This window comes from Allomuricauda sp. CP2A (genome assembly GCF_001683915.1).
In the GTDB taxonomy this organism is placed as follows: domain Bacteria; phylum Bacteroidota; class Bacteroidia; order Flavobacteriales; family Flavobacteriaceae; genus Flagellimonas.
Map to the genome: position 1 here is coordinate 1 of NZ_LXTT01000130.1, position 57671 is coordinate 57671.

At 43.3% G+C, this 57671-nt stretch carries 41 protein-coding genes (1 of these 41 running past the window's edge); 19 read left to right on the forward strand and 22 right to left on the reverse strand.

The annotated features are described in order from the left end of the window. Positions 1–28: 28 nt before the first annotated feature. Complete coding sequence (locus tag A7D14_RS14975) at positions 29–871, reverse strand: pseudouridine synthase (protein WP_067036365.1); 843 nt, start codon at positions 869–871, stop codon at positions 29–31. A gap of 298 nt (positions 872–1169) precedes the next feature. Here A7D14_RS14975 and A7D14_RS14980 point away from each other — a divergent pair, with 298 nt between their 5' ends. Then, positions 1170–2042, forward strand: a complete 873-nt coding sequence (locus A7D14_RS14980; RefSeq protein ID WP_067036368.1) for a bile acid:sodium symporter family protein — start codon at positions 1170–1172, stop codon at positions 2040–2042. Between the two features lie 41 nt (positions 2043–2083). On the opposite strand, the gene A7D14_RS14985 is transcribed toward A7D14_RS14980, so the two are convergent. The 3 genes from A7D14_RS14985 to A7D14_RS14995 all read right to left on the reverse strand — a co-directional run bounded on the left by A7D14_RS14985 (position 2084) and on the right by A7D14_RS14995 (position 5164). Continuing rightward, complete coding sequence (locus A7D14_RS14985; protein ID WP_067036371.1) at positions 2084–2989, reverse strand: geranylgeranylglycerol-phosphate geranylgeranyltransferase; 906 nt, start codon at positions 2987–2989, stop codon at positions 2084–2086. A gap of 10 nt (positions 2990–2999) precedes the next feature. Continuing rightward, positions 3000–3938 carry a mevalonate kinase gene (locus A7D14_RS14990; RefSeq protein WP_067036374.1) on the reverse strand — a complete coding sequence of 313 codons (939 nt, stop codon included), beginning with the start codon at positions 3936–3938 and terminating at the stop codon, positions 3000–3002. A 131-nt stretch (positions 3939–4069) separates the two neighbouring features. After that, complete coding sequence (locus A7D14_RS14995; protein WP_067036377.1) at positions 4070–5164, reverse strand: diphosphomevalonate/mevalonate 3,5-bisphosphate decarboxylase family protein; 1095 nt, start codon at positions 5162–5164, stop codon at positions 4070–4072. Positions 5165–5256: 92 nt separating this feature from the next. Here A7D14_RS14995 and A7D14_RS15000 point away from each other — a divergent pair, with 92 nt between their 5' ends. Continuing rightward, positions 5257–5733 (forward strand): TspO/MBR family protein, encoded by a 477-nt coding sequence (locus A7D14_RS15000; RefSeq protein WP_067036379.1) that lies wholly within the window; start codon positions 5257–5259, stop codon positions 5731–5733. 41 nt (positions 5734–5774) lie between these two features. Here A7D14_RS15000 and A7D14_RS15005 read toward each other — a convergent pair whose 3' ends face one another. After that, complete coding sequence (locus tag A7D14_RS15005; RefSeq protein ID WP_067036382.1) at positions 5775–6308, reverse strand: DUF1697 domain-containing protein; 534 nt, start codon at positions 6306–6308, stop codon at positions 5775–5777. Between the two features lie 65 nt (positions 6309–6373). Here A7D14_RS15005 and glpK point away from each other — a divergent pair, with 65 nt between their 5' ends. Both glpK and A7D14_RS15015 read left to right on the forward strand, forming a co-directional pair. Beyond that, positions 6374–7873, forward strand: coding sequence for a glycerol kinase GlpK (glpK, locus tag A7D14_RS15010; RefSeq protein ID WP_067036385.1), 1500 nt, complete (start codon positions 6374–6376; stop codon positions 7871–7873). Between the two features lie 45 nt (positions 7874–7918). Continuing rightward, a complete protein-coding gene (locus tag A7D14_RS15015) occupies positions 7919–8647 on the forward strand; it encodes an MIP/aquaporin family protein (protein ID WP_067036389.1) in 729 nt (242 codons plus the stop codon). Between the two features lie 2 nt (positions 8648–8649). On the opposite strand, the gene A7D14_RS15020 is transcribed toward A7D14_RS15015, so the two are convergent. Beyond that, complete coding sequence (locus tag A7D14_RS15020; protein ID WP_067036392.1) at positions 8650–9921, reverse strand: NAD(P)/FAD-dependent oxidoreductase; 1272 nt, start codon at positions 9919–9921, stop codon at positions 8650–8652. Continuing rightward, entirely contained in the window at positions 9921–10616 is a 696-nt protein-coding gene (locus A7D14_RS15025; RefSeq protein WP_083158125.1) for a glycerophosphodiester phosphodiesterase, read from the reverse strand. Before A7D14_RS15025 ends, A7D14_RS15020 begins: the two co-directional genes overlap by 1 nt. A 246-nt stretch (positions 10617–10862) precedes the next feature. On the opposite strand from A7D14_RS15025, the gene A7D14_RS15030 reads away from it, so the two are divergent. Further along, positions 10863–11282, forward strand: a complete 420-nt coding sequence (locus A7D14_RS15030) for a hypothetical protein (protein ID WP_067036398.1) — start codon at positions 10863–10865, stop codon at positions 11280–11282. Between the two features lie 88 nt (positions 11283–11370). On the opposite strand, the gene A7D14_RS15035 is transcribed toward A7D14_RS15030, so the two are convergent. The 3 genes from A7D14_RS15035 to A7D14_RS15045 are packed head-to-tail and all read right to left on the reverse strand — an operon-like array spanning position 11371 to position 16622. Next, on the reverse strand, positions 11371–13242 hold the full coding sequence (locus A7D14_RS15035) for an alpha-amylase family glycosyl hydrolase (protein ID WP_067036400.1): 1872 nt from the start codon (positions 13240–13242) through the stop codon (positions 11371–11373). Beyond that, on the reverse strand, positions 13239–15545 hold the full coding sequence (locus tag A7D14_RS15040) for a glycoside hydrolase family 65 protein (protein WP_067036402.1): 2307 nt from the start codon (positions 15543–15545) through the stop codon (positions 13239–13241). The genes A7D14_RS15035 and A7D14_RS15040 overlap by 4 nt, the downstream gene beginning before the upstream one ends. A 60-nt stretch (positions 15546–15605) precedes the next feature. Next, positions 15606–16622, reverse strand: coding sequence for a LacI family DNA-binding transcriptional regulator (locus A7D14_RS15045; RefSeq protein WP_067036405.1), 1017 nt, complete (start codon positions 16620–16622; stop codon positions 15606–15608). 376 nt (positions 16623–16998) lie between these two features. On the opposite strand from A7D14_RS15045, the gene A7D14_RS15050 reads away from it, so the two are divergent. From A7D14_RS15050 to A7D14_RS15085, 8 genes are all read left to right on the forward strand, one after another. Then, positions 16999–20118 (forward strand): SusC/RagA family TonB-linked outer membrane protein, encoded by a 3120-nt coding sequence (locus tag A7D14_RS15050; RefSeq protein WP_067036407.1) that lies wholly within the window; start codon positions 16999–17001, stop codon positions 20116–20118. Between the two features lie 18 nt (positions 20119–20136). After that, positions 20137–21747, forward strand: a complete 1611-nt coding sequence (locus tag A7D14_RS15055) for a RagB/SusD family nutrient uptake outer membrane protein (RefSeq protein ID WP_067036410.1) — start codon at positions 20137–20139, stop codon at positions 21745–21747. Positions 21748–22019: 272 nt separating this feature from the next. Further along, positions 22020–25238: a VCBS repeat-containing protein gene (locus A7D14_RS15060; protein WP_255307471.1), complete on the forward strand. Its 3219-nt coding sequence runs from the start codon at positions 22020–22022 to the stop codon at positions 25236–25238. Then, entirely contained in the window at positions 25235–28579 is a 3345-nt protein-coding gene (locus tag A7D14_RS15065; RefSeq protein ID WP_067036415.1) for a VCBS repeat-containing protein, read from the forward strand. Before A7D14_RS15060 ends, A7D14_RS15065 begins: the two co-directional genes overlap by 4 nt. Next, complete coding sequence (locus A7D14_RS15070) at positions 28572–31811, forward strand: VCBS repeat-containing protein (protein ID WP_067036418.1); 3240 nt, start codon at positions 28572–28574, stop codon at positions 31809–31811. Before A7D14_RS15065 ends, A7D14_RS15070 begins: the two co-directional genes overlap by 8 nt. An 8-nt stretch (positions 31812–31819) precedes the next feature. Further along, positions 31820–33151 (forward strand): vanadium-dependent haloperoxidase, encoded by a 1332-nt coding sequence (locus A7D14_RS15075; RefSeq protein WP_067036421.1) that lies wholly within the window; start codon positions 31820–31822, stop codon positions 33149–33151. 19 nt (positions 33152–33170) lie between these two features. Next, positions 33171–34070, forward strand: coding sequence for a GyrI-like domain-containing protein (locus A7D14_RS15080; RefSeq protein WP_255307472.1), 900 nt, complete (start codon positions 33171–33173; stop codon positions 34068–34070). Further along, positions 34067–34930 carry a hypothetical protein gene (locus tag A7D14_RS15085; protein ID WP_067036753.1) on the forward strand — a complete coding sequence of 288 codons (864 nt, stop codon included), beginning with the start codon at positions 34067–34069 and terminating at the stop codon, positions 34928–34930. The genes A7D14_RS15080 and A7D14_RS15085 overlap by 4 nt, the downstream gene beginning before the upstream one ends. On the opposite strand, the gene A7D14_RS15090 is transcribed toward A7D14_RS15085, so the two are convergent. After that, positions 34927–38640: a metallophosphoesterase gene (locus A7D14_RS15090; protein ID WP_067036424.1), complete on the reverse strand. Its 3714-nt coding sequence runs from the start codon at positions 38638–38640 to the stop codon at positions 34927–34929. The two genes, A7D14_RS15085 and A7D14_RS15090, sit on opposite strands and share 4 nt — an antisense overlap. Positions 38641–38695: 55 nt before the next feature. Between A7D14_RS15090 and A7D14_RS15095 the strand changes: the two genes are divergently transcribed. After that, positions 38696–39889: a Pycsar system effector family protein gene (locus A7D14_RS15095; protein WP_067036427.1), complete on the forward strand. Its 1194-nt coding sequence runs from the start codon at positions 38696–38698 to the stop codon at positions 39887–39889. 1 nt (position 39890) lies between these two features. Here the strand turns inward: A7D14_RS15095 and A7D14_RS15100 are convergent, their stop codons facing one another. Continuing rightward, positions 39891–42260 carry a cell surface protein gene (locus tag A7D14_RS15100; protein ID WP_067036429.1) on the reverse strand — a complete coding sequence of 790 codons (2370 nt, stop codon included), beginning with the start codon at positions 42258–42260 and terminating at the stop codon, positions 39891–39893. 117 nt (positions 42261–42377) lie between these two features. Between A7D14_RS15100 and A7D14_RS15105 the strand changes: the two genes are divergently transcribed. Then, positions 42378–43274: a metallophosphoesterase gene (locus tag A7D14_RS15105; RefSeq protein ID WP_067036432.1), complete on the forward strand. Its 897-nt coding sequence runs from the start codon at positions 42378–42380 to the stop codon at positions 43272–43274. Between the two features lie 125 nt (positions 43275–43399). Continuing rightward, positions 43400–44044: a hypothetical protein gene (locus A7D14_RS15110; RefSeq protein WP_067036434.1), complete on the forward strand. Its 645-nt coding sequence runs from the start codon at positions 43400–43402 to the stop codon at positions 44042–44044. On the opposite strand, the gene A7D14_RS15115 is transcribed toward A7D14_RS15110, so the two are convergent. Both A7D14_RS15115 and A7D14_RS15120 read right to left on the reverse strand, forming a co-directional pair. Next, positions 44045–46207 (reverse strand): acylase, encoded by a 2163-nt coding sequence (locus tag A7D14_RS15115; protein ID WP_067036437.1) that lies wholly within the window; start codon positions 46205–46207, stop codon positions 44045–44047. A gap of 52 nt (positions 46208–46259) precedes the next feature. Further along, positions 46260–47306 carry a TPM domain-containing protein gene (locus A7D14_RS15120; protein ID WP_067036758.1) on the reverse strand — a complete coding sequence of 349 codons (1047 nt, stop codon included), beginning with the start codon at positions 47304–47306 and terminating at the stop codon, positions 46260–46262. A 119-nt stretch (positions 47307–47425) separates the two neighbouring features. On the opposite strand from A7D14_RS15120, the gene A7D14_RS15125 reads away from it, so the two are divergent. Further along, the gene (locus tag A7D14_RS15125; protein WP_067036440.1) at positions 47426–49162 is read left to right on the forward strand and encodes an ABC transporter ATP-binding protein; all 1737 of its coding nucleotides are present in this window, start codon (positions 47426–47428) and stop codon (positions 49160–49162) included. Here the strand turns inward: A7D14_RS15125 and A7D14_RS15130 are convergent. The 4 genes from A7D14_RS15130 to A7D14_RS15145 form a co-directional block, all read right to left on the reverse strand. Next, complete coding sequence (locus A7D14_RS15130; protein WP_067036443.1) at positions 49159–49491, reverse strand: 2Fe-2S iron-sulfur cluster-binding protein; 333 nt, start codon at positions 49489–49491, stop codon at positions 49159–49161. The two genes, A7D14_RS15125 and A7D14_RS15130, sit on opposite strands and share 4 nt — an antisense overlap. Positions 49492–49535: 44 nt before the next feature. Beyond that, positions 49536–50594: an NAD(P)/FAD-dependent oxidoreductase gene (locus tag A7D14_RS15135; protein WP_067036446.1), complete on the reverse strand. Its 1059-nt coding sequence runs from the start codon at positions 50592–50594 to the stop codon at positions 49536–49538. A gap of 63 nt (positions 50595–50657) precedes the next feature. After that, a complete protein-coding gene (locus A7D14_RS15140; protein ID WP_036380319.1) occupies positions 50658–50897 on the reverse strand; it encodes a NifU family protein in 240 nt (79 codons plus the stop codon). Positions 50898–50899: 2 nt separating this feature from the next. Then, the gene (locus A7D14_RS15145) at positions 50900–52039 is read right to left on the reverse strand and encodes an Mrp/NBP35 family ATP-binding protein (protein WP_067036450.1); all 1140 of its coding nucleotides are present in this window, start codon (positions 52037–52039) and stop codon (positions 50900–50902) included. A 270-nt stretch (positions 52040–52309) separates the two neighbouring features. Between A7D14_RS15145 and A7D14_RS15150 the strand changes: the two genes are divergently transcribed. Continuing rightward, positions 52310–53968: an amidase gene (locus A7D14_RS15150; protein ID WP_067036453.1), complete on the forward strand. Its 1659-nt coding sequence runs from the start codon at positions 52310–52312 to the stop codon at positions 53966–53968. Here A7D14_RS15150 and A7D14_RS15155 read toward each other — a convergent pair. The 3 genes from A7D14_RS15155 to trmB are packed head-to-tail and all read right to left on the reverse strand — an operon-like array spanning position 53965 to position 55591. Continuing rightward, entirely contained in the window at positions 53965–54288 is a 324-nt protein-coding gene (locus A7D14_RS15155) for an MGMT family protein (RefSeq protein ID WP_067036456.1), read from the reverse strand. The genes A7D14_RS15150 and A7D14_RS15155 overlap by 4 nt on opposite strands. A gap of 1 nt (position 54289) precedes the next feature. Continuing rightward, a complete protein-coding gene (locus A7D14_RS15160) occupies positions 54290–54919 on the reverse strand; it encodes a LysE family transporter (RefSeq protein ID WP_067036459.1) in 630 nt (209 codons plus the stop codon). 3 nt (positions 54920–54922) lie between these two features. Continuing rightward, positions 54923–55591 carry a tRNA (guanosine(46)-N7)-methyltransferase TrmB gene (gene trmB / locus A7D14_RS15165; protein WP_067036761.1) on the reverse strand — a complete coding sequence of 223 codons (669 nt, stop codon included), beginning with the start codon at positions 55589–55591 and terminating at the stop codon, positions 54923–54925. Positions 55592–55675: 84 nt separating this feature from the next. Here trmB and A7D14_RS15170 point away from each other — a divergent pair, with 84 nt between their 5' ends. Beyond that, complete coding sequence (locus A7D14_RS15170; protein WP_067036462.1) at positions 55676–56788, forward strand: glycosyltransferase; 1113 nt, start codon at positions 55676–55678, stop codon at positions 56786–56788. Here A7D14_RS15170 and A7D14_RS15175 read toward each other — a convergent pair. Continuing rightward, a protein-coding gene (locus A7D14_RS15175) for a sensor histidine kinase (RefSeq protein ID WP_067036465.1) crosses the window boundary here: on the reverse strand, positions 56713–57671 show its 3' portion. Its footprint extends 97 nt past the window's final position; 959 of the gene's 1056 nt are visible here — the last part of the coding sequence; the start codon falls outside the window, past its right edge; its stop codon occupies positions 56713–56715. The genes A7D14_RS15170 and A7D14_RS15175 overlap by 76 nt on opposite strands.

The following is a 57671-nucleotide window of genomic DNA, read 5'->3' on the forward strand; positions in this document are numbered from 1 at the left end:
AAGTACAAGTATATGCCACTAAAAATGATTACTGTATCATCTTTAAATTAATCACCTCCTGCTCGGTCAGGTGGCGCCAATGGCCTCGTGGCAAATCCTTTTTGGTGAGTCCGGCAAAAATAACCCGATCCAGTTTGGTGACCTCATAGCCCAAATGTTCAAAAATGCGGCGTACAATACGGTTGCGTCCGCTGTGGATTTCCACCCCAACCTCACGCTTGGGTGCTCCTTGGATAAAGCTGATGCTATCCACATCAATGGTTCCGTCCTCCAGTTCCAAACCGGCTTCAATCTGGTGCAAATCGGCCAAACTTAAACTTTTGTCCAAATGCACATGGTAGATTTTGCGGACCCCATGTTTGGGATGGGTCAATTTTTTGGTCAAATCCCCATCGTTGGTAAAGAGCAAAAGCCCTGTGGTGTTTCGGTCCAAACGGCCAACAGGCAACAAGCGGGCCTTACTGGCACTGGAGATGAGTTCCATCACCGTGCGCCTCCCCTTTTCGTCACTGGTGGTAGTGATAAAATTCTTGGGTTTGTTCAAGAGAATGTATTCTTTCTTTTCGGGATTCAGGCGTTTGCCGTCAAAACGAACATCATCGGAACGTTTTACCTTAAAACCCATTTCGGTAATGACCTTTCCGTTCACGGTAACATTGCCCGCCGCGATATACGTATCGGCTTCCCTTCGGGAACAGATTCCCGCATTGGCAATGTAGCGGTTCAACCGAATCTCATCTGGATTTGATGGTTTTCTGGGGGTGCTTTTCTTTTCGGCGGAATTGAACTTTTTGGAATGGGGCTTTCTCTCGTATTTGCCCTTGTTGTTCTTTGAAGGTTTCCGCTTTCGGTCATTGTCTGATTTCTTCATCAGTCATAAAATTTTGGCGAAGGTATACATTATTTTTAGGCAAAATACGATGAAATCGCGCTGAATTTTGATAATCTCCAATCTTGGGATAGGCTGTAAAGGATAAGGGAAACCTAAAAAATTTCTTGTTTGGATCCACAAAACCCAAAACCATCAACTGTTAGAGCCAATCCATCAATTTGAACCGGCTTTTTTGGAATGGATTTTAGAACTTCCCGTGTTGGGTACTAAATATGTTTTAACCCCTTAATCAATTTACCATTTAGGTATTGAATTCACCAAAACTACTGATTAGCCTATGACAATTACTGAAATTATAAGCAAGCTGTTCTTACCATTGTCCCTCGCCATTATTATGTTAGGTATGGGAATGAGTTTGGTACCTGCCGACTTCTCCAGGATTTTAAAAAACCCAAAGGCCATTCTGATCGGTTTGACCAATCAACTCATCCTATTGCCCATTGTGGGTTTTCTTCTTGCCGTGTCTTTTGATCTAAGTCCTACAATGGCCGTTGGACTTATGATTTTAGCCACTTGCCCCGGAGGGCCCACCAGCAACTTGATCACCCAAGTCGCCAAGGGCAATATTGCATTGTCTGTTACATTGACCGCCTTTTCCAGTTTAGTGACGGTTTTCACCATTCCTTTTATCCTATCATATGCGTTGGAATATTTTGGTGCGGGTACCGATATCACCATTGAACTGCCCATTTTAGATACCATCATTCAAATTATGGTAATCACTGCCATTCCCATTTTAATTGGTATGATCATCCGAAGGTATAGGGCCGCATTTGCCAAGCGTATGGAAAAACCCATGCGTATCGCTTCCACTGTAATTTTTATTTTAGTTTTTATAGCCGTAATCATGGCAAATATTGATATCATCGGTAGGGGATTGAGAGAAGTTGGGCTTGTAACCTTATTGCTGAACGTCTTGACCATGGGATTGGGCTATCTTGCCTATAAATTGTTCAAATTGGACTTAAAAAGCGCCATTTCCATAACTGTGGAGAGTGGTATACAGAACGGAACATTGGCTTTTGTGATTGCTACCTCCATATTGAAGAATGTGGAAATGGGCATTCCCACAGGTGCGTATGCCATATGGATGTTCATAACTGGGGGAATCTTGATGTGGCAACTTGGAAAAAGACCCGATATGGCGTAATGCACGGGCTAAACCAAGGTTGGGACCGATACGTTCATTGTTTATAAAATCCGGTTCAACACCAAATCCACATCAATCAACAGAATGCTGAAAACCCCAGCTACAATAATGAATTTCAATATGTTGTGAAGCCACACGTAGTGTCTTTTGTCCTTGGATTTCCATAAAAGCACCAAAAACAGGATCAAAAGGGCAATGCAGGCAATGAAATAGAGGTACATATAGCCCACATCAAAGGTTTTGATGAGCAACAAGGCGGGAATCAAGGTCAAAACAATCAAGAGCGCAATAATGAATTTGGAAACTTTTGGGCCATAAATTATGGGAATGGTCCGGTAGTTTTGGGCCATGTCGCCCGCCATGTTTTCCAAGTCCTTGATCATCTCCCGGGCCAAAATCAATAAAAACAGAAAAAGGGCATGCACAAAAATGACCGTTTGAAAGTTTCTGTAGTACACAAACACCACAAAAAAGGGAGCTATGGCCAAGGTGGCCGAGACCAAGTTTCCAATAAACGGAATCCGTTTTAGTTTGTGGGAATAGAACCAAATTCCAAAAATATAGGCCGAAAAAAACAAAACCGCCCGAAACGAAATGTAACTGGCGGCCAACACCGCCACAAAATTCAGGATGAAATAGGTGGTCAACTTAAACCGCTGGCTCACCAGTCGGTCCAGCATACTTTTGGCAGGTTTGTTGATCAAATCCTTCTCGGCATCATAAAAATTATTGATGATGTACCCACTGGCAATCACCAGTGCCGAAGCGGTAACGATCAAAAAAAGATTGAGGTCAAAAACCACTTGCCGAAGGGGAATGTTTGGAGACAGGATATAGATCGAGGCCAAATATTGGGCCAGGGTAATCACCAGAATATTGTACCCGCGCACCACAGAGAATAGACTCAATAGCTTAAAAAGCAAGAGTTTGTTTTTTCTGCTAAGCATGGGATTGCTTTTAGAAGTTGTACACTACTTCCAAATTGTAGTCTTTGAGTGCTTTTTTGGCTTTGTCCAAATCCTCGGTAAAGCCCAAAATATATCCGCCACCGCCAGAGCCGCAAAGTTTTAGGTAATAGTCATTGGTTTCAATTCCGTGTTTCCACAACTGGTGGAACTTGGCCGGAATCATGGGTTTAAAATGGTCCAAAACTACATGGGAAAGCTGTTTTAGGTTGCCAAAGAGGGATTTTACATTTCCGTTCAAGAAATCCTCCACACAGGCATCGGTATGTTTTACAAACTGGTTCTTGATCATGTTACGAAAACCTTCCTGCTTCATTTTCTCCATAAAAATCTGAACCATGGGAGCGGTTTCTCCCGTGATTCCACTGTCCAACAAAAACACGGCGCCTTTACCGTTGGTATTTTGGGATGGAATACTGGTAGATTCAATATTATCTTGGGAATTTATGAGTATGGGCAGGCTGAGATAACTGTTCAACGGATCTAATCCAGAAGATTTTCCATGGAAAAAAGATTCCATTTTTCCGAAGATTTTCTTCAATTTCAACAGTTTGTCCCGGGTGAGATTTTCAAGAACGGTAATCTTGTCGTTGGCATATTTATCGTAGATGGCGGCCACCAAGGCCCCGCTACTTCCAATGCCATACCCCTGCGGAATGGAACTGTCAAAATACATGCCATTGGCGATGTCCTTTTCCAAGGTTTCCATGTCAAAAGAGACCAATCCCTTTTCCTGTTTTTCTATATTTTTTAGGTATTCAGCGAAGGCTTTGAGGCTCTCATTGGACTTTTTGGCCAACTCAGAGGCATTTTTGTCCCGCTTTAAAGCCCCTTTAAAAAAATTGTAGGGAATTGAAAGACCTTTGGAGTCTTTGATGATACCATACTCTCCGAAAAGCAGAATCTTAGAATAAAATAATGGACCTTTCATATGCTTCTACCAAGATACAAACAATTTTGTTTAATTTTCAATACATTCCGATAAACAAAACGGTTTTCTCCTTGAAATCACTGATTTCTTTTGTAATACGGGACAAATAACGCAAAAAAACAGCTTTGCTGTTATTTCTTACCCATTATTTTTTTGGCGCCTACGCCAATTCGGTCGCAAATATAGTGCCCTTTCTCACAGTGTACAACCAATTCATCCTGAATAAATTGTATCGCTTTTTCCTTTATCGATTCTGGATAGAGCACGTGTACATTGGCCCCAGCATCCAAGGTAAAACAAATGGGAACCTTGCTCTCGTTCCTATACTTCCAAATTTTGTTGATGATTTCCAAGGTATCGGGTTTCATCAAGATAAAATAAGGCATGCTGGTCATCATCATGGCATGGAGGGTCAGCGCCTCACTTTCCACTATTTTGATGAAATTTTCCAAATCCCCATCGGCAAAAATGGATTTCAGCTTGTCCAAATTATCATAAGCCTGTTGAAAACGGTTTTGGGCATAGGGGTGGCCGTGCATCAAATCATGCCCCACAGAACTGCTCACCTGTTTTTGACCTTTGTGCACCAATAAAATGGTGTTGTGATACTTATTGAAAACCGGATTCACCTCAAACGGATATTTAATTCCAAAGAGGTTTGAGCTATTGGAAATATGGGGGTGTTCTCCCCACTGGATCAAATCGCCCTCTATGCTCCTGCAGGCACTTCCAGAACCCAATCGGGCTAAAAACGATGCCTTTTTTTTGAAAAATCCGTCATCCATTTCCGGGCTCAATTGTTTTTCAATCTCCATCAAGCAAAGTGACAGTGCTGCCATTCCACTTGCCGATGATGCAATGCCACTGCTGTGCGGAAAAGAGTTTGAGGTCTCAATGGTAAAATGGTACTCCTTCAAAAAGGGGACATAGGCCTCAATCCGACCAAAAAAAGTATTGATCTTGGGCTTGAAATCGGCCTTGGGCTTTCCTTCAAAAAGCAAATCAAAAGAGAATCCTTCTGTATTGCTCTCTTTCTTTTGATATGAAACGGTGGTTGTGGTGGCACAGGCATCCAACGTAAAGCTGATGGAAGGGTTTGCCGGGACTTGATCGGCCAATTTGCCCCAATATTTCACCAAAGCAATATTGCTGGGTGCTTTCCATGTCACTTTTCCCTTATCTGAAAAATGTTGGTATGGTGTGGGCAGAAAATCTTTTTCCGTCATGGGAAAGCTATTTGGGCAAATATACGGTTGGAACACACGTATTGGAAATTGGATTGAAATAAATTCTTATTTTAGACGGAGTTGCACCAACCATGAAAAAAAGAATCATTTACATTGCCATAAGCGTTGCTGTCTGTCTTCTGATAGGATTTTTAGCCGGATTTGCTACGCAAAGTTCCGTGAATGATTGGTACGTTACCTTGAACAAACCTGAGTTTACACCTCCCAATTCCCTTTTTGCACCCGTTTGGACAGTGCTGTATATCCTCATGGGAGTGGCGGCAGGGATTGTTTGGTCCAAGGGATACCACCATGTTTGGGTAAAGACCGCACTGTACCATTTTGTATTTCAACTGCTGGTGAACGCGTTATGGAGCATTGTTTTTTTTGGACTGAAAAATCCGTTTGCCGCACTTTTGGTCATCTTGGTGTTAATGACATTGATCATACTGACCATAAAATGGTTTAACGTCGTGAGCAAACCCGCCGCTATTTTGATGGTTCCTTATTTACTTTGGGTTGGTTTTGCCGCGGTTCTCAACTATAGAATTTGGGAGCTGAATCCTTAGAAAGTGCAAGTTTAAGATTTGGAATTTGGTATGTACAACTCTTATTGCGCCATTTCCAAGAGCTTTTGCATGGTTTTCTGGTTACGGGTGGTGGCCTCCACCTTTAATTTTCGTTCAATAAGATTGTTGTTGAGTTTGGCATTGCCATACCCTTTTTTGCACATCAAATAGACGCATTTTTCCGTAACATGAAAATCTTCGTTGGTAAAACTGAGTTCTTCAAATTGTGCCACCACATCCTTCTCTGGAGCTTGTTTGAGCAATACATAATACAATCTATTTTCCTCCGCTTTATTGGCAAAGGGATTATCTTCCAAAACTTTTTGAATAGCACTCCCGCTGACCACCAAAGTAGGCACTTCGAAGCCAAAATCCTGAGCTATAGCTTTATGAATCGTATGTTCAAGGGTACTTGTCTCCAAAACTTCACTATCAAAGATAATATTGCCACTCTGTATGTAGGTCTGCACATTTTCCAATCCGTTTTGGGTCAAAGTTTCCCGCAATTCGGCCATTTTAATTTTCTTTTGGCCGCTCACATTTATTCCGCGTAAAAGTGCTATAAAAGTCTTCATCCGTATTCTCTAAATAAATTACTCTGATTAATTTTAGTAAATTCAAACGCATTAAATTAACTAAAATGGATCAATATATCCTTGCCTTGGATCAAGGTACTACGAGTTCCCGCGCTGTGGTCTTTGATCAAAAGGGAACCATAATTTCCGTTGCTCAAAAAGAATTCACCCAAATATTTCCCCAACCAGGGTGGGTGGAACACGACCCCAGTGAAATCTGGGCCACCCAAGCAGGAATGGCAGCCGAAGCTGTGAGCAAAAAGGGGCTAAAAGGGGAACAAATGGCCGCTATTGGCATCACCAATCAACGGGAAACGGTAGTGGTCTGGGACAGAAACACTGGGGAACCCGTTTACAATGCCATTGTTTGGCAAGATAAGCGTACAGCGGATTATTGCGATGAATTGAAAAGTCAGGGGAAATCCCAAATGATTCGGGAAAAGACCGGACTTGTCATTGATTCCTATTTTTCTGGAACCAAAGTGAAATGGATTCTGGACCATCTAGACGGGGCTCGAAAAAAAGCAGAGGCCGGGGAATTGGTCCTCGGCACAATCGACACCTGGCTCATTTGGAAAATGACCGAGGGCAAGCTCCACATCACAGACGTTACCAACGCCTGCCGCTCCATGCTGTTCAACATCAATACCATGGATTGGGACGATGAGCTTCTGGATCTTTTGACCATACCCAAAAGCATGCTTCCGCAAGTAAAGCAATCCAGTGAGGTCTATGGGTATACCAGTCCCAATTTCTTTGCTTCCAAAATACCGATTGCCGGAATTGCAGGGGACCAACAAGCTGCCTTGTTCGGGCAGATGTGCACTAAAAAGGGGATGGTAAAAAATACCTATGGCACCGGTTGTTTTATGTTGATGAACATTGGTGACAAGCCCATTGTTTCCGAAAACAAACTCTTGACCACGGTAGCTTGGAAAATCAACGGTAAAACCCAATATGCCCTTGAAGGTAGTATTTTTATCGCTGGAGCGGTGGTACAATGGCTTCGGGACAGTCTTGGCATCATTAAAAAGTCTTCCGACGTGGAAAAATTGGCCGGTTCGGTGGATAGTTCCGAAGGAGTTTATTTTGTACCTGCTTTTGCAGGATTGGGTGCTCCACATTGGAACCAACGGGCCCAGGGGACTATTTTTGGACTTACGCGGGGCAGTACTGATGCCCATATTGCACGGGCCGCTCTGGAGTCCATTGCCTACCAGACCATGGACATTTTAAAGGCCATGGAAGCGGATTCGGGCATCTCCATCAAGGAACTTCGGGTTGATGGCGGGGCCACGGTGAATGATATGCTGATGCAGTTTCAGGCTGATGTATTGAATACCATTACGGTTCGACCAAAAATTGTGGAAACCACTGTTATGGGCGCTGCCTATTTGGCCGGATTGGCCGTTGGCTATTGGGAAAGCACAGATGAAATCCAGGATATTTGGCAGGCTGATGTGCATTTTAAGCCTTCAACTGACCGGGAAACGATTGAAAAAGGCATTCAAGGTTGGTACAGGGCCATAAAAGCATTGGAATATTGGACAGAGAATCCCAAATAATCGAACAAATAATAACCAAACCATTAACTTTTATCCTCATTTTCTATGACTCCTTTTATTGCTGAGATTGTAGGCACCTTTTTGCTCATGCTTTTGGGGTGCGGCGTAAATGCCAATGTTTCATTACAAAAAACCTACGGTTCGGGTTCGGGCTGGATCGTCATCACCACAGGATGGGCCTTTGCGGTCTACACTGGGGTGGTGGTAGCGGGGCCTTATAGTGGCGCACACATCAATCCCGCCATTACCATTGGCTTGGCCGTTGCCGGTGAATTTCCCGTACATGACATTGCACCATACATCATCGCTCAATTTATCGGTGCCATGTTGGCTGCTTTTTCAGTTTGGTTGATCAACAAGGATCATTTTGATGCCACTCCCAACGGTGACACCAAAAGAGCGGTTTTCTGTACTGGCCCTGCCATCCCAAATACTTTTTTGAACCTCCTTACTGAAATCTTGGGCACTTTTGTGCTGATGTTTGCCGTACTTTATTTTACCGATGCTACAATTTCTTCGGACAATACCATTATTGGTTTGGGATCTTTGGGAGCCCTTCCCGTTGCCCTGATTGTTTGGGGCATAGGTCTATCATTGGGAGGTCTTACCGGTTATGCCATAAATCCAGCGCGGGATTTGGGACCAAGAATTGTGCATGCCTTATTGCCCATAAAAGATAAAGGGTCCAGTGGTTGGGCGTATTCTTGGATTCCGGTTGTGGGGCCCATTTTAGGGGCGGCCTTGGCAGCAGGAATTGCGATGCTTTTGAATTGATATTATTCTTGAGATGCAATGGCACGTGCGACCAGAAAAGCTCCGGTCCAGGCATTTTGGAAGTTGAACCCTCCGGTAATGGCATCCACATTGATGATTTCCCCAGCAAAATAGAGGTTGGGATGCAACTTGCTCTCGAAGGTCTTAAAGTTGATTTCCTTTAAGTCCACCCCACCGGCCGTGACAAATTCTTCTTTAAACGTACTTTTTCCTTCCACCCGAAAGGAACAGGCGGTAAGTTGCTTGGCCAAGTTGTTGAGTTTCTCTTTGGTGATGTCGGCCCATTTTTCATCTTTTTGGATGTGTGCCGCTTCCACCAGTTTGACCCACAACCGCCTTGGAAGATTAACGGCTTGGGTACGCGCTACCGTTTTTTTAGATTCCACTTCCTTCACTTTCTTTAGAAAGCCTTCCATAGATCCGGTGGTATATTCCGGGGTCCAGTTGACAATCACTCGAAATGCATAATTGTACTCATGGAGAATGTTGGCTCCCCATGCGGAAAGTTTTAAAATGGCCGGGCCGCTCAGTCCCCAGTGGGTAATCAAAATAGGGCCTTCAGAACGAAGTACCGGCTCATCCTTGACCACACTTTTCAACCCCAAGTCGCTCGTATTGGTAGAAAAAATTCGTTTGGGGGGAATTTCCACGGAAACATCAGCACTAATGCCTTGAATTCCCCTAATCCGTTCATCTTTTATATTGAACGTAAATAGTGAGGGAACGGGAGAAACAATGGTATGCCCCAAATCTTTCAACTGATTCCATATTTTGGTATTGCTTCCCGTGGCCAGCAACAGTTTTTTGGTTTGATAGTGCTTGTTCATGGTGGTGACCTGCCACCCATCACCATGCTTTGTAAACTGTTTTACAGCACTATTCCTCAATACTTTTACCCCAAGACGTTGGGCTTCGCTTTCAAAACAATCGATTATGGTTTGGGAAGAATCACTTTTGGGAAAGACACGGCCGTCTTCCTCAATTTTGAGCGAAACGCCCCGCTCTTCAAAAAACGTCATGACATCCATGGGGGCGTGGGAATGGAACGGCCCCAAAAGTTCCTTTTCGCCGCGTGGGTAATTGGCAACCAGTTCCTTGGGGTCAAACGCTCCATGGGTGACATTACAGCGCCCACCACCGGAGACCTTTACTTTGGACAGTACCGTCTTGCCCCGTTCAAAAATGGCCACTTTAAGATGTGGTGCCTGTTCAGCAATATGGATTGCCGCATAGAATCCGGCGGCACCACCTCCCACAATTATGACATCAAACATCAGTGTACCCGCTCAGGATAGTTGGTGATAATCCCATCCACCCCAAAATCCTTCATTTTTTGAATATCTTCGGGTTCATTAACGGTCCATGTGTAGATTTTTAGGTCTTCATCGTGAATCTTGGCCGTATTTTCTGCGGTCAACGTTTTAAAATTGGGATTTATGGCCACGGCATTCAGTTCCTTTGCCACCTCAATGGCCTGCAACGGGTCTTCTTCTGTAAGGATGGCTATTTTCACATCCTTGTTAAACTTCCTCATATCCCTTAACTCATCCCATATAAAACTGGAAATGATGATGTTTTCCGGAGACCAGCCTCTATCCGATATATAATAATTTATGATTTGGTTGACCTTCTCTGCCGTTTTGTATCCCTTCAGTTCAATGTTTAGGGCCACTTGATTGTTGATCAGCTTCAAAATATCCTGGAGCAGTGGAATTTTATGGCCACCTTCCAAAGTAAGCTGCTTCATGGTGAACACATTGTAATCCTCAATCATGCCAATACCGTTGGACAACCTATCCACCGTTTTATCATGAAAGACCACAATTTCCCCACTTTCTATTCTAAACACATCAATCTCGATCATATCCACACCCAAATCCAATGCTTTTTGTACCGAAGCCAAGGTGTTCTCGGTTTCGTGACCCATGGCTCCCCTATGACCAATGACCAGGGTTTTTGATTCTTTCATACCACAACTGTTTAGAAGTAAAATGGCCAAAGAGGCCAAGAGCAAACCTTTTTTCATTCTATTTTTTCTTTAAGTAAGCTAAAAATACAATTTGAAAACGAAATAGGGAATCCTTTTAAGAAACCGAAAAGTATGCCCAAAACAGCCTTAAAAACAATATTGATAATAATATGAGTAAAATTTTATGCATTTGACAATTTTTATTTAATACATTTATCATATTAATAATCAATTAAATAAACCAACATGTTTTCAAAATCTAATTTGCTGGCCACCTTGGTCGGCGCAATTGTCATGTTTTTCTTGGGATACCTTATTTGGGGTATAGCCACAGTAGATTTTTTTGAAGAGCACACTATTGTCAATGTTATGAAGGAAGTTCCCAATTTAGGGCTCATTGCATTGGCAAACTTAATTGCTGTTTTTGCCTTATGCACACTTTACAGTAAATGGGCCAGAGGTCACCATTCAATGGGACAAGGTTTTCAATTTGGAGCTTGGATCGGTGTTTTTATCGGAATTGGAATGGGATTGCTACAATACGCTACAGCAAATTTTATGGATATGACCGCTTATATTGTGGAAGCGGTGATTGATATTGTTTTCTATGGCATCATTGGAATTGTAATTTCCCTTGTTTATCAAAAAACAGCCAAAAAGGAATAAGGTCACTAACCACCTTGAACTTGGGAGAGTGTCTAAAAAGCTCAACCTGACAAACTCAACCTTTTGTTGCTTTTAGACACTCTCTTTTTTATGGCTTCAAACAAAAAATAAAGGATTGCAGGGGTTCTAGTTCCATTTGTATTTCTCCCCTTCCATTACTGATAGAAAGCACCTTATTTACCTCTCCGTAGAGTTGCTCTTCGAGTTGATATCCTTTATTTTCCAATTGCCATTTACTGATGACGTCTTCCGGAACCCTTAGCTGGAAGCCATAGCTTTTATGGGCATCAAAATTGGAAACGATGATGAGTTTTTCATCAGACGACCATCGTACAAAGGAAAATACGCGATGGTCATACCCTTGGGTGTGGTCCTTATTGTAATAGTGGATTTCTTGGTAGTCTCCCATCAACGCATTGCTTTCAATGGTAAAATTTAAAAGGCGTTGGTAAAAATCACGTAAATTTCTTTCCTCTTCTGAAAGTTGGCCACCATCAAATTTTTTGTTGTTCATCCATCGTTGGTGATGGGGCACTCCGATGTAATCAAAAATGGAAGTGCGGGTGGGTTTGCCAAAACCGGCATCCTCGGCACCGGGCTCCCCAACTTCCTGTCCGAAATAAATCATGGTGGGTGACGTACTGATCGTGGCCGAAACCACCATCGCAGGTTTGGCCAATTGGGCATCGCCCACAAAATCGGGACTGGCAATACGCTGTTCATCATGGTTTTCCAAAAAATGGAGCATGTGATGTTCAATATCCGCCATTTTTTTCTGAACTACGGGAATATGATCTGTCCAACCATAGCCCTTCATAATATGCTTGATGCTATCATAAAGGTCCACTTTGTCGTACAGATAATCCATTTTTCCCAAGTGGATATATGCTCTATATAAATCTGGATTATAGACCTCAGCCATCAAAAAGGCATTTGGGTTTTTCATTTTGATATTGGAATTCAGATAGCTCCAAAACTCCACTGGAACCATTTCGGCCATGTCAAACCGGAAACCATCCACTCCAAAATCCAACCAGTACAAAGCAATATCCTTGAACTTGTACCACGAATCGGGCAGGGCCTTGTCTTTCCAAAATTCGAAATGGGCTTTATAATCCTTTGTCCAAAAATCTCCGGGCAGCTCCTCAAAATCTTTGGTGCCATCAGGGCGAATGCCATAGTTGACCTTCACGGTTTCGTACCAATCGTTGAAATTCGGTTGGGCCAATCGGGAACCATTGCCCGTCCATTTGGCAGGAATTTCCTCAAACTTGGCATCAACCAAAGGGTTTTCCTCTCCGCCAAGCGGCAAATACACATTATCCCATTCGGGGACTTTGAAGGCTTCTCCGGGAATGTAGTAGAAATTATTGTTGACATCATATTCCTTGCTGGTATCATCACTGGCCCCAAAATCTTCCACCCCTTCTGGATTGGTGACTCCCTCATAATTTCGGGCCACGTGGTTGGGCACGATATCGATGATGACCTTCATACCCGTTTTGTGGGTGCGATCTATAAGTGCTTTGAACTCGTCCAATCGCTTTGCAGGATCAATCGCCAGATCTGGGTTTACATTGTAATAATCCTTGACGGCATACGGGGAGCCGGCACGGCCCTTGACCACATCGGGGTCATCATTGGAAATGCCGTAGGCGGTATAGTCATTGATCAAAGCATGGTGCGGCACCCCAGTGTACCAAATATGGGTAATGCCCAAATCTTTGATTTCTCCCAAAGCTCCATCCGTGAAATCCGCAAATTTACCCACCCCATTTTCCTCGATAGTACCCCAAGGCTTATTGGTGGTATTGGTATTTCCAAAAAGTCGGGTGAAAACCTGATAGACTACAGCTTTTTTCTTCATAGGTGGCTCGGTGGGCTTTTGGTTGCTGTTCTGCTTGCATGAATATACTACGCCCAACACAATCAAAAAAGTGATGAGGCGGTTAGTTTTCATGCCTTTGTGGTTTCTCCGGGAATCAACTTGACCGATTTTCCATCCACCTGAATGGTCAATGGCTTATTTCCATTGATTTCAAATGAACTGCCATTTGCGGAAACATGGATGGTGATAATTTGGTTCCTGAAATTGATCTTAAAGGCATAGGATTTCCATTGGTCTGGGATTCGGGGTGCAAAGCACAGTTGATCATTCAACACCCGCATGCCCCCAAAACCTTCCACAATGCTCATCCACGTACCGGCCATGGAAGTAATGTGAAGCCCTTCTTTGACTTCCTTGTTGTAATCGTCCAAGTCCAATCTTGAGGTTCGTAAATAAAAGGTGTATGCCTGTTCCATTCTCCCCAATTTGGCAGCTTGGATGCTGTGCACACAAGGTGATAGCGAAGACTCATGCACCGTGAACGGCTCGTAGAAATCAAAATGGCGCTCCAGTTCTTCTTGGCTGAAATGATCCTCAAAGAAATAGAATCCTTGAAGCACATCTGCTTGTTTAATGTAGGGCGACCTCAAAATTCGGTCCCAACTCCATTTTTGGTTGATGGGTCGTTCGGACTTGTCCAAATCCTGAACCTTGACCATTTCCTTGTCCAAAAATCCATCTTGTTGTAGAAATACATCATGTTTTTCTGTATATGGAAAATACATGTTGTTGGCCACCTTGCCCCAATCTTCGGTCTCGCTTTGGGTCAAGTTTGTTTTGCCAATTATTCTTTTATACTCCTCTGGATGGGATTCCTGTACTTTTTTGAGCTGTTCCAAGGCATATTCAATGCACCATTGGGCCAAATAGTTGGTGTACCAGTTATTGTTGACGTTGTTTTCGTACTCATTGGGTCCGGTAACGCCCAACATCACATATTTTTGCTTGTCTTCGGAAAAATTGACCCGTTGGTGCCAGAATCGGGCTATCCCGACCAACACTTCCAAACCCATTTTTGGGATATAGCTATAATCTCCGGTGAAGCGATGGTAATTATAAATGGCGAAGGCAATGGCCCCATTTCTATGGATTTCCTCAAAAGTGATTTCCCATTCGTTATGGCATTCCTCTCCGTTCATCGTTACCATGGGATAGAGGGCCGCCCCATTTGAAAAGCCCAGTTTTTGGGCATTTTCTATCGCCTTTTCCAGATGGTTATACCGATATTTCAGCAGGTTCCAAGCAACATCTTGGTTTTTTGTAGCCATATAAAAGGGCAGGCAATAGGCTTCGGTGTCCCAATAGGTGCTCCCCCCGTATTTTTCACCCGTAAATCCCTTTGGGCCGATATTCAAACGGGAATCTTTGCCCAAATACGTTTGGTTGAGCTGAAAAATATTGAAACGGATGCCTTGCTGTGCCTTTACGTCGCCTTCAATGGTAATGTCGCTCATTTCCCAAATCTGGGCCCAAGCCTCTTTTTGATTTTGTAGGAGGGCATCAAACCCCAATTGTGAGGCTTTATCCAAAACGGTATGGGCTGCTTTTTGTAATTTATCCTTGGGATGGTTTCTGTCCACGGTGTAGCCCCCGAATTTTATCAAGGTCAAGGTTTCGTCCTTGTTGACCTTGGTTATATAGGAATGGCCTACGGATGTATCATCTTTTTGGGTAGTTGGCTTTACATCGGATTTGGCGCCATCAACATATAGTTCGCTCTGCATAAAGGTACAGACGGAAAAATTGGTCTTCATGGTGTGGGAAGCCACAAAGGCCCTGTTTCCTTCCGAAGCAATGTCGGTGATGTTCCAGAACTTATCATCCCAATTGCTATCCTTATTTTTGATGCCTCCATCCAAATAGGGGACCATGACCACTTCGGCATCCGAATTCAGAATCTGCAGGTTATATTGAATTGCCCCGGTTTCATCCAAATCCAAGCTCAAGAACCTGACGACTTCTACAGCAATTTTCAAGTCGTTGGGCATGGTGGCCACAAAGCTGCGTTTGTACCAACCTTCCTTCATGTTGAGCTCACGACGGAAGTGGTCCACTTCTTTACAGGTGTTCAGGTCTAGGGGGGTATCATTAATGGTGATGTCAATCCCGATCCAATTGGGGGCATTGAGCACTTTGGCAAAATATTCGGGATACCCATTTTTCCACCATCCCACACGGGTTTTGTCCGGATAATACACGCCAGCAATATAGCTGCCTTGAAACGTTTCGCCTGAGTATTGCTCTTCAAAGTTGGCGCGTTGTCCCATGGCCCCATTGCCAATACTGAAAAGGCTTTCGGAGGATTCCACCTGTTCGTTGCTAAACCCTTCCTCTATAATGGACCAAGGGTGTGCTTTTATATAATCCTGATTCATTGCTTATACCAAAAATTGTTAAGCAAATGTAGGTAGCTTTATGATAAGGACATTATAAACTTAGTGAAATATGGAGTCCCTGATGACCAGGGTAGGCTCCAAAGTTTTGGTCTGGAAGGTTTCCTCCTCTTCTTTTTCGCCTTCTACCTTATCAATCAACATTTGAGCGGAAATCTCTCCCATTTTTTCACCGTGCTGGGCCACTACCGTTAAACTGGGATAGGCGTATTTTGACAAAAAGCCATCGGTAAAGCCAATAAATGAAATGTCTTCAGGTATCTTGAGCCCCTTTTCTTGGGCCAAGCGCATACTATAGACCGCAAATATTTCATTGACACACAAAACAGCATCAACTTTCTGGGTTTCAAAAAAGTCCTTGATTCTTTCCTCATCCATTTCCATGGAAGAAAGCTTGAGTATTCTGGATTCGTCCACACCCAAACCACTTTCAATCAGTGCTTTTCTATACCCCATGGTACGGGCCTTGCTCACGCTCAGGTAATCGTCCGTTGTGATCAAAGCTATTTTTTTTCTTCCTTCATCAATGAGTCTTTTGGTGGCCATATAAGCGCCCAGTTCGTCATCAATGATGACTTTGTCGCAGTCTATTTCATTTGTGATTCGGTCAAAAAGTACTACGGGAATCCCTTGTTCGGTAACTTCCTTTAGGTGGTTGTAGTCTGCTTTTTGTTGGGTCTCCGAGGACAGTGACATGATAAATCCATCTATACTTCCATTGGCCAACATCTCCATGTTGATCACTTCCTTGTCAAAGGACTCTTCTGAAAGGCAAACGATCACATTATATCCTCTGGCATTTGCATATTTTTCGATTCCCCGGATAACAGTGGTAAAAAAATGATGCACAATATCTGGGATGACCACCCCTATGTTCTTGGTCCTTTTATTTTTGAGGCTAATGGCAATGTTGTTGGGCTTATAATTATAAAGCTTAGCAAAAGCCTGTACTTTTTCCTTGGTATCCCTGCTGATTTCCTCACTGTTCTTTAGTGCTTTTGAAACTGTGGAAATGGACACTTCAAGTTCTCTTGCTATATCTTTTAGGGTAATCTTCACTTTTTAATAAGGCTAATTTGGTTTCACTGTATACGGCAGGAAATTACGGAAAATGGAAAAGCGACTTGGTCAAAACCATGCTTTTTAACAAAAAGAAGGTGACAGATCAAAAAAACTCTTATCAAAATGTTAATGGCCGCTAAAAAATAAAAACACTATATTAGTGGTAAAATTGCATATTTCTTAATTATTTGTATTTATATTACGATATAAGTGTTGAATACACATTAATTTTATCACCCTTCTAAAGAATTAAAGTTATCAACACGAAACCGTTTTCGTTTCATATTGTAATATAGATAAATTTAGATTAACATTTTTTTTATATATGTTTAACACTTGAATTAAAATTAACTAAACTTAAAATTAACTATTTATGAAGATTACGCTACTTAGAAGCCTTTTGCTGCTTGGAGCTTTTTTATGCTTCAGTTTGGCAAAAGCTCAGACAGTATCTGGTACTGTTTCGGACGCTACCGGACCATTACCGGGAGCAAGCGTATTGGTTAAAGGAACGACCAATGGTACGCAAACCGACTTTGATGGTAATTACACTTTGGATGGTATCGGCGAATCGGCCACACTTGTGTTCAGTTACATTGGATACAAAACCATTGAGACTGCCGTTAATGGAAGATCTACCATTAACATCACAATGGAGGAAGATACCCAGGCATTGGATGAAGTGGTAATCATTGGTTATGGTCAAACCACTATTAAAGATGCAACGGGTGCCGTGGCAGCCGTAACCTCGGAAGATTTCAACGGAGGTGTCATTGCTTCACCGGAACAATTGATCCAAGGTAAAACTGCCGGGGTCCAGATTACTCAGGCAAGTGGTGCCCCTGGAGATGGGGTTGCCATTAGGATTAGGGGGACAAACTCTGTACGTTCCAACAACAATCCACTTTTTGTTGTGGATGGTGTTCCACTTTCAGGGGCAAATACTTCTCCTTCCAGTGGTGATACAGGTCTCGGTACATCTACTTCTTCAAACCCTTTGAATTTCTTGAATCCGAGCGACATAGAAAGTATAAGTGTTCTTAAAGATGCTTCTGCAACAGCCATCTATGGTTCACGTGGAGCGAACGGTGTGGTGATCATTACCACTAAGACAGGTAGAGGTAGCCAAGGAGGAAAGTTTGAATTTTCTTCAAACCTAAGCATTTCATCCCCGGCCAACGATTACGATTTGTTGGGCAGGGAAGATTTCTTGGATGCCGTGGAACAGTTTGGGGGAGATCGTGATGCACAAGATTTTGGCTATGATACAGATTGGCAAGATTATGTGACCCGTACGGTGGCTTCCCAAAACCAGAACCTTTCCTATTCCAACAACTATGGCAAAGGTAACATTAGGGCCACTTTTGGGTACGGAAAACAATTTGGGGTCATTGAAAATTCCGATTTGGAAAGAATCACTGGCCGTATAAACGCCACCCATAGGTTCTTGGATGACAACCTTACCCTCAATTTACAGGGAACGATCTCAAGAGTCAATGAACAAAGGGCCCCATTAAGTGGTAGTGCCGGTTTTAACGGGGACTTGCTTGGTGCAGCTTACTCTGCCAACCCAACTTGGCCAACCAGTCCATCTTTTTCAGCAGCTGGAGGTCTTCTTAGCCCAGCCACCTTAATAGAGGAAGTGCGAACAACAAGTAATGTAAACAGAGTTCTATTGAATGGCTCCGTGGAGTACAAGTTTACTCCAGAATTGACGGGTAAAATCAACTTGGGATACGATAAATCGGATGGTGAAACACTAGCACTTACCACAAGAGATGCTATAAACGCCGGAAGAAACGTTCAAGGTAATGGTCGAGGAAACTTTAACACCCTTGATCTGGAAAACAGACTTATTGAAGCAACTTTGAACTATCGCAAAGAGTTTGATAATTCTTATCTGGATGCCATCGTGGGCTATTCTTTCCAAGACTTCGGCACCAGTGGCCGTAACGTTGAAGGGTTCGGTTTCTCCTCTTCAGATTTTAACGTCATGGAGGACAATTTAAGAACATCTGTAAATAGCACGCAAGCCCAAATAGATGGTCCTTTCCAACAATTTGGCTATGACCCAAGATCCAGTGATATTGTGGTAAACCGACTTTTACCAACAGTTGTTGCTGCAGACCGCCTAACACCAGGTTCATCTTCACGCTCCGTAAGATCTATTGCAGCGGACACTTTTGATAACACAGATGAATTGCAATCATTCTTTGCAAGGGTCAACTACACGTTGATGGACAAGTACTTGTTCACCGCAACCATTAGAGCTGATGGATCATCCAGATTCGGAGGCAACAATCAATATGGTTACTTCCCTTCTGCTGCCTTTGCTTGGAAAATCAGTGAAGAAGATTTTATGGGAGACACCTTCTCCACCCTTAAATTGCGATTGGGTGCAGGTATCACTGGTAACCAAGAAGGTCTTGGATATGGACAGTTCATTAGACGTGAAAGGTTTGGAAGCCCCTCCATTAATGACGCAGGAGAGTTTATTCCACCTGGTATTTCACCCGTTACATTTGCCAATCCCGATTTGAAGTGGGAGGAAACATTGGATTTCAACGTAGGTATTGACTTTGGTTTCAATGCAGATAAAGTTTCTGGTAGCATCAACGTTTACCGCAAGGAGACAACAGATCTACTGTTGAACATAGAGGCGGCACAACCATCGCCACAACCACGTTTCTTCCAAAACTTGGATGCAACCTTGATCAACCAAGGGGTTGAATTTGAAATGAATGTGGATTGGGTAGCTACTGAAGATGTAAACTTTAGCACCTCATTCAATATTGCATACAACGAAAACGAATTGCAGGATTTTGCTGGACAGATTCCTGCAGGTACCATACGTGGTCAGGGACTTTCATTGGCCTTTGCCCAGATTTTGGCAGGGGACCGACCACTGTTCTCTTACTTCCTCCGTGAGTTTGAAGGATTTGATGAGAATGGACTACCTATTGGGGACGTTCAAACTTTTGTAGGTAAAGATGCCCTACCTGATGTAAATGCTGGTCTATCTTTGAATTTTGGTTATAAAAATTGGGATGCCTCAGCCTATTTCGCAGGTCAATTCGGTTTCTCGGTCTACAACAACACCAGAAACGCATTCTTTACCGCTGGTTCCATTGGTAACGCCAGAAATGTTACTCCAGATGTACTTACAGCCGGTGAAAGCAACTTGGCCTCTGCACCAGTTTCCACAAGATTCTTGGAAGATGGCGATTTTGTCAGACTACAAAACGCATCCATTGGTTATACTGTACCCCTTAGTGGTGACGGTGCGTTGAAAAGCCTTAGACTTTCTGTTACAGGACAAAACCTGTTCTTGATTACAGATTATAGTGGTTTAGATCCTGAAGTTAGCGTACAGCCCGGTACTCCAAACAATGGAGTTAGCGATTTGCTCAACGGTATACCAACTGCCGGAATTGATTATACATCTTTCCCGAGACCAAGAACCATTACCTTCGGCTTAAACGCTACTTTTTAAATAAAAAAATTGAAGACAATGAAAAGAAATCGATTAAAACTATTCACGCCAATTGCGTTAAGCATAGCACTCATAATTTCCTGTACAAATTTGGAAATTGAAGAGACAGACTCGAATTTTCCTGAGGATACCGGCGAAGGATTCTCTGGGGTGGGTGATCCCGCCAGTCAGGTAGATGGTCTTTACAACGATCTTAATGGCCATTTTGGAGATCAAGCAAACTATTATGCGCTTACAGAAGTTTCCACTGATGAGCAGTTAGTGCCCACTAGAGGTACTGACTGGGGGGACAACGGTATCTGGAGAACCTTGCACCAACATACTTGGGATGCATCACACCAATACATCCTAAATACTTGGAACCAGTTCAATCAAAACGTTTTTAGAGCTTCCGAGGTTATCGATTCCAGAAGTAACGCCCCTGCCGAAACCTTGGCAGAAGCCCAGTTTATCCGCGCCTTGAGTATGTGGGTAATTCTGGATCTATATGGACAGGTTCCCTTTAGGGAAGTGGATGAAGGCCCAGAAATCAATCCTCGTGTTTTGTCAAGGACCGAAGCAGTGGATTTTGTTATCACGGATTTGGAAGCTGCCATTACGGGGCTTCCTGCAGTAGCTGCACCAAGCAGTGAAGATAATGCCCGTGCCAGCAAAGCTGCGGCTCGCTTCCTTTTGGCACGTGTTCTTTTGAACAAGCATATTTATAATGGTTCTGGCACTCCAGATTCAGGAGATATGACCCGTGTTATTTCTTTGGTAGATGAAATCGCTGCCGAAGGATATGAACTTCAAGGGGGGTATTTTGACATCTTCAGGGATACTGCCGATACCGAAACCATTTGGTACCTTCCCACTTCAGTCGGTAACCGGATCTTTAACGGATTGCACTACAATTCCACCGAATTGGGTGGTGGTGGCTGGAACGGATTCAGCACGCTTGCAGAATTTTACGATATGTTCGAGGGAGACCCCAATAGCAACAGAGGTGAATTGGATGGTACTCCATTGGATGGCCAAGAAGAACGTCGTGGATGGGTTCCAAATGCAGGGACTCCCTTTACAGGTGCTGCCGGAACCAAAGATGATAACAGTGATGGCTTCGAAGATGGCTCCAATGTAGGATTTGGTTTCTTGATCGGACAACAATATACTCCTAATGGTAGTCTAATGAAAGATAGACCAGGCAACAATCTTATCTTCACAAAAGATTTTCCTGGTTTGGTGGGCAACAATGAAAGAACAGGTATTCGTGTTATAAAGTATGGTCCCCGCTATGGAGAATTCTTGAGCCATGAGATCATCTTTAGATATGCCGATGCCCACTTGATGAAAGCTGAAGCCATGATGCGTAGTGGCGGAGACCCAACTGCAATGGTCAATGAGCTAAGAACCCTTAGGGAAGCCACTCCTCTGGGCACTGTTTCAGAAGCAGACCTTTTGGCCGAAAGAGGAAGGGAGCTATATGTTGAGTTTGTTAGAAGAGGTGATATGATCCGTTTTGGTCAATACACCAGGGATTGGGAGTTTAAAGACCCATCTGCCGTAGGTGATGACACAAAACTATTGTTCCCAATTCCAAACAATGCTTTGCTTTCCAATCCAAACTTGGTTCAAAATCCAGGATACTAAGCAATCAAAGTTTAGGCTGTTTATACATAACGAAAGGCCGCCAATTGGCGGCCTTTTCTGTTTAAGCATGGCCGTTGTATCCAATATCGGATTAGTCAAAAATTAACCCTTTTTTTGGCAAACATTAGTCGTTGTAATATCCCTGTTTCCTATGGAAATAACTATATTAAACCTAGCTTTTGATACATGAAATGAGAGGATTGCGTCTGTTAACTTATGGTGTTGTTTTATTGATTTTCAGCTGTTCTTCGAACGAACCAAAAACCTTGTTTGTGCAAAAAAAGCCAACCCAAACAGGAATAACGTTCAGCAATGCACTGAAATCGTCCCCCGAACTCAACATTCTCAACTATCTGTATTTCTACAATGGTGCCGGAGTTGCTTCAGGAGACTTTAACAACGATTCTTTGCCCGACCTGTATTTTACATCCAATCAAGGTCCCGATAAACTATATCTTAACAAGGGCGGTTTTAAATTTAAGGATGTCACCGCCCCAGCCAATATTAAGAATGATTCTGGGTGGACCACGGGAGTTACCCATGCCGACATCAACAATGATGGACTTTTGGATATATACGTCTGCAAAGTAGGGGACCATGGTTCCATTCGGGGGCAAAATCTGCTCTATATCAATAAAGGAACAAATGCAAATGGTGTGCCCACATTTGAGGAAAGCGCGGTCAAATATGGGCTTGATTTTATAGGCTACTCCACACAAGCTGCCTTCTTTGATTTCGATTTGGATGGTGATTTGGACATGTACCTGTTGAACCATTCAGTAAATCCAAACCGCTCCTATGGCAAAGGAACCAAAAGAAAGATGACAGATGCAATGTCTGGCGATATCCTGTTTAGAAATGACGATGGATATTTTGTGAATGTTTCCAAAGAAGCGGGCATATTTCAAGGCAGCATTGGCTATGGTCTGGGATTGGCCATAAGCGATATCAACAATGATGGTTATCCCGATATTTATGTGGGCAATGATTTCTTTGAGAACGATTACCTCTATATAAACCAAAAAGATGGAACCTTTAAAGAAACCATATCACAAGACCCTACGAAAATGGGACATACCACCCACTTTTCCATGGGTAATGACATAGCAGATGTCAATAATGATGGGCTTGCCGACATTTTGTCCCTTGACATGCTCCCAGAAAATCTGGAAACCTACAAAACATCGGGGTTGGAATATCCTTATCCAGTGTACCAACAATACCTTAAAAATGGCTTTGCCCCACAGTACATGCAGAACGCCCTACACATAAATTTGGATGGCGAAAATTTTGGGGAAATTGCCAACTTGAGCGGCATTGATGCCACCGAATGGTCATGGGGCGCACTGTTTGCGGATTTTGACAATGATGGGTATAAAGATCTTTTTATTTCAAACGGAATCCAAGGGGTCACCAACGATATGGATTATATCAACTACATATCCAATACAGAGATCCAAAAAACCATCGAAAAAGGATTGTCGGACAAGGATATGGAACTCATAGACCATTTGCCCACAAAAAAAGTCCAAAACTATTTCTATAAAAACAATGGAGGCATGACCTTTTCCAATGTCACCGATATATGGAGCCAAAAAAGTGAATCTTTCAGTAATGGATGTGCTTATGCCGACCTAGATAATGATGGTGATTTGGACTTGGTGGTGAACAACGTCAACGAATCGGCCTTTGTTCTGGAAAACACGCTGAATGAGGGAAACTTTATCAAAATAGCGTTTGATGGCACCCCAAAAAACAGGTTTGGTATTGGAGCAAAAGCAATTGTATATCAAAAATCAAACAAGGCCCTACAAGAAAATTTTGCCACTAGGGGGTTCCTCTCTGCAAAGGATAACCGGCTAAACTTCGGCGTGGGCAAGGACAGCATCATAGATTCCATCCAGGTTATATGGCCAGATGGAAGGTTTCAGACCCTGCGCAACGTTCATGCAAACAAAACCTTGACCGTATCCTCCAAAGATGCGTCCGGCAACTATTATAAGGAGGCCCCTGCCAAAAGTAATTCCCAATTTTTGGCCAAAACAGAACTACTGGACTTTGTCCACGACGAGCAGCCTTCACTGGATTTTGATAGAAATCCCTTGGTTCCCTTTTCCTATTCCAATGAAGGGCCTTCACTTACAGTAGGTGATGTCAACAAAGATGGCTACGATGATTTTTTTATCAGTGGGGCAAAAAAACAAGCTTCAGCTCTCTTTCTACAAGATGGAAAAGGCAGTTTTAGTCAATCCCAGCAAGAATTGTTTGAATTGGACGAAATCAATGAAGACATTGACCAAGCGTTTTTTGATGCCGATATGGATGGTGATTTGGATTTAATCGTGGTCAGCGGGGGCAATGAATTCGCAAAAGGCAAACCCTTGCAGCCTAGAATCTATCTCAATCAAAATGGGGTCTTTTCAAAAAAAGAAAAACTGTTCGGCACCATTGAAGTCAACGCGTCCAAAGTTGAGGCTGTGGACATTGACAATGATGGAGACCAAGATATTTGTATCTCCTCCAATGCCGTTCCCACCAAATTTGGGGAAATTTCCAGGCAATACATCGTAAGGAATGATGGAAACCTGAATTTTACTGACATTACATCATCCTACGCTCCCGATTTTGAAACCATAGGCAATGTAAAAGATTTTGTGTGGACGGATTTGGACGGTAACGGATTTGTAGATTTGGTCATTGCAGGACATTGGACCCCCATTACCATCTTCCTGAACAATGGAAAACAATTGGTAAAACAAACGGGGAACGGACTAGACAACACCAACGGCTGGTGGAACTGCATAAAACTGGCCGACATGGACCATGACGGAGATCAAGATATTTTGGCGGGCAATTGGGGCCTCAACACAAAGTTCAATGCTTCCCTGGACAAACCTGTTACACTTTATATCAACGATTTTGATGGAAATGGTTCCATCGAGACCGTGATGACACATTTCCATGGCGACAAGGAAACTGCCTTTTCATCTAAAGATGAACTGGCCAAGCAAATGCCCTTTCTCAATAAAAAATTCCTTTTCTATAAAGATTTTGCCAAAGCATCCCTGGAAGAACTCTTTGGTAGGGAAAATCTGGAAAAAGCTGCCAAAAGAAAGGTGTACCTGCTGGAAACGTCATACTTTGAAAATGATGGAAAAGGTAATTTCTCCCCCAAGGAACTTCCTTTGATCGTGCAATCCTCCACGGTCAATGACATCTACATTGATAATAATGATGAAAAAACGACTAATGAAATATTAATGGTCGGGAATAATTTTGAGATAAGTACCCAACTTGGTAGATTAGATGCTTCGCATGGGTTGGTACTACAAAATGATGAAGAGGGCAACATATACTGGAAAGAGAACCTCAATATTTCCGGAGCTGCCCGAAAGATTGAAAAAGTAAACAGAAATGGGAATGAAGAACTCATCATCACGTTAAATAACGATTCTCCCGTTTTTCTAATCAAAAAACAGAACAACAAATGAGACTTAGAGCTGTAATCCTATGCCTTTTTCTGATTCACCTTGCGGCTTGCACCAACAAGGAATCAAATAACGCAACAGAGGAAAACGTTGAAACCCTCTTTACCTTGCTTCCTCCAGAAGAAACTGGAATCACCTTCATCAACGCCGTTGAGAATCAAAAGAACTTCAATATTTTCAAGTATAGAAACTTCTACAACGGTGGCGGCGTTGCCATTGGCGACATTAACAACGATGGCCTTTCAGATATCTATCTTACAGGGAACATGGTGGCTAATCGCCTGTATCTGAACAAGGGCAATTTCCAATTTGAGGATATATCGGAATCTGCAGGAGTTACCGGGAACAAACCTTGGTCCACCGGTGTGGTCATGGTTGATGTGAACCAAGACGGGCTCTTGGACATTTATGTCTGTAATGCAGGAAACATGGAGGGCAACAACCACGACAATGATCTCTACATCAATAATGGGGACCTTACCTTTACCGAGAGAGCCAATGAATATAATTTGGCCAAAACAGGCTTTACCACCCACGCCTCTTTCTTCGATTATGACAAGGATGGCGATTTGGATGCCTATATTCTCAATAACAGCAACATTCCCGTAAGCAGTCTCGGTTATGCCGAACAACGTGAAGTGCGCGCACAGGACTGGGAAGGTGTTCCCGATATTTTTAAAGGTGTGGGCGATATGCTACTCCGTAATGACGATGGCAAATTTGTGGATGTCAGCGAGGAAGCCGGTATTTATGGAAGCCTCATCGGGTTTGGATTAGGGGTGATGGTCACCGATTTCAACGGCGATTTTTACCCAGATATTTACGTCTCCAATGACTTTTATGAGCGGGACTATCTCTATATCAATCAAAAAGATGGCACATTTAAGGAGCAAATCAAGGATTGGACCTCACATTTGAGCCTTTCTGCCATGGGGATAGATGTTGCAGATATCAACAACGATGGGCATAACGATATTTTCATCACCGATATGCTTCCAGAAAAAGAACACAGGGTAAAATCTGTGATGGAATTTGAGGGCTATACTGTTTTTAACCTCAAACAAAGCAAGGATTTTGGCCAGCAATATATCCAGAACACATTGCAGCTCAACAATGGCAATGGTACTTTCTCCGAAGTGGCCTATTACAGTGGAATAGATGCCACGGACTGGAGTTGGGCCGGACTCATGTTTGATATGGACAATGATGGCCTAAAAGATATCTTCGTTACCAATGGTATTAACCACGACCTTACCGATTTGGACTTCGTGGACTTTTTTGCCAACGAGATTGTCCAAAAAATGGCACTGACCGGAAAAAAGGAATCCATTGATTCCATTATCAGCAAAATGCCCATAAAGCCCCAACCCAACTACGCCTACAAGAACAACGGGGACATTTCCTTTAAAAATGCCAACAAAGAATGGGGCTTTGACCTGCCTTCACGATCCAATGGGGCCGCGTATGGGGATCTGGACAACGATGGTGATCTGGATTTGGTCATCAACAATGTCAATACAGAAACTTTTGTTTATAAGAACAATACAGATACCCAACTGAACAACAACTACGTTCAATTAAAATTCAAGGGGCCCAAAACCAATCCATTTGGTGTGGGTGCACTGGTCCAGTTTTATTTTGATGGCAACATCATCAACCAAGAAATGATTCCGTCAAGAGGGTTTCAATCCTCAATGGAATATGGCATGACCATTGGATTGGGCAAAACAGCAGCACTGGATTCAATTCGCGTTGTCTGGCCCGATCGGCATACCCAAAAGCTCCAAAATGTCAAGGCCAACCAAATCATCACTTTAAACTATGATGATGCCACCGAAATCTATAATCCCGTCAAAAAAGAGAACAAAAAATCCTTGCTGACCGAATTGGAAACTGCCACAACGGTGGCCCACCAAGAGGACAATTACAACGATTTTGATTACGAGGGGCTTATCTATCAAAAACTGTCCCAAGAAGGTCCTTCCTTGGCCGTGGCCGACATTAATGGGGATGGAAATGAGGATTTCTTTATTGGCGGAGCCCGAAATCAGCCCGGAACCATCTATCTGCACCACGGAAATGGAAAAATCACCCAAAAAACATCAAGGGTATTTGAAGAAGACCAAATGTTTGAAGATGTTGCAGCGGCCTTTTTTGATGCAGACGGGGACGGTGACCTTGACCTCATGGTAGGTTCGGGGGGCAACAATGTAGGCGAACAACGTAGCTACATCCCACGCTTGTACCTAAATGATGGCAATGGGAATTTCACCAAATCGGAGACTAAATTGCCATCAACATTCAAGAACGTATCAACTATCTCCCCTTTTGATTTTGACGATGATGGCGATATGGACGTGTTTATTGGTTCCCGAAGTGTGGTGGGCGTATATGGCATATCGCCAGACCATCTTTTCTTGGAAAATATGGGCGATGGCACCTTCACCAATGTTACCGAACGATTGGGCTATGACCTAAAGGATGCAGGAATGGTAACCGATTCCAAATGGGTAGATGTTGATGGGGACTCAAAAAAGGACCTGATCGTGACCGCGGAATGGGACACTCCAAAAATCTACAAAAATACGGGGAGAAGGCTTACCAAAATGCCCTCTTCCCTAGACAGTCTCTATGGATGGTGGAATACTGTGGAAAGTGCAGATTTGGACAATGATGGGGACATGGATTTAATTTTGGGCAACCAAGGGTTGAACCTCCATTACAAACCCTCAATGGAAAACCCCATGAAAATGTGGATAAACGACTACGACAACAATGGCACCATTGAACAGATCGTTACCCTGGGGCAAGATGGGGGTGATTATCCCATCCATCAAAAAAGAGAGCTCACCGAGCAGTTGCCCGGTTTAAAAAAACAAAACCTGAAAGCTTCGGACTATGCCCACAGGACCATCCATGAACTTTTCCCAGAGCAATTGGTAAAGAATGCCATCATGAAAAAGGTGGAAACCTCAGCATCGGTAATTGCCATAAACGAAGGCGGTGGAAAGTTTACCATTCAAAATTTACCCCCTCGGGTACAACTTTCCTGTGTTTGTGACATTACCTGCACCGATGTGAACAAGGACGGAAACCTGGATCTGATCATGGCCGGCAATAATTTTGAATACAAGCCGCAATTCTCAAGACTGGATGCCAGTCATGGCAATATTTTGTTGGGCGACGGCAACCTTGGATTTGAATGGCAGAATTATGATATAAGTGGATTTAAGGTCAGGGATGAAGTAAAATATCTGGAACAATTCAAGGACAAAAACGGAAAAACTTTTGTAATTGTGGCCATCAATAACAATAAACCAAAGATTTTTGCCATTGATGAATAAGTTCAAAATAGCAGTTTTGGTCTCACTTCTTCTTGCCAGTTGCAAGAAAGAAGGCAGTCTCTTTGAAAATCCTTCGCCAAAAAAGACAGGTGTGGACTTTGTCAATACATTGACCACAACGGAAGACCTCAGTATTTTGGACTACCTCTATTTCTACAATGGCGGAGGGGTTTCCATAGGCGACATCAATAACGATGGCCTCCCTGATATTTTCTTTACCGGGAACCAAGTAAAGAACAAGTTATACCTCAACAAAGGCGACTTAAATTTTGAAAATATTTCAAGTGCTGCTGGAATTGAGGGTAATAGCACTTGGAACACTGGGGTAACCATGGCCGACGTGAACGGAGATGGGTTTTTGGATATCTACGTCTGTGCCGTGGTGGGGATAAACGGGTTCAATGGGTTCAATGAGCTCTACATCAACAACGGCGACAACACCTTTACCGAAAGTGCCGCCCAATATGGTCTGGATTTCGACTCGTACAGCTCCAATGCTGCTTTTTTTGATTATGATCTGGATGGAGACTTGGACCTGTATCTTCTAAACCATGCCGTGCACACCCAAAACTCGTTTGGGCGATTTGATCTACGCTTTGAGCGCCGCTATGAAACTGGGGACAAATTACTTCGTAATGATGATGGTCGGTTTGTGGATGTCAGTGAGGAAGCTGGCATTTACGGGGGCATCAATGGATACGGACTCGGTTTGGCCGTTGCGGATTTCAATCAGGATGGATACCCGGATATTTATGTGGGCAACGATTTCCATGAAGACGATTACTACTATTTAAATAATGGTGATGGCACGTTTACGGAAAGCCTCAAAAAATATTTTGGCCACACCACCCGATTTTCCATGGGAAATGATGTCACTGACATCAACAATGATGGGCGCCCCGATATTATTTCGTTGGATATGTTACCCGAGGATGAAGTCGCCCTGAAATCTTCCGAAGGCGATGACAATGTTCAAACACAAAAACTTCGGGTAGACCGTTTTGGGTATCACTACCAGTTCACCCGAAACATGCTTTTTGTGAACCAACCCGATGGCAATTACTTGGAAACAGCTTTCATGAGCGGTATAGCCGCAACCGATTGGAGCTGGAGTGCCCTCTTCGGGGATTATAACCTGGATGGCAAACAAGACCTTTTTATTTCAAATGGGATTCCAAAACGACCCAATGATTTGGATTTCATCAAATTTGTTTCGAGTGATGAAATCCAGAAAAAAATAGACAACACCAAACTGGTAGATCAAAAAGCGTTGAATCTTATGCCCTCTGGGAATGTGCACAATTATGTGTTTCAAGGAAGTCAGGATTTAAAATTCAAGGATAGGTCCGGCGATTGGATCACCAAAGACACTTTGATTTCTGGGGCTACGGCCATGGGGGATTTGGATAACGATGGCGACCTTGACCTGGTCACCAACAATATCAACCAGCCCGCTTCCCTTTACATTAACAAGGCTGCCAAAAAAGGAAATTATCTCAAATTAAAGTTTCAGTATTCCCCAAAGAACACCTTTGGAATTGGTACAAAAGTGTATTCCTATCAAAACGGAGGGCTTCAATTCAAAGAATTGTTCCCTACCCGCGGATTTCAAGCTTCATCAGAACCGATGATCCATTTTGGGTACGGAACCATCCAAAAGGTGGATTCCATCAGGATTATCTGGCCAGATAGGACTTACCAAACCTTAAAAGATGTCGCCACAAACCAAACCCTCACCGTAAAACCGGAAGACGCAAGGCCATTCAATTACAAATCACTTCACAAGAACGCCAAAAGACTTTTTGAGCCTGTTAACAATAATCTGGGCATAGATTTTACCCATGTGGAGGACAATTACACCGATTTTAACCGGGAAAAACTGATTCCCTATCAAGTTTCAGACAGGGGCCCGGCACTTGCTTTGGGTGATCTTAATGGCGATGGGAAAGAAGATATTTTTTTGGGAGGATCAAAGTTTGTCCCTTCAAAAGTTTATCTACAACAAGATTCTACTTTTGTACCTCAACGCTTTGAATCTATTGCCAAAGATTCCATTCGCGAAGATATTTCGGCAGCCATTGCCGATTTCAATAACGACCAAAAAAATGACCTGTTCGTAACGGGTGGTGGCGGTGACTTTTTTGGAAAATCTGAAGCGTTGCTGGAAACCTATTACGTTCAGAAAGACTCCAGTTTTTTAATCACAGAGCTGCCCAAATTTTTCCAAAATGCCTCTGTGGTAAAACCGTATGATTTTGACAACGACGGAGATTTGGATGTTTTTGTGGGAGGACATACCATTACGGCTAAGTTTGGAGCCCCCGCCACATCCTATATTTTGGAAAACAACAATGGGAATTTTTCCATTTTTGATGGGTTTGTGCCTTTTTCCGAAGGAATGGTAACTGATGCCATTTGGGACGATTTTAATGGGGATGGCACCAAAGATTTGATTTTGGTGGGAGAATGGATGTCTCCCAGATTTCTTCAATTTAAGAATGGAGCTTTTACCGAAACCAATCCCTTGGATATAAAAGGGCTTTGGCAAAGCGTAGTTGCATTTGATATTGATGGGGATGGTGACACGGATTACCTCCTTGGTAATTGGGGCACCAACTCAAAATTCAGGGCCTCTGAAAAATATCCGATGAAATTGTACTTCAATGACTTTGATAATAACGGTCAAACCGAAACCGTGACGGCCTTGGAAAAAGATGGCCTTTATTATCCCTTGGAAACCTTGGATGGGCTTACATCGCAATTGGTATATTTGAGGAAGGAGTTCACCACTTATAAATCTTTTGCCGGGAAGACCATGGAAGAATTGTTTGGAAAGAAAACCTTGAAAGAATCAACGCTTTTGGAGGTGAGCACCCTCGAATCTGGATATTTAAAAAATAATGATGGGATTTTCACTTTTGTTCCATTCAAAAATGAACTCCAAGTTTCCCCCATTATGGTATTTTTGGTGGATGATTTTGATGCTGATGGAGTCCAAGAAGTATTGATGGGCGGTAACTTTTTTGGGGTAAAGCCCTATCACGGACGACTTGATTCCTTTCCTGGGGCACTCCTGAAAAATGAAAATGAAATACTTTTGGGAACTGGACTGGGTCTGGATTTCACCAAAAAATCGTTGAGACATTTAAACACATTAACCCTAAATGGCAAAAAGTACGTAATTGCCATTTTTAATAACGACAAAGCACAAGTATATAGAATCAATAATTAAAAAAGGCCATGAAAGAAAGAATTAGTTTACTGGTAGCACTACTGTTGGTTTTTGTTTCCTGTCAAAAAAAGCAGGAACCCATAACCGTAACATCTGAAGACTATCATAAATCTGTGGACAAAGTCATTGAGGTCATGATTCATGATATCTTCTCTCCCCCTGTTGCAAGCCGAATTTTTGCGTATCCCAATATCGCGGCTTATGAAATCATAGCCAAAAAAGATGATCGTTATAAGTCATTGGCAGGACAAATCCATGATTTAGGGAACATTCCAAATCCCAAAACAGATGAGAACATCAATTATGAAATGGCTGCCTTGGTGGCCCATATAGATTTGAGCAGAAGACTCATTTTCTCCGAAGAACGGGTCAAAGCATTTCGCGATAGCCTCTATACCCTTTGGGCAGATAAGAATGAGCCCATGTTCAATGCATCCAAAGCCTACGGATTGGAAGTGGCAGATTTCATTGGGGCTTGGATGGACAAAGACAATTACAAACAGACGCGAACCATGCCCAAGTTCACGGTAGACACAGAGGAACCCTCACGTTGGCAACCCACTCCTCCTGCGTACATGAGTGGTCTTGAGCCACATTGGAGCAAAATACGCCCATTTGCCATTGATTCTGCCGAACAGTTCAAACCCATACCGCCCCCTCCTTTTTCCATGGAAGAAGATTCGCCTTTTTACAAAGAATTGATGGAAGTATATGAGGTTAGAAAAAGTATGGTCGGCAAAGGCGATAAGTCCGAAGAAATTGCTATTGCCCAATTCTGGGATTGCAATCCCTATGTTTCCGTCACTAGGGGACATTTGATGTTCGCCACAAAAAAAATTACCCCAGGGGCCCACTGGATAGGCATCACCAAAATTGCATGCAGAAAGGATGATACGGATTTTGCCACCACCACGTATGCCTATACCAAGACTTCCATTGCCATAGCCGATGCATTTATTAGCTGTTGGGATGAAAAATACAGAAGCAACCTTATACGTCCGGAAACCTTGATCAACGAGTATATTGATGATAGTTGGGAACCTGTGTTGCAGACCCCTCCCTTCCCAGAATATACCAGTGGCCACAGCGTGGTCTCCGGTGCCGCATCCACAGCCCTTACGGATATCTTTGGCGACAACTTTTCCTTTGATGATGATACCGAAGTACCTTATGGACTGCCCGTTCGTTCCTTCACATCATTCAAGCAAGCCGCCGATGAAGCGGCCATAAGCAGAATGTACGGCGGAATTCATTATCGCGCTGCCATAGAAGTGGGTGTTAAGCAAGGGCGTGACCTTGGAGCATATGTTGTTGATAAACTTGACATGACTAGAGGGTAATTTTCTATTTTTGCCATCTATGATGAGAAAAATTTCTATTCTGGCCCTTATTTTGGTTTTGATTGCCTTGTTTTGGTATCTATTCCTAAAACCACAGGATTATCAGGTAAGCTTTAAGGCAAAAGCCCTTCCGGGAACCATTTTTGAAACGGTTAAGGCTTGGAACAAGACCATGGATACCGTGGCACCAGTGCAATTTGAAAGCTTGCAGGATTTTACCCAAACTTTGGCCTTCAATGACTCCGTTCACATCTATGAATGGAACATTACCAAAATCCATGATTCCTTGAGCCAAATCGATGTGAACATTAAGGATAGGGACCACTCACTGATGAACAAAATCAAAATTCCTTTTTCCGATACGGATTTTGAGAAAGGTTCCAGAAAGACCTTATTGGATTTTAATCAGTTTTTAAATGAGCATCTTCAAAAGTTTAAAGTTTCAATTGTGGGAGAGGAAGAGCTCTTCTCCACATTTTGCGCATGCGTTTCATTGACAACAGAACCAGTGGAAAAAGCAGGTGGTATCATGGCTAATTATTCCTATCTAAACTCTACCATATTTGAAAATGGTGCAGAACCCAATGGGCCTCCTTTTTTGGAAGTAGAAAATTGGGACTTAAAGGCCAATACATTATCCTATAATTTTTGTTTCCCAATTATTCGTTCCGAAAAATTACCGATACACCCAAGCATTACCTACAAAAGAATCTTTGGCAAACCGGCATTGAAAGCGGTTTACAATGGAAATTATGTAACCTCGGACAGGGCATGGTACGCACTTTTAAACTATGCTGAAGAAAACAACATCCCTGTAGAAAAAAAACCCATTGAGGTCTTTTTCAACAATCCTAACATGGGAGGGAACGAAATAGAATGGAGAACAGAGGTTTACATGCCCATAAAGGAATCCGAATGAGCAGACTTGCTCTTGTTTTGATTTTGGTTTTTGCACAGGGATGCGCACAAAAAACCCAATACAGTCAGTTAAACCATTTGGGCAATTTCCCTTCCAAGCTCCGTGAAGTATCTGGAATCAGTATGGGACATGGAGACATTTGGGTCATTGAGGACAGTGGTAACAAGGACAAAATCTACAAGGTGGACAAGAAGGGTAATATCATCAAAGACCTTAAAATTGACCATGCCAAAAATGAGGATTGGGAAGATTTGGCCATGGACAAAGATGGCAATCTCTACATTGGCGATTTTGGAAACAATGCCAATGCCAGAAAAAACTTGACCATATATAAGGTTTCTGCTTCTGAATTAAAGAAAAAGGAACCCAACGCTGAAAAAATTGAGTTCCATTACCCTGAACAAAAGGATTTTCCGCCCAAAAAAGACAGTTTGCTCTTTGATACAGAGGGAGTTTTTCACTGGAATGGTCATTTGTACATCTTTACCAAGAACCGCACACGGCCCTATACCGGTGAAACCTTAATGTATCGGGTTCCTGATGTTGAAGGCAAGTACGATGCTGAATTCTTGGGTTCAATGGTCTTATGCAAAAGTCAAGACCACTGCTCGGTAACTGGGGCCGATATTTCACCCGACGGCAAAACCATTGCCCTATTAACTTATGGTTTTGTGTTTATGCTGACCGATTTCAGTACTCCCGATTTTACTAAATCATCCATCAAAATCATTGATCTACAAACCCGAACCCAGATCGAATCGGTTTGCTTTTATGATGATAGCACACTTTTGATTGCCGATGAAAAAAACAAGAGAACCGGGGGAGGCAGTCTTTACTCGTTTTCCATCAACTCTAACTAGAACCCGAACCCTACCCCAAAGGCAAACCGGAGACCATCGGTACTATTGAACAACCCAAAATTGGCGGTAAGCACATCAACTCCGTTCACAAAAATTCCCCCTCCGTAGGAATTGTGCCATTTGTCCGAGTCCTCTTCAGGAAACCAAACACGGCCATAATCAAATCCACCATAAATTCCCGGGGTTACGGGCAACAATCCGGTTTTACGACTCCTAAAACTGTAACGTAGGTCTGTACTTTGATAAAACGAGGTCTTTCCCGTGAAACGTTGAAATCGGAAGCCCCGCAACCCATCATTCCCCCCAATACTGGCGGCTTGATAAAATTCAAAATCGTCCCCAATATTAAGGTGCCCTTTTAACTTTGTGGCAAGGACCAATCTTCCATTGGAACACAGTTTATGGTCCACCGACAAACTGGGTATGATATATCCGAATGACCTACCGGATTCCTGCAAATTGGTTTTATACCCTCCTTCTAATGCAAAACTCATCCCCAAAGTGGGAAAAGCTTCATTATCCGTATTTGAATAGGTATATTCCGCATCCACACCCAAGAACCTTTGGTGTCGTTCCTCGCCATTTTCAACATAGAACTCATTGATGAACCTATCTCCCGTGGCTTCAACCTCAATATCTTCATAAGAAGCCCCAACACGTACTTTGGAACCTAAATGCCCACGCCACACCAATGAAGGTGCCAATTTCAATGTCCGTAGCTTAACCCGGTTATAATCCAAGCCAAGGGGTTCGTCATCATCATTATTCTCCGTCTCGTTACCAAAACCGAAGAAGTTCAAGGTAAAATTAGGGCTGGTGAACCGAGCGTGAATCTCTAGGTTCACTTTATCGATCACATTGGCAAACTCCCCTTTATATCCTAAATAAAATCCATTTGTGGCAAAGTAAAATGCCGCGTTGAAGGTATGTTGCTGTGTAAATGGGTTTTGCCGAAAGCCATTAAAGGTATAGGTATCGGTCAGTCCAATTCTAAAACCATCATCTGGATTGAACCCAAGGGTGGGCAAAAATTGGTTATTGCTTGCCTTGATTTTCAGAAATTCGTAGGTATTGGTCTCGTAATCGTTCAAACGGTGAATTTTCCCTCCAAAGGCTTCTTCATAGGTGTTCTTTTTGGCCTTAAAATCATAAACATGCACTTTTTTCGACTCCTCTCCAATCTTGTACACATCATTGTTCTGTCCACCCACAATCCTGATTTTTATCTGGGAATTTTTGGCATTGACATCGAAAACATCATCATCGTCCAAACCATACACCCAAATTTCTTTGGTGAACTCGGGCCGGTAGACTTTTTGGAAGAAAATATCAGCATTTTCCCCACCTTTAATACGGTAACCCATCACCTCAATGCTTCCATTTTCTAGGGAATTGATGCTGAAATAATCATCCTTGTCCGTTCCCGTAACCACACTGTATTGGTTGAGTATGGAAAAATATTCTTTTGCGGTTTCCACCAGATTTTCCTTTCTGGCCAATAGCGTATTCTTGATTAGGGTGACCGTTTCGTCCCTTACTTCTTCGGGAAAGGCCATGAAAGCCTCATCAATGACATTTTCATTAATATGCTGCTGAAGGAACTTGGCTTCGTCCACCCACATTTCCATGTTGGTTTCAGAAAGTAGGGCCATATCCAAGGCAAAGGTCCTTGGTGAAGAGGTAAATCCTTTTACGCTTCTGATCTCATCATGAAACCCTTCAAAAATCCGTAATGCAGGAACTGATCTTGAACCAAATTCCATAATCAATCCATCGCCCCACCGGGAAAACACCTGATCCCTATCCCTAGGAATGGGTTTATAAATTTTATTGCCGTCTTCGGTTTTAAATTCGGCCCATCGCCATTGATCTACGTGACGGTCCCAATCGCCCAGCAGCATATCAAATAAGCGGGCCTTTATATATTCCCTCTGGTCAATACTGTATTCCTCATCTTCCCGCAGTTTATTGATGAGATCGTATGTGCTTTCAATTTTTTTGGTTTTCCCGAAGCTTTCCAAATCATCGTGCCCATCTGATACATGTTCCTCAATCATATAAAGTCCATCGCCAAAATCGGAATTGAAATCGCCCAAAACGGATTGTTTGGGTACGTAGTACAACTTTGGGTTGGTATGGTAAATATCAACCGCATCGGACAATTGGGCTATGGTAAACGCTGCATACGGATGGGCCCCAGTGTAGAGGTCCAGCAACAAATCTTCTGTGTAAGTATCTTCAAACTGCCCAATAATGTATTGGTCTTGGAAAGCCATGGCCTGCAGGTATCGTTCGGCACTTTTGCGAAGATCGCGCATCACATATTCCCTACCTTCCCTATCTGCCAACCGCAACGAATTGGATTGGTTTCCTCCTCCTTTCCGCACTACCGTAAGCCCCCCAAAAAGTGTATCCAAGCGAACCGTTGGCACCTTCACCTTGGTGGCATAATATTTTCTATACCGCTCTCCCCACAACCATTTATGGAAACCGCTTTTATCAATTTCTTCCTCGGTATACACTGAAGCTTCCTTGTAGGCAGGAAAATCATCGGGCAGGGATACACTTTGGGTAGATCTATCCGGCGGCAATACCTCGGTGGTGAACATTGCCTTATTTCTGCCCTCTTCAATTCCATGGAAACCAACACTGGACGACCCATCCTTGTATACTTTGAGAATGGCGAAACCCATTTCCCCTGTGGAAAATTTACTTCCGTTCAATAGTCGCGTAGCCCCGGTTTTGGCCCCGGCCCCACTTACAATCTGTGGTTTTCCCGATTCCACAATATATTGAAGGGTATGCTCGTGCCCGGAAGCAAAAATCACCTTGTCTGAATATTGCGAAAGGGTCAGAATGCGTTTTCTGAGCTCATTGTATTTTTTATTGGACAAATCCTCCACAGAAACCCCAGCAGTCCGCCGTAACATATTGGCCACTGTTCCCAAAACAGGAAGCGGAAAACCTCCCCCACTGGGAAATATATGCTGTTTAAAGGAATATTGCCCACCATGGGTTCCGTAGGTGAACATAGGATGATGGAGGGCGATAACAATGGTCTTATCCAGATTTTTTTTGATCTCGCTTTCCAACTCCTCAAAAAAACGTTCCCGATCTTTAATCTCGCATTTATCGTTCATGGTCGGGTGCTTGTCCCAATCGGTCAGGTACCATTCTGTGTCTATGGCCAGCACCAGGATATTGTCGCTAATCTCGATTTCTTCTATGGGGCATCCATTGTCGGGAAGAAAGACATCCTTGCTGTCCAATGCTTTTTGGATATATTTTTCCTCCCGCTCCAGTCCCTCCAACCCGTTGCTGTACCAATCATGGTTGCCGGGGACAAAAACCGTCCGCCCTTTAAAGGATTCAACGCTGCTCAATTGGGCATTCAAGTAATGTTTTGATTGTTCGTGCCCTTCGGGATCATTCTCTTTATCGGGAAAACCGGCAGGGTAAATATTGTCTCCCAAAAAAAGGGCGGTACTGTTTGAATCGGCCTTGCTTAAAACCGATTTAAATTTCTTTAATGCTGGATTTAATTCCCCGGCGGGCGACAAACCCGCATCACCGATCAAATAAAAGGTATGCTCAACTTCCTTGTTTTCAAAAGTATATTCATCAGTGGAAGGAACGGCATATTTTGCCTCATAGGTGGCACAGCCAGACATCATTGCCAACAAGAGAATGAACGCGTAATGTTTCTTCATAAGCCATGAGGTTGAATCCAAAATTTTGTACTTTGGATAATTCAAACTTGCAGTTATGTCGGATATTGTTGAAAAAACTGAACGTTTTGTCACCGAACTTTTAGATAAAAAGCTTGACCCGAGGTTTTTATACCACAACTTGCGACATACCCAGCGTGTGGTTAAAAGTACTAAAGAATTGCTCAATTTCTATGACCTAAAGGAGGAGGAGAATGAAAAGTTGTTATTGACCGCTTGGCTGCATGATACGGGCTATATTGAGGACCCGCACGAGCATGAGGAGGCCAGTTGCAAAATCGCCACGGATTTTCTAATGGACAATGGTTATGAAACATCGGATATCAAGGAAGTCTGTGATCTGATCTTGGCCACCAAAAAACGATACGAGCCTAAAAATTTGTTGGAAGAAATCATCAGGGATGCGGATATGTCCCACTTTGCCAAAAAGAGTTATTGGGAAACCACGGATTTTTTAAAGAAAGAATTGAAAGAGTTGGGCATTGCCAACTATTCAGGTAAAGAATGGAGGGAAAAAAATATTAAAATGTTCCGAAATGAACACACGTTCTACACCGACTATGCCAAAGAAAATTGGCAGGAAGGAAAGGAACGCAATCTCAAACAATTGCTCAAGGAGAAAAAAACGGAAAAGAACATCGCCAAAAAAGAAGCGCTTAAGGCCAAGTACAAAGAAGAAAGCCCAGATAGAAGTGTGCAGACCCTCTATAGGGTAACCCTAAAAAACCACTTAAAGCTTAGTGATATTGCCGATACCAAGGCCAACATTTTGTTATCTGTAAATGCCATTATCATTTCCTTGGTGCTGGCCAATTTGCTCACCAAGCTGGACAACCCTTCCAACACCTACTTGATTTATCCGACCATGATCCTTATCCTTTTTAGTATAGTTTCCATGGTATTGTCTGTTTTGGCCACTAGGCCCAATGTTACCAGCGGAAAGTTCACCAAGGAAGATGTAGAGCAGAAAAGGGTCAACCTGTTGTTCTTTGGTAATTTCCACAAAATGGAGTTGGATGAGTATGAGTGGGCCTTAAAGGAGTTGGTAAAGGATAAGGATTACGTGTACTCCTCACTTACCAAAGATTTGTACTACTTGGGACTGGTATTGAACAAAAAGTACCGGATATTACGGCTTACCTATAACATTTTTATGATAGGAATGATTATCTCCGTTCTTTCTTTTGGTATAGCTTTCCGGTTTTTTGGACCCGATAGATTGATTTTTTAGACTAGGATTTTAGCTCCTCCATTAAATCATCATAGGTGTAGGTCTGCTCAGATTTTTTGTCCTTTTTGTACAAAATCTCAGCTCTAATGGCCTTAAGGCCCGTTACCCCCTGAAGACCTTCCAACTCCACAATTTCAATGTTGTCCGTAAAGTAACCTTTGTTTTTTAGGAAGCGTATATAGCGCATATATTCCCGCTCATCTTTTCGTTGGGAATAGACAATGGACAACTTGCCTTTTTGGGTCAACCGTTCATTGGTTCCTTTGATGTAGGATTTGTCGATACGTTTTTTGATCACCTCATACCGTGCATTGTAGGTACCATCCACATCAAACCGCTTTTCATCCATCCGAAAACGAATGGACAACGAGGTGCTATAGACCAAAATAAGCGAAGCCACATCCAGATGTACGGGCAAATGGGGCTTAAGTGCGTAATACTTGTTTTCCATGTCGCACATCACCTGAAGCTGCCATAGCCTGAGATTGCTCAGGTAAAGTTCATTGAACTTTCTGTCCCTGGCAATGGAACTGCCAATGTACATGTTGTGCTCAACGCCATCGGTTTTGTAACGTTCAAAATAATGCGGGAACATTTCTTGGGCGGCCAATTGTTTCTTGTCCAAAAGGGCGGCCAATTGCATGTTGGATTCCATCACACTATCATCATAATTTCTACGGTGATCGTAATAGGATTCCGTGGTCTCATCTATTTTGGACTCATAGACCTTGATAAGGGCCTTAAGTTCACTATCCTCTTTTTTCAAATGCTTGAAAACAGGGTTGATCTCTTCCTTCACAAAATCGAATACGGCCTGTTCGGTATGGGTATAAAGTGCTTCTTTCACCTCATCGAGATAGGTGTTCACCCTGAACATCAACTCCTCATAAATGGGCAATCTGTATTTCTCAATGGCCCTTTCCAAGACATCATTGATTTCAGAAAGCTGAATCATTAGATCCCGTTGAATGGAAAGGTTTCGTTCCTTGGAAGAATCCTTAATATCTATTTGCCCATAGAGCGGATATACGTCCTTGAACACAATTTCCCTGAACACAGGTTGGTTTCCGGATAATTCATCGGCCATAAAACGTTTGGCCTCTTCCTGAAATTTCCAATACACCGAAGGATGCACAGTGGTACACTCGTGTTGGATAATGGCGTCCACCAAATTTTCTTCTTCCTCAATGGACCGAAGTACGGATGATATAATGTACGGCATAACATCATCCAACTTATTGGCATTTACGCTGTTCAACTCGTTAACGGTGTCCGAAACCAGTTCCAAAACCCCCAAAAGCTCCCCATTGCTGGAAATAGGGGCCAATATGGCACTCCGTATTCCCTGGTCATAAAGGTTCTTATAGGGTTGGGCCTTTTCCTTCTTATAGTATTTTTCCACATTGGAGATGGCAAAATACTTGCTCTCCCTGAAAAGTTTTCCATGGGAATAATCACAGAGCATCACATCACAGGATTCTGTTTCCTTTCCATTGAGGATATAACTTTCCATGCCTCTTCCATAAATTTTGAAAAAGCTGTTGGCATTGGAATCGTAACCTGCAAAACCCACGTTGATTTTCTTAAGCTTAAAAAGCGACCTGAACGTATCCTGAAAACTGTCCATATAGTTTTCGCTTTCGCTCTTCTTTTTTCCAATAAGGGTGGACTTTATCTCAGAAATGGAATGCTCGGTAGTAACATCGAACATATTGGAAATGACAAAGCCTTTGGCGATAAAACTATTGGGCGGTATTTTTTCCTTCCAAAGTGCCAAATTTTCAAAATTATCCAAGAGCTCGTCCACATCTTCCTGGGTCAACTCCTTGGATTTTTCCGTTGGAAGAATTTCCATAAAATCCGCATTGTACAATATGCGATAATGGTGCATTACCCCATTGGCATCAGGAATATCGTAGAAAATGGGTCTTTTAAAATCCAAATTAAACCCATAATAAAAGTTCAGGATCACCGTACATTTCATGATGTAGCTGAGATCTTCGGGTATATTCTGGATTTGCAGCTCAAAGCCTTCACCAGCATCTTTCAATATTTTTTGAAAGCGTTCAGAGGAATTGAACACCATGCTTTCAAACGCTGTTGAGGCTGTTTTTATCTCGTTCTTGGTTAAGGCCGGGGCAAAGGTCTCCTTCAGGATGATACTGATGACATCCTTGTGCTTCTCCAACAAACCAAGGTCACTGAAACCATCTCGTAGCTCAGGATAGGGTGCTTGGGAATCCAAGACATACCTTGCCCAGTCGGCATAGTGCTTGTCCTTGCTCCCCAGTTGCTGTTCATAATGTTCCAATAGCTTGTTGAAACTTACCAACTGAACCATTGGGCTTACCGCATCACAGTTCTGTTCCATACCAATATTGGTCGTAGATTAGCATGTAAAGTTACAAAAAGAAAGGATGTCCGTCTTATAATGGTAATCTTTATAGATTAATCGCCATTTTTAAGGATATTTAGTGAAATTTATGCCATGTCCTCCAATTTTAGGTTAGATCGGGCCTACAAGAATGCCAAGACCATTCCTTTTGACGATGATTCCAAATTCATCTTTTTTAGTGATTGTCATCGGGGGGACAACAGCTTTGCCGATGACTTTGCCAACAACCGAAATATTTATTTTCATGCCCTGAATTATTACTACCGCCAGGGTTTCCAGTATTGCGAACTTGGTGATGGGGATGAGCTATGGGAAAACATCAGTTTTGATGAAATTTTTGAAGCCCATAAAAATGTATACCAATTGCTGCGCCAATTTCATTTGGAAAGGCGATTGCATATGCTCTGGGGCAATCATGATATGGTGTACAAGGACAAAACTTATGTGGACAAGCACCTCTCCAGCTATTTTGAGCCCATTGATGGTTCCGACAAGGAACTTTTTGAGGACATCACCTATCATGAAGCCATCGTTTTAAAGCATACGGAAACTGGGCAAGAACTTTTTTGCACCCACGGGCACCAAGCGGATTGGTGGAACTATGTGTGCTGGCGCATTGGTCGATTTCTGGTTCGGGTTTTATGGAAACCCCTGCAAGTAGTGGGTATAGCCGACCCCACCAGTCCCGCCAAAAATTACAAGGAACTTATCCGAATAGAAAAACGGATAAAGCGATGGATCTTAAAGAACAAGCTTCTCATCACCATTGCCGGGCATACCCACAGACCCCGATTTCCCGAACCGGGACAAATTCCCTTTTTTAATGATGGAAGCTGTGTACACCCCAGAAGCATTACCGGTATTGAAATTGAAGATGGAAAAATCGCATTGATCAAATGGCATATCGCCACAAAGGCAGATGGCACATTGCAAATTGTACGAGTGTTGCTGGAGGGTCCTGAAAAATTGGTGGATTATAGGGAACCATAAATCACCTTCCTTTGTTTGGATTGAAAACAAAAAGGAATGGTTGCAGCTTAACGATTTAACGCCGTTTTATCACATTCATGGCAAGGTATTTGCTAACTTTATAGTTACGAATCGACCAAGTTGCTATGAAAAAGCTTGTTTTCCTTCTTATGGGTTTTGGGTTGGGAATCGTTTCCCTACAAGCACAATCCTCCGACCTGCCCACCACCCGTCCCCTACAGATTGGCGACAACAACAATTTGGATGTCAAGGCCAGCAACCAAGGCACATCGCTCCGTATGCCTTCCGTACTCGATGAGAATTTAACCTCCGAAAATGAAAAGCCAGGCGTTCAAATGCTTCCCGATAGGGAACTGCTTCAGGCGGGATACGATTTGGTAATAGACCCCAAGGTGGGCGAAAAAGAGAAAAAGGGTTCCAACGAGCATTTTGGCGACCAATATTTGGGCGATTTAAAGACCACAGCAAAATTTGTCGGGATTGTGTGCCGTGATCATGAGTACGTTGATGGCGACAGAATAAAAATATACCTCAACGGTGAAGTAGTTGAGTACAATTTACTACTCTCAGGTTCCTTTAGAGGGGTTAATCTGGATTTGGCACAAGGATTCAACCGGATTGAATTTGAGGCTCTCAACCAAGGGTCATCCGGTCCCAATACTGCCCAAGTTGTGGTAGCAGATGAAAAAGGGCAAGTAATCCATAACAATCGCTGGAATCTTTCCACAGGCTCAAAAGCAAGCCTGATCATTATTAAGGAAGAGGAATAATCAATCGCCTGGTTTGTAGGTCCACGCTGCTCTTTTCAAAACATCTTCCCTGTAATACGCTGCATCCTTAAATTGCTTATCGGCATAACGTTGTGCCTGATCATTAAAATGGGGCGAATCTGGGTCACCACTCTGCCCCCCGGCCAATATGGTCTTCGCTTTTACTTTGTCCCCAAATTCCACCGCCGCTACAAAACTGTTGCCCCGGGTTCCATAGATTTTCTTGGTGCCATTATCGTAACGGGCACCGTATGCGGCCAAAGCGCCCCATCGCCCACTGGCAAAACCAATGGGGATACTCGGCTTGGCATCATCAAAAGCCTGACGAATATCGCTGTTTAATCGCTGGTAGCGATTGACCTCTCCCCATGGCATTTGCCAAGTGCCAAAATCACTTTCCAATTGGGCGATGGTTTCTTGGAACACTTGCAGTTTTCTGGAATTGGGCCAATCACTCCCCCAATAATTTACCCATTGCATGGGATACATTCCTTCCGGTCTTTCCGCATTTGCATAGCAATGGGTCCCGTAATAATGCGCCAAGGTCATGGCAATTGATTCTTTGGATGTGGTAAAATCCCATTCCCGGAGCACTTCTATTGGTTCTTTCAATTCTGGAATGGGCTGGTCATCATACGCCTGAACCAAACCGGGAATCAAAGCTTTAAACGCTGGCAAATAGGGATCATGGGCCATCTCAATAAGACTGTCCAAGGTGTAACCGCTTCGCCCTGTCAACAAATCAATGACATGGATGCCCCTAAAATTTTCTTGGTCGCGTGACATGTAGTTTGGATAGTCTTCACGCTTTGGACTGAATCCCAAGGCTGATGTATACGGGGTTGAATTGCAATTCTGAATCCATCCATTTTCTGGGTTCAGTACCAAAATATTCTCATCAACGGTGTGCAAGCCTTGCCAATCGGTTTTGGGATTGCTGCCATCAACAGGTTCGGTGTAATCAAAAATGGTATCACGCTTCGGAACAAAATTGCCGTGGAAATAGGCAATATTGCCCTCAGCATCAGCATAAACCGTGTTATTGGAAGAATTGGTTCGGATGTCCATCATCTCCCTAAAACCGTCATAACCGTCCTGCTTGGTACGGATGTAGGACTGCTCCAATGCCTTCACGGGCTCCCACATCATGGCAGAAGCCGTCCACTGACCGTCCGCCAAATGGGTGATGGGGCCATGGTGGGTACGGTACATCGGGAACGTTTTCTCTTTCAGGCTTTCGCCATCTTTATATTTTATGGTTACGGAGCTGGAATCCACAGCTCGCAATTCTTCCCCATAGTGATAAAACAACTTCCCATCATTCTTAACGATGGTTTCCTTGAATTCATCCATCACATCGGTATAGGTCGATGTATGCATCCAACCCGTTTTCTCATTGAAGCCCTGATATACAAAAAACTGGCCCCAGGTCACCGCGCCGTAGGCGTTCAACCCTTCTTCACTGACCACATGCACCTCACCCCGAAAGTAAAACGACGTATGCGGGTTGATCAATAGCATGGCATTTCCCGATTGGGTCAAGTTTCCTGAAATGGCAATGCCGTTGGAACCTTGGGGTTCTGCCATCTCCGTTTCTTTTTCGAGTTGAAGTTCCTTCATATCTGGAAGTTCCATGCCGCTCTCATAAAATGCCTTGATTTTTTCTGTGGAGATACGCTCAATATCGCCCCCAATGGATCCCTCGCTGAAATACATCGGCATCCAAGGCTCAAAATGGGTCAGTAGTTTGGGTTTTACCTCTGGATGGGTGTGGAGATAATAATTGATGCCATCGGCAAAGGCATTGCAAAGCTCCTTTAACCACTCCGGACTTTTCTCGTAATTGGCCTTGGCCTCTTCTTCCGTCATGAACAGTTTGGCACGGAGGTCACTGTACAATGCTTCCTCTCCTTCAACTTCGGCCAAACGGCCTGTGGCCCAAATGTAATTTTGCTCCACGCGGTTAAAATCATCCTCACATTGGGCATACAACAATCCAAACACGGCATCGGCATCAGTCTTTCCGTAGATGTGCGGCACCCCAAAATCATCTCGAATAATAGTGATGTTTTCAGCTTGTGCCTTCCATTTTTCAACTTCGGTCTGAGGTTTTTCCGCACAAGAAAGGAACAGTAAAAGTGCAGCTAGGATTGGAATTCTCATCTGGGGATTTGTTTTAGTTAGCTTTTGTGAAAATACGGGAAATCCAAAACAATTACCAACTTCCGCTGGCACCCCCGCCGCCAGAACTTCCGCCCCCACCGGAAAAACTACTGGAACTGCCCCCGGAAGATGAGCCAGAGCCAAACGAATGGCTTCCCGATGAAGAAAAGGTCTTGCTCATATACGTGCTGTCCGATTTGACCCATGAGATTTTGAAGTCGTCCTTGCCTTTGATCAAAATTTTTAAGATGGCCAATACAATGGTAAACACAAAGAAGCCTATCAACACAAAATATAGCCATGTAATGTTAGCTTTCTCCAACAAGCTGTCTGGATCAACATTGAACCCATAGACCAAAGCAAGAAAAAACAGGGGCATTAGGAGGAAAACCAAACCAAAAGCAACCATCATCAGAGTAGGGATAAACATAAATATCCCTGGAACAAGTCCAAGTTTACCAATAAATATACCCCTGAACATCTCTACGAGATTGGAATACCCTTTGTAAAAAACAAATCCGCCCGCAGCTATAAAAATGGAAAGAAAAAGGGTCAACAACAACATGGCCCACCAAGGCATTTCTCCTTCTGCCTCTATTTCTTGTTTGAACTCTTCCAATGCCTCAGGATTTTTTAAAAACTCAATGATTTGATCCGTGGCCACATCCAGTCCACCAAAATAATCTTCCTCCTTAAATCTCGGGATCATGGTGTTTCTAATGATTCGCGAAGCCACTGCATCCGTGATGTAGGGTTCCAGTCCGTAGCCCACTTCAATACGCACTTCCCTGTCCATTTTTGAGAAAAGAATCAAAACCCCATTATCCTTTTCGTCTTGACCCAATTTATTCTGATTGAAAGCCCCATTGGCATACTGCTCAATGGTTTCGTTGCCCAATTCATTTATGGTAAGAATCACCACTTGATTGGTGGTCTCCGATTCAAACTGATACAATTTGTTGCGGAGCCCTTCAAGTTGTGGTTGCGCAAAAATATGGGCATTGTCGGTAACAATCTCGGTCAATTTTGGGTATTCTTCCTGGGCAGCACACCATGAGAAAACCAAAAACAAAAAACCGAACCATCGTGCTTTTAGCATAATCTTTTTGTCTTTCAAGCATTTAAATATAGCATTTGTAATCTTTCCAAACTCAAAAACCAATCCATCCAGCTTCTTTTTAATTAACCGTAACTTGCAGCTTCTCACTAAGAATTGTTATGCCCGATAAAAAAGTAAGCATCCTCACTGCTTTTAAGACCATAATTTGGCCCAAACGAAAACTCGTTTTTATTGGCCTATTCTTGATTGCCATTAGCAAAGCGGCCAGTTTTGTTGCTCCAATTGCCTCAAAACACCTTATTGATGATGTCATCGTAAATAAAGATGTGAACATGCTCAAATATTTGGTTGCAGGCGTTATGCTGGCCATTCTTGTACAGGCTGTCACTTCCTTTTTATTGACCAAGATTTTAAGCGTACAGGCCCAATATTTAATTTCTGAGCTCAGGGCCCAGGTACAGAAAAAAGTACTCGCTTTGCCCGTTCGGTTTTTTGACAATGCCAAATCGGGAGCTTTGGTATCCCGTATTATGTCCGATGTTGAGGGAGTCCGGAATTTAATCGGCACAGGTTTGGTGCAGTTGGTAGGCGGCATCATCACAGCCGTGGTTTCACTCACCCTGCTTATGGACATCAGCGTTTTTATGACGCTTTTCACCTTTATTCCCCTCACCATATTTGCCATCATTGCGCTAAAAGCCTTTAAAATAATTCGCCCCATTTTCAGGAATCGAGGTAAAATAAATGCCGAGGTGAAAGGTAGATTGACAGAAACTTTGGGAGGCATACGCGTTATAAAAGGGTTTAATGCCGAAAAGCAGGAAGAAGAAGTTTTTGAGGTTGGTGTGGAGCGTTTATATGAAAATGTGAAAAAAAGCCTGACCACCACCGCATTTATGACGAGTTCGTCCACTTTTCTTTTGGGTGTGGCAACCACAAGCGTCATGGGTTTTGGCGGTTATAAAATAATTCAAGGTACCCTTACCATAGGTGAATTTGTGGAATTTACGGTATTGTTGGGCCTTATGATAGCCCCAATTGTTCAAATGAGCAGTGTGGGAAGTCAATTGACCGAAGCCTTGGCCGGTCTGGACCGTACCGAGGAATTGATGAATTTGGAGGAAGAATCCGATGAGGAAAACCGTTCCATTGTATTGGACAACGTGGTTGGGCGAATGTCCTTTTCCAATGTGTCATTTTCATACGAAAAAGATAAAGAAGTGCTGCACAACATCAGTTTTGATGTGGAGCCTGGACAGGTAATCGCCTTGGTAGGGAGCTCTGGGTCGGGAAAATCGACCATTGCAGGCTTGGCCGCCAGTTTTTTAAATCCCGATTCAGGAACCATCACCATTGATGGACACGATTTGTCCAAAGTAAACCTAAACAGTTTTAGACAACATTTGGGCGTGGTGCTGCAAGACGATTTCTTGTTTGAGGGCACTATCCGGGAAAATATCCTTTTCCCCAGACCTGATGCCACCGAGGAAAAACTGCTTGAAGCTGTAAAAGCGGCCTACGTGGATGAATTCACAGACCGATTTGACAAAGGTTTGGACACCTTGATTGGGGAGCGGGGAGTAAAACTTTCGGGTGGTCAACGCCAGCGAATTGCCATTGCGAGAGCTATTTTAGCCGACCCAAAAATTTTGGTTTTGGACGAAGCTACCTCCAGTCTGGATACCGAATCTGAAGCACTTATTCAAAAAAGTTTGGGAGAGCTCACCAAGGGCAGGACCACCTTTGTGATTGCACACCGATTGAGCACCATCCGCAAAGCGGACCAAATTTTAGTGATTGAAAACGGGCATATCCTGGAACAGGGAACACATGAAAAATTAATAGCTTCCGAAGGAAGGTATTTCAACCTGTTTACCTACCAAGCACGGATTTAAGCTTCCTCCGGGGCCAGTTCCACTTCCAAACCATCCAAATCCTCGGTAATACGGATTTGGCAACCTAACCGACTATTGTCCTTTACAAAAAAAGCTTCGGCCAACATGGCCTCTTCATCATCCGATTTTTCCGGAAGCTGATGTTCGGATTGTATGTAACACTGACATGAGGCACACATGGCCATTCCTCCACAAATCCCAATGGTTCCCTCAGGGGCCAGTTCGTAGGAACGCACCACCTCCATCAGGTTCATGTTCATATCGGTTGGGGCATCCACTTCGTGTGAAACGCCTTCTCGGTCGGTTATCTTTATTTTAATATCGCTCATTCTTTGAGGAAATAGGAATTAGGGGTTGTTTTTAATTGATCTGATTAGTCAATTGCCTTTACTACAGCTTTTGGTGCTTCTTTTTTGCTGCCATCAAATCCGGTGACGCCGCCTACGGTGGTATATTTCATCACATATTTCTTATCGGGATGGATGCGTTGGTAGGCACTTTGGCACATCAAAGTGGCCTCATGGAAGCCGCAGAGTATCAATTTTAATTTTCCCGGATAGGTGTTGACGTCGCCAATGGCATAGATGCCGGGAATATTGGTTTGATAGTCCAACGAATTGTCCACTTTTATGGCATTTTTTTCGATTTCCAAACCCCAATCGGCAATCGGCCCCAATTTTGGGGAAAGTCCAAAAAGTGGAATAAAATTATCCACCGCCACATCTGTTTCTTTTGAAGTATCTGTGTTTTTGACCGTGACTCTTTCCAATTTGTCTTCACCATGAAGCGCAACCACCTCGGCAGGGGTAATCAAATTGATTTTCCCCTCATTTTTGAGCTGCTGTACCTTTTCAACGGAGTCCAGAGCACCCCGAAACTCATTTCTTCGGTGCACCAAAGTCACCTCATCGGCCACATCGGCCAAGAAAATGGACCAGTCCAGTGCGGAATCCCCTCCACCGGCAATCAATACTTTTTTATCCCGATAGATTTCAGGCTCTTTGATCATATAGGCCACCCCATTATCCTCATATTGAGCAAGGTTGTCCAACAAGGGTTTTCTGGGCTCAAAACTTCCCAATCCCCCCGCAATGGCAATCACAGGTGCTTGATGCTGGGTGCCTTTATTGGTGGTGACCACAAAAGAGCCGTCTTCCATTTTTTCTATGGTCTCGGCACGTTCGCCCAAGGTAAATCCGGGCTGGAACGGCTTAATCTGCTCCATAAGGTTATCCACCAATTCACCGGCCAAAATTTCTGGGAACCCTGGAATATCGTAAATGGGTTTTTTGGGATAAATTTCTGAACATTGGCCACCAGGTTGGGGCAATGCGTCTATTAGGTGACATTTGAGTTGTAACAAGCCTGCTTCAAAAACAGCAAAAAGACCCGTAGGTCCCGCTCCAATAATAAGTATGTCGGTCTTGATCATGTAACAATGGTTTTGGTGCGCAACTTACCGCTTACCCATGGAAAGATTCATGATTTTCATCAATTAGCTCACATTAATGACTTCCTCGATTTGGGGTGCATATTTTTTAATGGTCATTTCCACACCGCTCTTCAAGGTCATTTGATTGACACTGCACCCAATACAGTTGCCTTCCAACTTCACTTTTACCGAATTGTCGTTGTCTATTGAAATCAATGTGATGTCTCCTCCATCACTTTGAAGAAAGGGTCGAATTTCCTCCAAAGCCTTCTCAACATTTGTTTTAATCTCTTCTGATGTCATGCTCATTTCTTTTTAACGGCGGCACAACCAGCCATAGTTGTAATCTTTATTGCTTCAGTGGGGGGCAAATCCGTATTCCGCCTTACCAACTCACTGACCACATTCTTGGTCAATTCCTCAAACGCATCCTCTGTTGGCGTGGCCGTTTGCAATGCTGCTGGCCTGCCCACATCACCTGCTTCCCGAATACTTTGTACCAAAGGAATCTCGCCTAAAAAGGGTACGTCCAAATCTTCCGCCAAGTTTTTGGCCCCATTTTGTCCAAAGATATGGTATTTGTTGTTAGGCAGCTCTTCTGGCGTAAAATAGGCCATGTTTTCCACAATGCCCAGCACTGGTACGCTTATGGCCTCCTGCTGGAACATGGCAACCCCTTTTCGGGCATCGGCCAATGCTATTTCCTGGGGAGTGCTCACCACAACGGCCCCGGTAACGGGCAAGGACTGCATAATGCTCAAGTGGATATCGCCGGTTCCCGGAGGCAAATCCAACAACAAAAAGTCCAATTCGCCCCAATGGGCATCAAAGATCATTTGGTTGAGTGCCTTTGCCGCCATGGGACCTCTCCAAATCACCGCTTGGTTGGGTTGGGTGAAAAATCCGATGGACAACAATTTGACGCCATAATTCTCGATGGGTTTCATTTTGGCCTTGCCATCCACATTGATGGACAATGGTTTTTCATTGGCCACATCTAACATGATGGGCATGGACGGGCCGTAGATGTCGGTATCCAACAAACCTACCTTAAAGCCCATTTTAGCCAAGGTGACCGCCAAATTTGCGGTAATGGTAGATTTTCCCACACCTCCTTTGCCCGAAGCAACGGCAATGATATTTTGAATGCCTGGAATTGGGTTACCCTTAATCTGATTGACCTTGGGTTTTTCAGGAGCATCAACCTTTAGGTTGACCTTGATCTTTGCCTTTTCATATACCTCTCGGTGAATACACTTTAAAATTTCCACCTCGGTCTTCTTTTTGGCCTGAAGACTTGGATTTTTTATGGTAACATCCACTTCCACTTCATCGCCAAAAACTTGGATGTTGGTAATCGCTCCACTCTCCACAATATTCTGTCCTTCCCCTGGCGCGGATATTTTTTCCAATGCCTTAAGAATGTCTGCCTTTTTCAGCTTCATGTAATCCTAGTTTTATATGCAGTCGTTTGTATTGATTCTAAATTACAAAGATACGGTGTTGCGCTTAGATTAAGAAGTTGGGTCATTGAAATTCAATATAGTAGCACAACTTGCATTTATAGTGTACCATTTAGTCCCATTTTATCAATGGTTAAGCCATTTTATCCTTTGGCTTTTCAGAAAGTCAGGCTATAAAATCGACACAAATACGGATTGGCACCTTACTTTTTTTTGAAAAAAATGTAGCTTAGGTGTTTCAACCGACCAAAAATGTCTATCAAACCTAAATTCTCCCATTTTGTTTGTTTGCTTAGTTTGATAGTTCTGTTTTCCTGTGCCTCAAAACAGGAATTCACAAAAAGGGATGTCAAAAGATCGGAACGCCTGATTGGAATTCATTTCCCAAAAGAGGGCCGGGATACGCTGTATCCGTATTTGAAACGAAACCGCGAAGGGTACGATTCCCTCCGTAAATTCCCCTTAGGCAACGATGTTTTCCCTGCTGTTCGATTTGATCCCGTTCCTTTTGGATTTGAAATGCCAGAGCAAGCGGACAATCAAACTTGGGAAATTCCGGATCATGTGGAAATCCCAGAACCTTACAATGACTTGGCCTTTTATACCATTCCGCAATTGGCCTCATTGATCAAACACCAAAAAATCACCTCAACCGAATTGACACAGTTCTTTTTGGCCCGATTAAAAAAATACCAGCCCACCTTGCAGTGCAGCATCAGCATTACGGATAGTTTGGCCTTGGCCCAAGCGGAGCGTGCTGATGAAGAACTAAAAAATGGCATCTACCGCGGTATTTTGCATGGTATCCCCTATGGAACAAAAGATTTGATGTCCGTTCCCGGCTATACCACCACATGGGGGGCCGCACCCTACCAAAATCAAGTTTTGGATGAAACGGCAACCGTTGTAAAAAAATTGGAGGATGCCGGAGCAATTTTGGTTGCCAAACTGGTATCTGGGGCCTTGGCCCGCGGCGATGTATGGTTTGGAGGCAAGACCAAAAATCCTTGGGATATTAAGCAAGGTGCCAGTGGTTCTTCGGCGGGGTCGGGGTCGGCCACCTCGGCAGGATTGGTCCCTTTTGCCCTTGGTACCGAAACATTGGGTTCCATTACCTCGCCCAGTACCCGAAATGGAATCACGGGACTACGTCCCACCTATGGCCGTGTCAGTCGGTATGGGGTGATGAGTTTGAGCTGGTCCATGGACAAAGTAGGGCCTATGGGACGAAATGCAGAGGATTGTGCCATTGTCTTTAGCGTCATCCAGGGGAAGGACAAAAAGGATTTAACCACAGTGGATCTTCCTTTTGGAGTGGATTGGGATAAGGATATTGCCCATCTAAAGATAGCTTATCTAAAAAAAGACATCGAAAAAGATACTACGGAAAGTGGTGACAATCTAAGAACGGCACTTAAAAAATTGGAAGAAATGGGGGTACATCCCATCCCAGTGGAAATGCCAAAGGAGATTCCCTATAGAGGGTTTGATATTATTTTGAGAGCAGAGGCGGGTGCCTTTTTTGATGAATTGGTGCGATCCGGGGAAGTGGATATGATGGTGGAACAAGACCAACGTTCCCGGGCCAACTCCCTTAGGCAAAGTCGATTTATCCCCGCTGTGGAATATCTACAGGCCAATCGTCAACGACAGGTTTTGATTGAAAAAATGCACTCTCTGATGAAAGATTATGATGTGCTCATTTCCCCAACGTTTGGCAACGACCAATTGCTGGCCACCAATTTAACGGGACATCCCGTGATCGCAATCCCTACGGGATTGGATAAAGAAAATCATCCAACCAGCATGACCTTTGTGGGCAACTTATATGATGAAGCTAGTATTTTGTTATTGGCCAAGGCCTTTCAAGAGCAAACGGCATTTGATGAGCTGCACCCTCCAGGATTTTAAAGCTCTTTCGCAGGATCCCAAAAATGCTTTTGAAAATCCACGATTTGATTGTCCTTTACCTTGATTCCTTCGTTTTCCAGAAGCTGTTGCATGAGATTGGTCCCTCCAAAATGGTGTTTTCCGGTCAAGATTCCAACTCGGTTCACCACCCGGTGGGCCGGCACATCCTTGGCCGAGGAATTGTTCATGGCCCAACCTACCATTCGAGCGCTTCGGGCAGCGCCTAGATACTTTGCAATGGCCCCATAGGAGGTGACCCTACCATATGGAATCTGTCGCGCCACTTCGTAGACCTTATCAAAAAAGCTTTGCTCTTCCATTTTAGCGATAAAAGATTCGAATGAGGGTAATGATTAAAAGTACAAGCATCAAAGCACTCAAAATATAATTGGAATTCTTTGAGAACCTATTGGTCTTCGTCTCCAATTTATCAAAATAAAACGTGTACAAGTATAAAACCGCGAAGGTTCCAGCACCTGCGGCCACCACAAAAGTGGTGATGTCCTTGGCCTCAAATTTAATCCAACCGGCCTCGTTCCACATGGCATTCAGTCCACTGTAGTAGGGAATGGTCAAAAGATTTAGGGCCGCCAATAAAATACCTTTATAAAAACTGTTCTTTTTACTGACTTTTACCTCCTTTAGCTTTTGTTCTTTTTTCCGCTTGGCGGTAATAAAAAAGTAAATGGCAAAAAAGGCGAAAACCGCAATGGCTATTTTCAACAATAGGTCAATTACCTCGGGATTTTTATATAGAAATTTTGAAATAAAAACGGCAATATAGGCCTGTACCATGATCATTGTGGACACCCCCAAACTGAAGATGACACCATTCAGCTTTCCTTTTTCCACACTGGTTTTGGCCGCATTCATATTGAGCAGACCCGGCGGTACGGTAGCCATAAAGGCAGCCGAGAATGTGGCGAAGAAGAGTATAAGGATATGGGTCATTGGCTAGTTTATCCTAAACCGGATATAGGTAATTGGTTTTCCAGCATCAAGATACTGATTTTCATAGAAAGTCTGGATTTCCAAAACTTCGGAGGGGCTTCCTTCGTTTTTGTACACATCATGATTGGCATACAAAATTTCGTGCCCCAAGCCCTGTAAAAGCCCTAACGTATACCCATGCATGAACTCGCTGTCGGTCTTTAAATTTACAATCCCCTTAGGCTTGAGTATTTTTTTGTATCGCTCCAGAAAAACAGGATTTGTCATCCTATGTTTGGTGCGTTTGTATTTGATCTGTGGGTCTGGAAAGGTAATCCAGATTTCATCGACCTCGTTTTCGCCAAATAAATGATCTATCAGTTCAATTTGGGTGCGAAGGAAGGCCACATTGTCCAATTTTTGTTCCAAGGCCGATTTGGCGCCACGCCAAAACCGAGCTCCTTTTATATCGACCCCAATATAGTTTTTGTCAGGGTTTCTTTGGGCCAATCCAACAGTATACTCGCCCTTGCCACACCCCAGTTCCAGCACAATGGGATTGTCATTTTTAAAAAAAGAGACCCACTTGTTTTTTAGTTTGAATCCTTCCAGAACTTCCTCCCTTGTGGGTTGCACCACATTGGCAAACGTTTCGTTCTCCTTAAACCGTTTTAGCTTGTTCTTACTTCCCACCGCTTGTGCTTTTGAGCAAAAATTTAATGTTTTGGCAAAACTAAGGAAATCTAAAAGCAATTTGGATTTTGTTTTTTTACGGTTATGCAAAATTCGAAACGCATTTTGGTGGCTCCATTGAATTGGGGTTTGGGGCATGCTACGCGATGCATTCCCATTATCAATGCCCTTTTGGAACATGGACATCAGCCTTTTATTGCTTCGGATGGGGTTGCCTTGGCCCTTTTGCAAAAGGAATTTCCAGGTTTACCTTCCTTTGAGTTGCCTTCCTATAAAATCACCTATGCCGAAAAGGGGAAGAATTTCAAGATCAAAATGATTTGGGATTCGCCCAAGGTGATCAAGGCCATGGCCAAGGAAAAAAAGGCAGTAAAAAAATTGGTGAAAGAGCATCAATTGGATGGTATCATTTCGGATAACAGACTGGGGGTATATTACAAAAAAGTACCCTGTGTGTTTATCACCCACCAACTCAATGTGCTTTCGGGGAACACTACGTGGATGAGTTCGCAGGCACATCAAAAGATCATAAAAAAGTTCAATGCCTGTTGGGTACCCGATGTTGAGGGCAAGCCCAATTTAACGGGAAAGCTGGGGCATTTGAAAAAGTCCAAACTCAACATCAAATATTTGGGGCCATTAAGTCGATTTGAAAAAATGGACGTCCCTGTGATCTATGATCTTATGGTCTTGCTTTCAGGCCCCGAACCGCAACGGACCCTTTTGGAAGAAAAACTCTTGGCGGAACTTCAGCCGTTTGAGGGAAACATTCTTTTTGTGGGGGGCAAGATTGAGGCCTCGAAGACCACAGAAGAGATCAAAACGGAAAATGGTTCCATTATTCGCATCAATTTTATGCAATCCCATGAACTGCAAACGGCATTGAACCAAAGTGCCAAGGTCTTATGCCGATCGGGCTATACCACGGTGATGGATTTGGCCAAATTGGAAAAAAAGGCCTTTTTTATACCGACACCGGGGCAATATGAGCAGGAATATCTGGCCAAACGTATGGAAAAACAAAATTTGGTGCCTTACAGTGAACAAGATAATTTTACATTGAAAGATCTATCCCGAATAGATGCTTTTGAAGGCTTGGCACAGTTTGAATCGGAAATTGATTATGCGGATTTGTTTACGGCCTTTTCCAAGGTGAATGAGAACTCGGAACCAACGTCTTCCTCACTTTCCACGTAGATTTTTTCACCATGCACCTCAATGATGTGCTTTACAATGGCCAGCCCCAGACCTGAACCTCCTTCACTGCGGCTACCGCTCTGGTCCACCCGGTAAAAACGCTCAAAAAGTCGGGGAATATGTTCCTTGGGAATACCTTCACCATTATCCGTAACCCTTACAATGACCTTGTTCTTGATCAGGTTTTCAACGCTCACCTCCGTGGTCCCGTTGGGATATCCGTATTTGATGGAGTTTACAAGAAGGTTACTGATCACCTGCTGTATTTTTTCCCGATCTGCATTTACATAGATGGGCTGTGTGTATTCCATATCAAAAGTAAGGGTGATATCCTTCTCTGCCGCCTTCATCTCCAAAAGGTCGAACACATTTTTTATCAGCTCAATGATATCAAAATCCTCTCGCTCCAATTTGAGTCCCCCTACCTCCAATTTGGTGATCAAATCCAGGTCTTTTACGATGTATATCAACCGCTCCACCCCTTTACTGGCCCGCTCCAAATACTTTTTCCTTAGTTTTTTGTCTTTCATGGCACCATCCAATAGGGTAAGGATATACCCCTGAACGGTAAAAAGTGGGGTTTTGAGTTCGTGGGACACATTTCCCAGAAAGTCTTTTCGGTATTCTTCCCGAATTTTTAGGGTGTCAATCTCTATTTTCTTTCCCTCCGCAAATTTTTCAATTTCCTCGGTAAGGGTCTTCATGTCGGTTGTTACGGGTTTTGAAGAAAAAGAGGATGACTCCAAGAGAGAGACATCGTCATAGATTTTTTTGATCCGCCGGTAGATAAAGCGTTCCACCCGAATCTGGAGGATGACAAAACAAATGGCAAAGCAAATCAGTGCAAACAGGATGGTATGGGACCAGTTTATCCTTTCTTCCT

Excerpts from the sequence above, each read along its gene's own strand:
- A7D14_RS14975 (WP_067036365.1), bottom strand. The coding sequence starts at position 871 with ATGAAGAAATCAGACAATGACCGAAAGCGGAAACCTTCAAAGAACAAC.
- A7D14_RS14980 (WP_067036368.1), top strand. The coding sequence starts at position 1,170 with ATGACAATTACTGAAATTATAAGCAAGCTGTTCTTACCATTGTCCCTC.
- A7D14_RS14985 (WP_067036371.1), bottom strand. The coding sequence starts at position 2,989 with ATGCTTAGCAGAAAAAACAAACTCTTGCTTTTTAAGCTATTGAGTCTA.
- A7D14_RS14990 (WP_067036374.1), bottom strand. The coding sequence starts at position 3,938 with ATGAAAGGTCCATTATTTTATTCTAAGATTCTGCTTTTCGGAGAGTAT.
- A7D14_RS14995 (WP_067036377.1), bottom strand. The coding sequence starts at position 5,164 with ATGACGGAAAAAGATTTTCTGCCCACACCATACCAACATTTTTCAGAT.
- A7D14_RS15000 (WP_067036379.1), top strand. The coding sequence starts at position 5,257 with ATGAAAAAAAGAATCATTTACATTGCCATAAGCGTTGCTGTCTGTCTT.
- A7D14_RS15005 (WP_067036382.1), bottom strand. The coding sequence starts at position 6,308 with ATGAAGACTTTTATAGCACTTTTACGCGGAATAAATGTGAGCGGCCAA.
- glpK (WP_067036385.1), top strand. The coding sequence starts at position 6,374 with ATGGATCAATATATCCTTGCCTTGGATCAAGGTACTACGAGTTCCCGC.
- A7D14_RS15015 (WP_067036389.1), top strand. The coding sequence starts at position 7,919 with ATGACTCCTTTTATTGCTGAGATTGTAGGCACCTTTTTGCTCATGCTT.
- A7D14_RS15020 (WP_067036392.1), bottom strand. The coding sequence starts at position 9,921 with ATGTTTGATGTCATAATTGTGGGAGGTGGTGCCGCCGGATTCTATGCG.
- A7D14_RS15025 (WP_083158125.1), bottom strand. The coding sequence starts at position 10,616 with ATGAAAGAATCAAAAACCCTGGTCATTGGTCATAGGGGAGCCATGGGT.
- A7D14_RS15030 (WP_067036398.1), top strand. The coding sequence starts at position 10,863 with ATGTTTTCAAAATCTAATTTGCTGGCCACCTTGGTCGGCGCAATTGTC.
- A7D14_RS15035 (WP_067036400.1), bottom strand. The coding sequence starts at position 13,242 with ATGAAAACTAACCGCCTCATCACTTTTTTGATTGTGTTGGGCGTAGTA.
- A7D14_RS15040 (WP_067036402.1), bottom strand. The coding sequence starts at position 15,545 with ATGAATCAGGATTATATAAAAGCACACCCTTGGTCCATTATAGAGGAA.
- A7D14_RS15050 (WP_067036407.1), top strand. The coding sequence starts at position 16,999 with ATGAAGATTACGCTACTTAGAAGCCTTTTGCTGCTTGGAGCTTTTTTA.
- A7D14_RS15055 (WP_067036410.1), top strand. The coding sequence starts at position 20,137 with ATGAAAAGAAATCGATTAAAACTATTCACGCCAATTGCGTTAAGCATA.
- A7D14_RS15065 (WP_067036415.1), top strand. The coding sequence starts at position 25,235 with ATGAGACTTAGAGCTGTAATCCTATGCCTTTTTCTGATTCACCTTGCG.
- A7D14_RS15070 (WP_067036418.1), top strand. The coding sequence starts at position 28,572 with ATGAATAAGTTCAAAATAGCAGTTTTGGTCTCACTTCTTCTTGCCAGT.
- A7D14_RS15075 (WP_067036421.1), top strand. The coding sequence starts at position 31,820 with ATGAAAGAAAGAATTAGTTTACTGGTAGCACTACTGTTGGTTTTTGTT.
- A7D14_RS15080 (WP_255307472.1), top strand. The coding sequence starts at position 33,171 with ATGATGAGAAAAATTTCTATTCTGGCCCTTATTTTGGTTTTGATTGCC.
- A7D14_RS15085 (WP_067036753.1), top strand. The coding sequence starts at position 34,067 with ATGAGCAGACTTGCTCTTGTTTTGATTTTGGTTTTTGCACAGGGATGC.
- A7D14_RS15090 (WP_067036424.1), bottom strand. The coding sequence starts at position 38,640 with ATGAAGAAACATTACGCGTTCATTCTCTTGTTGGCAATGATGTCTGGC.
- A7D14_RS15095 (WP_067036427.1), top strand. The coding sequence starts at position 38,696 with ATGTCGGATATTGTTGAAAAAACTGAACGTTTTGTCACCGAACTTTTA.
- A7D14_RS15100 (WP_067036429.1), bottom strand. The coding sequence starts at position 42,260 with ATGGAACAGAACTGTGATGCGGTAAGCCCAATGGTTCAGTTGGTAAGT.
- A7D14_RS15105 (WP_067036432.1), top strand. The coding sequence starts at position 42,378 with ATGTCCTCCAATTTTAGGTTAGATCGGGCCTACAAGAATGCCAAGACC.
- A7D14_RS15110 (WP_067036434.1), top strand. The coding sequence starts at position 43,400 with ATGAAAAAGCTTGTTTTCCTTCTTATGGGTTTTGGGTTGGGAATCGTT.
- A7D14_RS15115 (WP_067036437.1), bottom strand. The coding sequence starts at position 46,207 with ATGAGAATTCCAATCCTAGCTGCACTTTTACTGTTCCTTTCTTGTGCG.
- A7D14_RS15120 (WP_067036758.1), bottom strand. The coding sequence starts at position 47,306 with ATGCTAAAAGCACGATGGTTCGGTTTTTTGTTTTTGGTTTTCTCATGG.
- A7D14_RS15125 (WP_067036440.1), top strand. The coding sequence starts at position 47,426 with ATGCCCGATAAAAAAGTAAGCATCCTCACTGCTTTTAAGACCATAATT.
- A7D14_RS15130 (WP_067036443.1), bottom strand. The coding sequence starts at position 49,491 with ATGAGCGATATTAAAATAAAGATAACCGACCGAGAAGGCGTTTCACAC.
- A7D14_RS15135 (WP_067036446.1), bottom strand. The coding sequence starts at position 50,594 with ATGATCAAGACCGACATACTTATTATTGGAGCGGGACCTACGGGTCTT.
- A7D14_RS15140 (WP_036380319.1), bottom strand. The coding sequence starts at position 50,897 with ATGACATCAGAAGAGATTAAAACAAATGTTGAGAAGGCTTTGGAGGAA.
- A7D14_RS15145 (WP_067036450.1), bottom strand. The coding sequence starts at position 52,039 with ATGAAGCTGAAAAAGGCAGACATTCTTAAGGCATTGGAAAAAATATCC.
- A7D14_RS15150 (WP_067036453.1), top strand. The coding sequence starts at position 52,310 with ATGTCTATCAAACCTAAATTCTCCCATTTTGTTTGTTTGCTTAGTTTG.
- A7D14_RS15155 (WP_067036456.1), bottom strand. The coding sequence starts at position 54,288 with ATGGAAGAGCAAAGCTTTTTTGATAAGGTCTACGAAGTGGCGCGACAG.
- A7D14_RS15160 (WP_067036459.1), bottom strand. The coding sequence starts at position 54,919 with ATGACCCATATCCTTATACTCTTCTTCGCCACATTCTCGGCTGCCTTT.
- A7D14_RS15170 (WP_067036462.1), top strand. The coding sequence starts at position 55,676 with ATGCAAAATTCGAAACGCATTTTGGTGGCTCCATTGAATTGGGGTTTG.